44 protein-coding genes (2 of these 44 only partly in view) are annotated in these 57,671 nt (G+C 65.0%); 27 read left to right on the top strand and 17 right to left on the bottom strand.

All coding sequences use genetic code 11. The features are described from left to right. Positions 1–2,058: the 5' portion of a primosomal protein N' gene (locus KUV26_RS15935; protein ID WP_222509047.1), read on the bottom strand. Its footprint begins 138 nt before the window's first position; 2,058 of the gene's 2,196 nt are visible here — the first part of the coding sequence; its start codon is at positions 2,056–2,058; its stop codon lies beyond the left edge, outside the window. Between the two features lie 81 nt (positions 2,059–2,139). On the opposite strand from KUV26_RS15935, the gene fsa reads away from it, so the two are divergent. From fsa to KUV26_RS15910, 6 genes are all read left to right on the top strand, one after another. Continuing rightward, a complete protein-coding gene (fsa, locus tag KUV26_RS15930) occupies positions 2,140–2,793 on the top strand; it encodes a fructose-6-phosphate aldolase (RefSeq protein WP_222505303.1) in 654 nt (217 codons plus the stop codon). Between the two features lie 252 nt (positions 2,794–3,045). Beyond that, positions 3,046–3,744, top strand: a complete 699-nt coding sequence (locus KUV26_RS15925) for a DUF484 family protein (protein WP_222505302.1) — start codon at positions 3,046–3,048, stop codon at positions 3,742–3,744. Next, positions 3,741–4,661: a tyrosine recombinase XerC gene (locus tag KUV26_RS15920; protein WP_222509046.1), complete on the top strand. Its 921-nt coding sequence runs from the start codon at positions 3,741–3,743 to the stop codon at positions 4,659–4,661. Before KUV26_RS15925 ends, KUV26_RS15920 begins: the two co-directional genes overlap by 4 nt. Positions 4,662–4,791: 130 nt before the next feature. After that, positions 4,792–4,938: a GDCCVxC domain-containing (seleno)protein gene (locus tag KUV26_RS23810; protein WP_315900125.1), complete on the top strand. Its 147-nt coding sequence runs from the start codon at positions 4,792–4,794 to the stop codon at positions 4,936–4,938. Between the two features lie 114 nt (positions 4,939–5,052). Next, a complete protein-coding gene (locus KUV26_RS15915) occupies positions 5,053–5,259 on the top strand; it encodes a hypothetical protein (protein WP_222505300.1) in 207 nt (68 codons plus the stop codon). Positions 5,260–5,298: 39 nt separating this feature from the next. Continuing rightward, complete coding sequence (locus KUV26_RS15910; protein WP_222505299.1) at positions 5,299–6,009, top strand: CDP-alcohol phosphatidyltransferase family protein; 711 nt, start codon at positions 5,299–5,301, stop codon at positions 6,007–6,009. 102 nt (positions 6,010–6,111) lie between these two features. Here the strand turns inward: KUV26_RS15910 and KUV26_RS15905 are convergent, their stop codons facing one another. After that, on the bottom strand, positions 6,112–6,564 hold the full coding sequence (locus KUV26_RS15905; protein ID WP_222505298.1) for a methylated-DNA--[protein]-cysteine S-methyltransferase: 453 nt from the start codon (positions 6,562–6,564) through the stop codon (positions 6,112–6,114). A gap of 193 nt (positions 6,565–6,757) precedes the next feature. On the opposite strand from KUV26_RS15905, the gene KUV26_RS15900 reads away from it, so the two are divergent. Continuing rightward, a complete protein-coding gene (locus KUV26_RS15900) occupies positions 6,758–7,144 on the top strand; it encodes a hypothetical protein (protein WP_222509045.1) in 387 nt (128 codons plus the stop codon). Positions 7,145–7,642: 498 nt separating this feature from the next. Here the strand turns inward: KUV26_RS15900 and KUV26_RS15895 are convergent, their stop codons facing one another. The 4 genes from KUV26_RS15895 to ileS form a co-directional block, all read right to left on the bottom strand. After that, positions 7,643–8,665: a transporter substrate-binding domain-containing protein gene (locus KUV26_RS15895; protein ID WP_222505295.1), complete on the bottom strand. Its 1,023-nt coding sequence runs from the start codon at positions 8,663–8,665 to the stop codon at positions 7,643–7,645. Between the two features lie 13 nt (positions 8,666–8,678). Continuing rightward, the gene (locus tag KUV26_RS15890) at positions 8,679–9,758 is read right to left on the bottom strand and encodes a transporter substrate-binding domain-containing protein (RefSeq protein ID WP_222509044.1); all 1,080 of its coding nucleotides are present in this window, start codon (positions 9,756–9,758) and stop codon (positions 8,679–8,681) included. Positions 9,759–9,905: 147 nt separating this feature from the next. Beyond that, positions 9,906–10,694, bottom strand: a complete 789-nt coding sequence (locus tag KUV26_RS15885) for a hypothetical protein (RefSeq protein ID WP_222509043.1) — start codon at positions 10,692–10,694, stop codon at positions 9,906–9,908. A 237-nt stretch (positions 10,695–10,931) separates the two neighbouring features. After that, complete coding sequence (ileS, locus tag KUV26_RS15880; protein ID WP_222509042.1) at positions 10,932–13,934, bottom strand: isoleucine--tRNA ligase; 3,003 nt, start codon at positions 13,932–13,934, stop codon at positions 10,932–10,934. Positions 13,935–14,222: 288 nt separating this feature from the next. Between ileS and KUV26_RS15875 the strand changes: the two genes are divergently transcribed. Then, positions 14,223–14,645: a group III truncated hemoglobin gene (locus KUV26_RS15875; RefSeq protein WP_222509041.1), complete on the top strand. Its 423-nt coding sequence runs from the start codon at positions 14,223–14,225 to the stop codon at positions 14,643–14,645. 32 nt (positions 14,646–14,677) lie between these two features. Here KUV26_RS15875 and KUV26_RS15870 read toward each other — a convergent pair whose 3' ends face one another. From KUV26_RS15870 to KUV26_RS15860, 3 genes are read right to left on the bottom strand one after another with little or no spacing between them, the layout of a single operon-like run. Then, a complete protein-coding gene (locus KUV26_RS15870; RefSeq protein ID WP_222509040.1) occupies positions 14,678–15,667 on the bottom strand; it encodes a YcjF family protein in 990 nt (329 codons plus the stop codon). After that, a complete protein-coding gene (locus KUV26_RS15865; protein WP_222509039.1) occupies positions 15,664–16,119 on the bottom strand; it encodes a GNAT family N-acetyltransferase in 456 nt (151 codons plus the stop codon). Before KUV26_RS15865 ends, KUV26_RS15870 begins: the two co-directional genes overlap by 4 nt. Beyond that, the gene (locus KUV26_RS15860) at positions 16,116–17,531 is read right to left on the bottom strand and encodes a YcjX family protein (RefSeq protein ID WP_222509038.1); all 1,416 of its coding nucleotides are present in this window, start codon (positions 17,529–17,531) and stop codon (positions 16,116–16,118) included. Before KUV26_RS15860 ends, KUV26_RS15865 begins: the two co-directional genes overlap by 4 nt. A gap of 112 nt (positions 17,532–17,643) precedes the next feature. Between KUV26_RS15860 and truA the strand changes: the two genes are divergently transcribed. From truA to KUV26_RS15845, 3 genes are all read left to right on the top strand, one after another. After that, complete coding sequence (gene truA, locus KUV26_RS15855) at positions 17,644–18,411, top strand: tRNA pseudouridine(38-40) synthase TruA (protein WP_222509037.1); 768 nt, start codon at positions 17,644–17,646, stop codon at positions 18,409–18,411. Between the two features lie 189 nt (positions 18,412–18,600). Beyond that, entirely contained in the window at positions 18,601–19,335 is a 735-nt protein-coding gene (locus KUV26_RS15850; protein WP_222505286.1) for an NYN domain-containing protein, read from the top strand. A 91-nt stretch (positions 19,336–19,426) separates the two neighbouring features. Continuing rightward, positions 19,427–20,362, top strand: a complete 936-nt coding sequence (locus tag KUV26_RS15845; protein ID WP_222509036.1) for a 2-hydroxyacid dehydrogenase — start codon at positions 19,427–19,429, stop codon at positions 20,360–20,362. Between the two features lie 110 nt (positions 20,363–20,472). Here the strand turns inward: KUV26_RS15845 and KUV26_RS15840 are convergent, their stop codons facing one another. The 3 genes from KUV26_RS15840 to KUV26_RS15830 form a co-directional block, all read right to left on the bottom strand. Then, positions 20,473–21,189 carry a flavodoxin family protein gene (locus tag KUV26_RS15840; protein WP_222505284.1) on the bottom strand — a complete coding sequence of 239 codons (717 nt, stop codon included), beginning with the start codon at positions 21,187–21,189 and terminating at the stop codon, positions 20,473–20,475. Positions 21,190–21,326: 137 nt separating this feature from the next. Further along, a complete protein-coding gene (gcvH, locus tag KUV26_RS15835) occupies positions 21,327–21,686 on the bottom strand; it encodes a glycine cleavage system protein GcvH (RefSeq protein WP_222505283.1) in 360 nt (119 codons plus the stop codon). A 195-nt stretch (positions 21,687–21,881) separates the two neighbouring features. Beyond that, a complete protein-coding gene (locus KUV26_RS15830) occupies positions 21,882–23,330 on the bottom strand; it encodes a glutamine synthetase family protein (RefSeq protein WP_222509035.1) in 1,449 nt (482 codons plus the stop codon). 213 nt (positions 23,331–23,543) lie between these two features. Between KUV26_RS15830 and KUV26_RS15825 the strand changes: the two genes are divergently transcribed. The 3 genes from KUV26_RS15825 to KUV26_RS15815 all read left to right on the top strand — a co-directional run bounded on the left by KUV26_RS15825 (position 23,544) and on the right by KUV26_RS15815 (position 25,807). Next, positions 23,544–24,320: an IclR family transcriptional regulator C-terminal domain-containing protein gene (locus KUV26_RS15825; protein ID WP_222509034.1), complete on the top strand. Its 777-nt coding sequence runs from the start codon at positions 23,544–23,546 to the stop codon at positions 24,318–24,320. Between the two features lie 70 nt (positions 24,321–24,390). Further along, positions 24,391–24,702 (top strand): hypothetical protein, encoded by a 312-nt coding sequence (locus KUV26_RS15820; RefSeq protein WP_261398928.1) that lies wholly within the window; start codon positions 24,391–24,393, stop codon positions 24,700–24,702. 121 nt (positions 24,703–24,823) lie between these two features. Further along, positions 24,824–25,807, top strand: coding sequence for a type I glyceraldehyde-3-phosphate dehydrogenase (locus KUV26_RS15815; RefSeq protein WP_222505279.1), 984 nt, complete (start codon positions 24,824–24,826; stop codon positions 25,805–25,807). Between the two features lie 50 nt (positions 25,808–25,857). Here the strand turns inward: KUV26_RS15815 and KUV26_RS15810 are convergent, their stop codons facing one another. Further along, the gene (locus KUV26_RS15810; protein ID WP_222505278.1) at positions 25,858–26,466 is read right to left on the bottom strand and encodes a hypothetical protein; all 609 of its coding nucleotides are present in this window, start codon (positions 26,464–26,466) and stop codon (positions 25,858–25,860) included. 65 nt (positions 26,467–26,531) lie between these two features. Further along, positions 26,532–26,798 carry a hypothetical protein gene (locus KUV26_RS15805; protein ID WP_222509033.1) on the bottom strand — a complete coding sequence of 89 codons (267 nt, stop codon included), beginning with the start codon at positions 26,796–26,798 and terminating at the stop codon, positions 26,532–26,534. Between the two features lie 471 nt (positions 26,799–27,269). On the opposite strand from KUV26_RS15805, the gene KUV26_RS15800 reads away from it, so the two are divergent. The 4 genes from KUV26_RS15800 to KUV26_RS15785 all read left to right on the top strand — a co-directional run bounded on the left by KUV26_RS15800 (position 27,270) and on the right by KUV26_RS15785 (position 34,788). Beyond that, the gene (locus KUV26_RS15800) at positions 27,270–29,072 is read left to right on the top strand and encodes a BamA/TamA family outer membrane protein (RefSeq protein WP_222509032.1); all 1,803 of its coding nucleotides are present in this window, start codon (positions 27,270–27,272) and stop codon (positions 29,070–29,072) included. Further along, the gene (locus KUV26_RS15795) at positions 29,069–32,695 is read left to right on the top strand and encodes a translocation/assembly module TamB domain-containing protein (protein WP_222509031.1); all 3,627 of its coding nucleotides are present in this window, start codon (positions 29,069–29,071) and stop codon (positions 32,693–32,695) included. Before KUV26_RS15800 ends, KUV26_RS15795 begins: the two co-directional genes overlap by 4 nt. 234 nt (positions 32,696–32,929) lie before the next feature. Beyond that, positions 32,930–33,841, top strand: coding sequence for a glycosyltransferase family 2 protein (locus KUV26_RS15790; protein WP_315900124.1), 912 nt, complete (start codon positions 32,930–32,932; stop codon positions 33,839–33,841). After that, positions 33,838–34,788 (top strand): glycosyltransferase, encoded by a 951-nt coding sequence (locus KUV26_RS15785; protein WP_222509030.1) that lies wholly within the window; start codon positions 33,838–33,840, stop codon positions 34,786–34,788. Before KUV26_RS15790 ends, KUV26_RS15785 begins: the two co-directional genes overlap by 4 nt. 7 nt (positions 34,789–34,795) lie before the next feature. Here the strand turns inward: KUV26_RS15785 and KUV26_RS15780 are convergent, their stop codons facing one another. Then, complete coding sequence (locus tag KUV26_RS15780) at positions 34,796–35,548, bottom strand: WecB/TagA/CpsF family glycosyltransferase (protein ID WP_222509029.1); 753 nt, start codon at positions 35,546–35,548, stop codon at positions 34,796–34,798. A 192-nt stretch (positions 35,549–35,740) separates the two neighbouring features. Here KUV26_RS15780 and KUV26_RS15775 point away from each other — a divergent pair, with 192 nt between their 5' ends. The 8 genes from KUV26_RS15775 (at position 35,741) to KUV26_RS15740 (ending at position 54,446) form a co-directional block, all read left to right on the top strand. After that, positions 35,741–37,204, top strand: coding sequence for a hypothetical protein (locus tag KUV26_RS15775; RefSeq protein WP_222509028.1), 1,464 nt, complete (start codon positions 35,741–35,743; stop codon positions 37,202–37,204). A gap of 259 nt (positions 37,205–37,463) precedes the next feature. Further along, positions 37,464–43,913: a type I polyketide synthase gene (locus tag KUV26_RS15770; RefSeq protein WP_222509027.1), complete on the top strand. Its 6,450-nt coding sequence runs from the start codon at positions 37,464–37,466 to the stop codon at positions 43,911–43,913. Positions 43,914–43,918: 5 nt separating this feature from the next. Continuing rightward, on the top strand, positions 43,919–44,935 hold the full coding sequence (locus tag KUV26_RS15765; protein WP_222509026.1) for a glycosyltransferase family 2 protein: 1,017 nt from the start codon (positions 43,919–43,921) through the stop codon (positions 44,933–44,935). Next, positions 44,932–49,491 (top strand): MupA/Atu3671 family FMN-dependent luciferase-like monooxygenase, encoded by a 4,560-nt coding sequence (locus tag KUV26_RS15760; protein ID WP_222509025.1) that lies wholly within the window; start codon positions 44,932–44,934, stop codon positions 49,489–49,491. Before KUV26_RS15765 ends, KUV26_RS15760 begins: the two co-directional genes overlap by 4 nt. Further along, on the top strand, positions 49,488–50,177 hold the full coding sequence (locus tag KUV26_RS15755; RefSeq protein ID WP_222509024.1) for a 4'-phosphopantetheinyl transferase: 690 nt from the start codon (positions 49,488–49,490) through the stop codon (positions 50,175–50,177). The genes KUV26_RS15760 and KUV26_RS15755 overlap by 4 nt, the downstream gene beginning before the upstream one ends. Further along, a complete protein-coding gene (locus KUV26_RS15750; RefSeq protein ID WP_222509023.1) occupies positions 50,174–51,112 on the top strand; it encodes a hypothetical protein in 939 nt (312 codons plus the stop codon). Before KUV26_RS15755 ends, KUV26_RS15750 begins: the two co-directional genes overlap by 4 nt. Then, positions 51,109–53,613, top strand: a complete 2,505-nt coding sequence (locus KUV26_RS15745) for a hypothetical protein (RefSeq protein WP_222509022.1) — start codon at positions 51,109–51,111, stop codon at positions 53,611–53,613. The genes KUV26_RS15750 and KUV26_RS15745 overlap by 4 nt, the downstream gene beginning before the upstream one ends. After that, entirely contained in the window at positions 53,610–54,446 is an 837-nt protein-coding gene (locus KUV26_RS15740) for a glycosyltransferase family 2 protein (RefSeq protein WP_222509021.1), read from the top strand. The genes KUV26_RS15745 and KUV26_RS15740 overlap by 4 nt, the downstream gene beginning before the upstream one ends. Before the next feature lie 126 nt (positions 54,447–54,572). On the opposite strand, the gene KUV26_RS15735 is transcribed toward KUV26_RS15740, so the two are convergent. Beyond that, a complete protein-coding gene (locus KUV26_RS15735) occupies positions 54,573–55,781 on the bottom strand; it encodes a glycosyltransferase (RefSeq protein WP_222509020.1) in 1,209 nt (402 codons plus the stop codon). Positions 55,782–56,016: 235 nt separating this feature from the next. On the opposite strand from KUV26_RS15735, the gene KUV26_RS15730 reads away from it, so the two are divergent. Continuing rightward, positions 56,017–57,387, top strand: a complete 1,371-nt coding sequence (locus KUV26_RS15730) for an oligosaccharide flippase family protein (RefSeq protein ID WP_222509019.1) — start codon at positions 56,017–56,019, stop codon at positions 57,385–57,387. Between the two features lie 130 nt (positions 57,388–57,517). Here the strand turns inward: KUV26_RS15730 and KUV26_RS15725 are convergent, their stop codons facing one another. Beyond that, positions 57,518–57,671 carry the 3' portion of a DUF874 domain-containing protein gene (locus KUV26_RS15725; RefSeq protein WP_222509018.1) on the bottom strand. Its footprint extends 1,097 nt past the window's final position, so only the last 154 of its 1,251 coding nucleotides appear in the window; its start codon lies beyond the right edge, outside the window — the gene reads right to left on this strand; its stop codon occupies positions 57,518–57,520.

Raw genomic sequence — 57,671 nt, 5'->3', positions numbered from 1 at the left:
GCCGCGGACGCGGGCGATGGGCGCCGGAGCCGGACCGAACAGCTGCGCACCGATCTGGCGCAGCGGCCCGTCGTTGCGCGCCATCGCGTTGCCAAGGTCGAACACCGCCGCCAGATCCGGCCCCGACAGGATGATCCCGGCCATCCGGCCATAAGGCGGCACCCCGGCGGCCTGGCGCTCGGCGGCTTCGGCCTTCCAGAAGCTTTCCTCATCCCCCGACAGGATAGCGCGGATCACCGGGTGCTCGGGCTGGAAGGTCTGCATCAGCGCCTCACCCGGCCGTTCGGCGCGGCCCGCGCGGCCCGCCACCTGGCGCATCAGCTGAAAGGTGCGTTCCGCGGCGCGCAGGTCGGATCCCTGCAGGCCGAGGTCCGCGTCGATTACGCCCACCAGCGTCAGCAGCGGGAAGTTGTGGCCCTTGGCGACCAGCTGGGTGCCGAGGATGATGTCGGCCTCGCCCTTGGCGATTTCCTCGATCCGGCTCTTCAGCGCGCGGGCAGAGCCGAACAGATCGGAGCTCAGCACCGCAATCCGCGCCTCCGGAAACAGCGAGGTGGCCTCTTCTGCCAGCCGCTCGATGCCGGGGCCGACCGGGGCCATTTTGCCCTCCACCTCGCAGGAGGGGCAGGCCTCCGGCACCGGTTTGGTCTCGCCGCACTGGTGGCACATCAGCCGCTTCATGAAACGGTGTTCAACCATGCGGGCGTCGCAGTGGTCGCAGGCGACCTGCGCACCGCAGGCGCGGCAGATGGTGACTGGCGCAAAGCCGCGGCGGTTCAGGAACAAAAGCGATTGCTCGCCGCGCTCCAGCCGCAGCTTCATGGCCTGTTTCAGCGTGGGTGAGATCCAGGTGGAGGGCAGCAGGTCCTCTGACCGCATATCCACCGCCCGCATGTCCGGCAGCACCGAGGCGCCGAAGCGCGAGGTGAGATCCAGCCGGTTGTATTTGCCGGCCTCGGCGTTGGCCCAGGTTTCCAGCGAGGGCGTTGCAGAGGCCAGAACCACCTGCGCCGAACACATGGCCGCGCGCAGCACCGCCATGTCGCGGGCGTTGTAGAGCACTCCGTCCTCCTGCTTGTAGGAGGTGTCGTGCTCCTCATCAACGATGATCAGGCCCAGGTCGCGGAACGGCAGGAACAGCGCCGAGCGGGCGCCGATCACCAGCTGCGCCGCCCCCTGCCCGACCATCTTCCAGACCCGGCGGCGTTCAGTCATGGTGGCGCCGGAGTGCCACTCGGCCGGTTTGGCGCCGAACCGCGCCTCCACCCGGGTCAGGAATTCGGCGGTCAGGGCAATTTCAGGCAGCAGCACCAGCGCCTGCCGCCCGGCGCGCAGGGCGGCAGCCACGGCCTCCAGGTAGACTTCGGTCTTGCCGGAGCCGGTGACGCCTTTCAGCAGCGTTGTCCCATAGCGCTTGCTGTGGACGCCTTCCGCCAGCACCGCGGCAGCCTTGGCCTGATCCTCTGTCAGCTGCTTGGAGGGCAGCTCCGGGTCCAAATGCGGATAGGGGGTGTCGCGCGGGGCCTCCTCCTCGCGCAGGGCGCCCTGTTTCACCAGCCCCTTCACGACCGACGGCGTCACATCGGCCATATCGGCCAGTTCTTTGGGTGTGAAAGCCAGGCCGCCGTATTCTTCCAGCACGTCCAGCACGCGGGTGCGGGCCTCGGTCATCCGGTCCGGCACGCCCTCGCCCCGGCGCAGGATCTTGCGCATTGAGGGCGGATCGCTGAGGCCCGGCGCGCGGGTCGCCAGCCGCAACATCGCGGGCATCGGGGTCAGGGTGTAATCGGCAGCCTTCCCGAGGAACTGGCGCATCTCGGTGCGCATCGGGGCCACGTCCAGAACCCGGATCACCGCGCGCAGCTTAGCCGAATCGAAATCCCCGGCGCCAGGCCCCCAGACCACGCCCAGCACCTTCCGCGGCCCCAAGGGCACCTCGACATAGGCGCCGAGGAAGCAGCCGCCCTCCGGCGCGCGGTAATCGAGAAGCCGGTCAAGGGGTTGCGTGGTCAGCACCCCGACCCGCTCGCCTGCCTGAAAGAACTCCTGCCCGCTCATGCCTCTGCCCGTGTTGCCGCCCGTAGTCCCATGAGGTAAAGGCTGAAGCGACCGAGGCCAACCCATCCAAAGGACTGCCCCATGAAATTCTTCGTAGATACCGCCGAGATCGACGCCATTGCCGAATTGAACGACCTGGGCATGGTGGACGGTGTCACCACCAACCCCTCGCTGATCAAGAAATCCGGCCGCGACATCATCGAAGTCACCAAGGAAATCTGCGATCTGGTTGACGGCCCGGTATCGGCAGAAGTGACCGCAACCGATGCGGAGACCATGATCGCCGAAGGCCGCAAGCTGGTGGAGATCGCCGAGAACATCGCCGTCAAGGTGCCGCTGACCTGGGACGGCCTGAAAGCCTGCAAGACGCTGACCGACGAGGGCCACATGGTGAACGTGACCTTGTGCTTCTCTGCCAATCAGGCGCTGCTGGCAGCCAAGGCGGGCGCCACCTTCATCTCTCCCTTCATCGGGCGTCTGGACGACATCAACCTGGACGGCATGGAGCTGATCGAAGACATCCGCACCATTTACGACAACTTTGGTTTCGAGACCCAGATCCTGGCGGCCTCGATCCGCTCGGTGAACCATGTGCTGGATTCGGCCCGCATCGGCGCCGACGTGATCACCGCGCCGCCGGCTGTGATCAAGGCGATGGTGAACCACCCGCTGACCGACAAGGGCCTGGACGCCTTCCTGGCCGACATCAAGGCCGCGGAAATCAAGATTCTCTGATCTTTCCGCCGGAGCGGAGACAACAAAAGGGCGCCCCTAGCCGGGCGCCTTTCTTTTTGGGGCCATTGCCTCCCCCGCCGCAAACGCCGGGTCCAATGGGAGCGGGGCACTGCGATACACCGGCGACGGGCGGGAGCCTTCCCCGGTGCGGCAATTTCCGCTGCCCTTTCATTTTTCCGCAGCATTGCGCAAATCCCGTGTTATACACGTTTCCAAACCCGTCAGAGGTCCGGAGCCGCAAGAGTTTCACGCATGAGCAGTTCAGCCAATTTGGAAGACCAACTGCGCGAGGCGATCCTCGCCAAACCCGACGCCGTGCTGGAAGACCAGCACCTGATGAACGCCCTGGTGGCCGCCAATGAGCGCGCGATGGGCTCCAATGTCGTTGACCTGCGCGGCATTGCGATGGAGCGGATGGCTGCACGCCTGGACCGGCTGGAGGACACCCACCGTTCGGTGATCGCGGCGGCGTACGACAACCTGGCCGGCACCAATCTGATCCACCGCGCGGTGCTGCGGCTGCTGGAGCCGCAGGACTTCTCCGCCTTTCTCGCCTGCCTGGAACAGGACATGCCGGAGATCCTGCGCGTGCATGCCCTGGCGCTGGTGCTGGAAACCGCACAGCCCGGCGGCGCCGAAGTGGAGCGCAAGTCCGGCGCCTTGAAACTGGCGGGCCCCGGCTTCACCGAGAGCTATGCCGGCCAGCCCGGCAGCGAACGGCCGGTGACCCTGCGCCAGACCCAGGGCGGCAGCCCGCGGGTTTACGGGGCCAAGGCCGAGTGGATCCGCTCCGAGGCCTGCCTGATGCTGGACCTGGGAACAGGCCGCCTGCCCGGCATGCTGGTGATGGGATCGGAAGACCCGCATCAGTTCTCGCCGATGCAGGGCACCGACCTCCTGGCCTTCTTCGGCGGCGTCTTCGAACGCTCGATGCGCTACTGGCTGTCATGACCCTGTTCTCCCCCGCCTGCCGCGATGCGCTGCAGCTGTGGCTGGAGCGCTTGGGCGGGCTGGAGGATGCCTCTGCCAACACTCTGACGGCCTACCGCGGTGATGTGACCGCCTTCCTGGCCTTCATGACGCAGCACAGCGGCGGGCCGCAGGGACTGGGCGCGCTGTCGCGGATCACCACCGCCGACATGCGCGCCTGGATGGCAGCGGAGCGCAATTCAGGCACCGGCGCGCGGTCGCTGGCGCGCAAGCTGTCGGCGGTTAAAAATTTCTACCGCTGGCTGGCGGAGCGGGAGGGCTTTGAGCCGGCCGCAGTGCTGCTGGCACGCTCTCCCAAGTTCCAGAAGAAGCTGCCGCGCCCGCTGGCGCCGGAGGCCGCCAGGGCGGTGCTGGAAACCGTTGAATTGCAATCGCAGCAGGACTGGGTGGCAGCCCGCGATGTGGCGGTGGTGACGCTGCTCTACGGCTGCGGATTGCGGATCTCCGAAGCCTTGGGTCTCAAGGGGGCGGAGGCGCCGCTGCCGCCGGTGCTGCGCATCCTGGGCAAGGGAAGGAAAGAGCGCGTGGTGCCGGTTCTGCCTGCCGCCCGCGATGCGGTGGCACGGTATCTGCACCTGTGCCCGCACCCGCAGGAGGCTGACGCGCCCCTGTTCCGCGGGGTGCGCGGCGGAGCATTAAACCCGCGCCAGATCCAGGGGGTGATGGCAAGGACCCGTGCCCAGCTCGGCTTGCCCGCGACCGCCACCCCGCACGCGCTGCGCCATAGCTTTGCCACCCATCTTCTGGAAGCAGGCGGCGATTTGCGCGCCATCCAGGAACTGCTGGGGCATGCCTCGCTGTCGACAACACAGGCTTATACGGCCGTAGACACCACCCACCTGATGGAGGTCTACAACAAGGCCCACCCCAAGGCGTGACTTGCCCCGGCCCGCGTGCCGGATTTTGCTGTCAGCAGGGAGGCTTGCCGATGCCTGGCGAACCAACCGCGCCTGTGGCGCTGACCAGCGTTCTGCCCTACCCGCCCGCGGGCGTGAAGCGCCGGAGGAAATGCCGCAAGACGCCAGCCAGTGGTTTTACAAGTGCCCTGCCAGCCGCGCCCTGCCGCAGCCGAGGCCCGGCGATTGCTGCATTTACTGTTCTTGCAGAACCGGTCCTTGTCCGCCGGTGCAGCTGGGAAACTGCCGTGGCGGCTGACGGGGCAGCACATCCGGTTTAGCTAAAATCCACCCTAAATTGCCTGCCTTCGGAAAGCCCTTGTTAAGGCGCCGCGGGCCAGATGGCAGAAACCGATCCAGAAAGGATTCTGCCATGACCCGTACCGGCTTTGCCGTTTTGTTTGCCGATGGCGCCCCGGCCGCCCCCGCACCGCCGCCCGGCGTGCTGCCCTGGGACCGCGACATGCCCGCCGTGCCCCCCTCTTCCCAACCCGATATCACCGATCCGGCGCCGCACGGCCGCCGTATGGCGCGCATCCAGCTGTCGCCGGGTACGGAATTCCGCCCAATTCTGCACTGAACGGTTGCGGGACCGGGGTAATTTCGCCATCAGGGACACATGACACCTCAGATCCGCGCCCTTTCCGTCCACCTGCTCACCGCAACCGGCGCCGTGTTCGCCATGCTGGCCATGCTGGCCGCCGCCGAAGGCAAATGGAGCCTGATGTTCGTCTGGCTGGTGGTCGCCTTTGCCGTAGACGGCATCGACGGGCCGCTGGCCCGGCACTATCACGTCAAACGCTATTCGCCGGAATTTGACGGGGTGCTGCTGGATCTGATCATCGACTACCTGACCTATGTCTTCATTCCCGCCTTTGCGCTATTCCAGTCGGGGCTGATGGCCGGCTGGACCGGCTGGTTCGCGATCATCGTGATCACCTTTGGCAGCGCGATGTATTTCGCCGACACCCGGATGAAGACCAAGGACAATTCCTTCTCCGGCTTCCCGGGCTGCTGGAACATGCTGGTGCTGGTGATCTTCGCGCTGGAGCCCAGCCATTGGACCAGCCTGGTGCTGGTGACCGTGCTGGCAATTGCCATGTTCCTGCCGTTGAAGTTCATCCATCCGGTCCGCACCGTGCGCTGGCGCAAGGTGTCGCTGCCGGTGGCGCTGGCCTGGACCTTTTTTGCAGGCTGGGCCGCCTGGGTCGATTTCCACCCCGCCAGCTGGGCCCATTGGGGGCTGGTGGTGACCTCTGTCTATCTTCTGTTTGTCGGCATTGCCCAGCAGATCATCCCGGAAAAGCGCAGCAGAGCCTCCGCAGCCTGACGGCCGCCGGCGGAGGGCGCGCGCCCTTCCGGGCGCATTCTCCCACCGGCGTTTTCTCCGGCTGAAATTGCACGCAGTCAGCGCAATTGGCGGCCTGCCCAGTCATATCAGCAGACTGGCTGCGCCTTCGTGTTTCAGCAGCGCAACTTTGGTCTCTACCCCGCCTTTGCCGGAGAATCCCCCCAGCCCGCTGGCGCCCAGCACCCGGTGGCACGGGATGATCACCGGGATCGGGTTACCGCCGCAGGCATTGCCTACCGGCTGCGGCGGGGCGCCCAGGTCCTTGGCAAGACCGCCATAGGTGCGGGTTTCCCCGAATGGAATCGCCAGCATCGCGTCACAAACGGCGCGCTGGAATTCCGACCCCTCCACCTGCAGCGGCAGGTCAAACTCTGTCAGCTCGGCAGCGAAATAGGCCCGCAGCTGTTCTAGCGCCCGGTCCAGCAGCGCTGATTTCCCTTCGCTGCGGGCCGTCCAGTCAAGCCGCACAATGGCGCCGTCACGCTCAGCCACGCTGAGCGGCCCGACCGGGGTATCAAGGCTTGCAAATATCATTGGTCCCTCCGGCGCACTCACGGCGCATCATCCGGCCGAACGGCAGCGGAGGCAAGACCTGCCGGCCGGAATTGCCGGTCCGGCGCCGCCACCCCAGGTTAACACCCTGTTAACCACTGCCAGGGATTTCCCGCCAGATTGCCTCAAATTGTTATAAAAAGAGTTTCAACAGCGTTTCACCAGGGCCAGTAAGATGATCAGTTCCGTTTCCAGCAGTGCCAGCCTCTACTCCAGTCTGAACCTTACGGCGGCGGCATCCCGCAAGGCGGCGGCCGTTGGCGAAGCCGGCGGCCAGCCGGTTGACGCGCCGCTGACCGATGGCACCAGCCAGGGCCTGTCCCGCAGCCTGGCCCGCGCAGAAGCCCTGAACGGCGCCGTGAGCCAGCCGCAGACCAGCCAGCACATTGGCCCTGCCCGCGCCGCGGCCCGGGCTGAGGCACTGGAACAGCGTCCGGTAAAGGGCCTTGACATGGATGCCTACTACCAGGACCTGATGAACGGCTGCCAGGCGGGGCCCAAGCCGGTCAGTGTGCTGGCTGCGGAAGCCGGCTACATCAAGGCGCAGAAAATCATCGGCTGACCGCTGCCAACATCCTGAACCTGGCAAACACAGGCGCGGCGGCCTTTCCCGGCGCGCCCGTGTTTACGTTTCGTTAAGCCTGTTGTGTTAAGGGTCTTTTAAGAACGGTTCAGTGCCTCTGCGAAGGACCCTCTGTTATGTTTATACCAGTTTCAGGACCTGTAGATCCTATCAAGCCGAACCGCGGTTTTCTGACCGCGCGGCCCGTCGTCCGCTCCGACGATCCGGACAAGAGCGAGTCCGCCGACAATTCACCGCGCGGACAGGAGGAGCATCCGCAGGATGCACCGCACCCGGACGGCAGCTCCCCGGCCTGGGACCATCCCCCCCCCCCCCCGACGCGGGCAGCGAGGAGCCGTTTCACGAAAACGCAGTGCTGGCGGAACATCTGATGATGCAGCGCGCCTGGCCGCAAGGCCGGAACCGCGCAGGCGGGGCCCAGGCGGCCTTTCACGGCTATGAGGAGGCCAGGACGCTGACGGCCTGACCTGCCCGGTCCTATTGCAGCTGAGCCCAGAACAGTTCCAGGTGGCGCGACATGATCTCCTCGAACCTGCCGCTGTCGCGCAGGTTTTGCAGCCCTGCATTGATCCGGTAGAGATGGGTGGTGCCGCGCCAATGGCGCTTGGATATCACCACATGCAGACCTTCCTCTGACAGCGGTTTTTCCAGCGGCACCACAGTGTCGCGCAGATTTTCCGTCACGATGGTGTTGGCGCCCAGAAACAAGTTCACCGCCGCGGCGTCCACCTGCCCCTCCGCCACCATGCGGAAACAGTCGGCCGGCGCCGCCGGTTGCACCAAGGTGATCTTTTCTTCATCAAGCCAGCGCCGGTCCGCACGGTTCAGGTCATGGGTGAAGTATCCCGCCGGGCGGCACAGAGTCTTGCCTTCGACGTCGGCATCCTCGGTGTAGTCAATGCCGCCGCCTGCCCGCACGAACAGCATGATCGGCATGGTCATCACCGGCTCGGAAAAATGGAAGTTCGCACAGCGCTCGTTGTCCGGCTCTGCCGCGCAGTCGGGCTTGAGCCAAGGGAAGCCCATGTCGAATTCCTTTTTGTCCAGCATCGGAAACAGATGTTTGGACCAGTCGTCTTCCCAGCTGACCGAATAGCTGACCGGCGCCGGCGCCAGCTCCAGTGCGGCGTTGATCAATTCCGTCACCATGCCCTGCCCCGGCAGGCCGCGGTCGGTGAACGGGCCGTAACCGCTTCCGGTCAGCAGTGTCAGCTCCGCCTTCTCCTGCCTCAGCGGTGTTGCATCCGGCGCGGTGGCGCCGGTGAGGCAGGGAATGAACAGCTTGCGGCCCGGCAGCACGGTGGCGCCTGCAAGCAGTTTCTGGTTGCGGTAGTAGACCATGGTCCAGCGGTTACGGTCGCCGTAATGGGTCTCCGCGATGGAGAACAGCGTGTCGCCGGGCTGCGCCACATAGTCCACGTCGCAGATAGCCCAGGCCGCGGACGGCGCCAGTGTTAACAGGGCAGCCAGCCGGAGGAGGCGCGAGAAAAGCCGTTTCATGCCGCTGCCTCCCTCAGAACCCGGCCCAGATCCGGGCCATGTGATCCTCTACGATGGTCTGGTAGCTGCCGTTCTCCTGGATCGAACGCAGGCCCTTGTTGATCATTGCCAGCATCTCATCGGCGCGCGGGTGGGTCTTATGCACCACCACATAAATGCCCAGCACGGACAGGGGCTGCGGCAGCACTGTGAACTGCTCGGCAATGCCAGCCTCTTTCATCACGCTGCGGCCGGTGAATTCGTTGATCGCCACCGCATCCGCCTCGCCCGAGGCGACCATGTCGAAACAATCCTTCACCTTGTGCGGCTGCTTCAGGGTGATTTTCTTTTCCGCGATCCAGTCGCGGCCGCGCTCGTCCAGATCAAAGGTCAGATAGCCCGCCGGGCGGCACAGGGTCTTGCCCTCGATGTCGCTGTCCTGCGCAAAGGTGAATGGCCGGTCCTTATGCGCAAAGAGCAGCATCAGGGTTTCAAACATCGGCTCGGAGAAGTGGAAGTTCTGGCAACGGTAGCTGTCCGGCATCGTTTCGCAATCGGGCTTGTACCAAGGGAAGCCGAGGTCCAGCAGCGCGTTCGACAGGAGCGGATCGAAATGCGAGGACCAGTCGTTCACCCAGTGGATGGCATAACCTTCGGACGGGGCCGCTTTAGCCATCGCCGCATTTACCACCTCGGTGATCAGCCCCCCGTTGTGCGCGGCCTTGGAGGTGAAGGGCGCATAGTCGTCGCCGGTCAGCAGGTTGATTTTCTGGCGCACCGCGGCATTGCCTGGCGCCACCCTGACCGGCACCGCCGCTGCCGGGGCCGCGGCGGTGATTTCCCTGCCGCCCGGCAGGCCCAGCGGCAACCCTTCCAGACAAGCCAGCGACAGTTTCATGCCGACCCGGATGGCCTCCGGCTTGGGGCCGATCTGGTCGATGTTGCGGTTATGGATCGCGCTCCACTTTCCCGCGTCCTTGTAAAGCTTGTCGGCAATCACCGACAGGCTGTCGCCGGATTGCACGGTATAGATGCCGCCGCAGGTGTCAGCGGCGGCGGGCGCGGCGAAAAGGCCGGACAGCCCGATGGCGGCGGTAGCGAAAAAGGTCTTCATGATCCCCCCGGAAATGTGCGGCGCCTGGCCCGCTGAATGAGCGTGCTGCGCCTTTTTTGTTCTGTTGTGTTTTCAGTTTGAAAGCAGGCAAACAAGGCCCCTGCCCGCAGGGCAGTGCCGCCGAGGCACTGCCCTGCGGGAAAAGCCCTAGCGGCCGATGAACAGCGCCAGCAAAGTGGCAGTATCCACCCGGCCGTCGGCGCCGATGAGACTGGCTGGCACTGTGATGTCCCGGCGCTCGTAGGCACCGTTCACCAGCTGGTCGATATAGGCCTCGGACTGGCCCTGGGCGGCAGCGGTCAGCTCCATGTTGTACAGTGCCGAGCCTTCCGCAGCTGCTGCAGACTGATCCGGCGCCATTGGCGCGGGCTGGCTGCCCTGCTTGCTGCGCAGTGCCGCCAGTGTACCTTGGGTAATCCGTGCCACCAGGGCATCCTCACCGCTGGCAGCTGCACCTTCAAGCCCCGCCGCAGCGGCGGCTCCTGCCGACACCTCTGCCGCGGCAACTGTCGTTGCCTGCGCATCCGTTTCAGGTATGCTTCCGCCGAACTGGAAATAGAGCAGCATGGCAGACGCCACCGCGAGCCCGGAGGCCGCCAGCGCCAGTTTGGCGATCGCCCCGTTCTTCACCGGCGCCGCCGGCGAAAGCGGCTGTGGCCCGGTGGCAGCCGCACAGTCGGCGGAGGTGATCCGGCCTGCCACTGCAGCCAGGCCGCCCCCGGCGGCCCGAGTGCTGTTTGCAGCCTTGGCAACCGGCTCAGCCTTGCTGGGGCTGGCGGCTGTGCCCTTCAGTGATGCAGCGGAGACTTCGCAGCCAGCAGCCACCAGTCCAATCTTGATGTTTTTCGGCGCTGACACCCCGTCGATCCGGATTGCCGCGCCCCGCCGCATGCCCGGCTCACCCGCCGGTTGCGCGTCCGCTTTCAGCTTCAGCATAGAAAACTGCCCCCTGCCAGATGCCATTCTTTGAAATGACGGCTTAAAATCTGCATGAAATTAACGAATTCTTAACCAATTGTGGAAAACCGGTCAACATCCGGAGGAATTCAATTCCGCAATGCACAAACCGCCACACGGCAAAAGCGCGGAATCTTCCGCAAAAAATAGCGCAAAAAATGACAACGCCCGGCATTTCGGCCGGGCGCTGCGTGCAATTCAGAGGTGAAGAAACGGTTATCCCAGCGCGCTGTTGCAGCGGCCGCAGACACCCTCATGACTGTGACTGCCGACATCCGGCAGGATTTTCCAGCAGCGCTGGCATTTGCCGCCGTCGGCCTTTTCGAACACCACCGACACACCGTCCACTTCCGGCATCCGGAACGCCTCAGCCGGGGCCGGATCGTTGGTCAAAACGATGTCGGAAGTGATGCAGATGTCGGCGAAGTTCACCGACTTCAGCGCCGTCAGTGCCGCGGCGTCGCGCACATGCACGACCGGGGCGGCTTCCAGCGAGGCGCCGATCACCTTGTCGGTGCGCTGCACCTCCAGCGCCGCGGTCACCACCCGGCGGGCCTGGCGGATCTTGGACCATTTGGCGGCCAGCGGCTCGTTCAGCCAGTCTGCCGGCGTGTGGGGGATATCCTGCAGATGCACGGAGCTGCCTTCGCCCGGGTATTTCTCCAGCCAGACTTCTTCCATGGTGAACACCAGGACCGGCGCCAGCCAGGTAGTCAGGCGGTGGAACAGGATGTCCAGCACGGTGCGCGCGGCGCGGGCGTTCAGGGTGTCGCCGTCGCAGTAGAGCGCGTCCTTGCGGATGTCGAAGTAGAAGGCCGACAGGTCCACGGTGGCAAAGTTGAACACTGCCGAGAACACGCCCTGGAAGTCAAAGGTCTGGTAGCCGCTGCGCACCTTCTGGTCGAGCTCGGCCAGCCGGTGCAGCACCCACTGCTCCAGCTCCGGCATGTCCGCAGGTTCAACCCGCTGGTCCTCACGGAAGTCGCCCAAGGAGCCCAGCAGGAAGCGCATGGTGTTGCGCAGGCGGCGGTAGCTGTCGGCGGTGCCCTTCAGGATCTCCGGCCCGATCCGCTGGTCGGCGGTGTAATCGGTCTGGGCCACCCACAGGCGCAGGATATCGGCGCCGTACTGCTTGACGACCTCTTCGGGCACGATGGTGTTGCCCAGCGACTTGGACATCTTCATGCCCTTGGCGTCCAGGGTGAAACCGTGGGTCACCACATTGCGGTAAGGCGCGCGGCCCTTGGTGCCGCAGGCCTGCAGCAGCGAGGAATGGAACCAGCCGCGGTGCTGGTCGGTGCCCTCCATGTAAACGTCGGCGATGCCGTCCTCGGTGCCGTCCTCGCGGTCGCGCAGCACGAAGGCATGGGTCGAGCCGGAGTCGAACCACACGTCCAGCACGTCGAACACCTGGTCATAGGCCTCGGCATCGACGATGCCGTCCAGCACGCGGGCTTTGAAGCCGTCCTGATACCAGACGTCGGCGCCGTGTTCTTCGAACTCGGCGACGATGCGCTTGTTGACCTCTTCGTTGCGCAGCAGGAAGTCTGCATCGGTCGGCAGCCGGTCCTTCTTGGTGAAGCAGGTCAGCGGAACGCCCCAGGCGCGCTGGCGGCTCAGCACCCAGTCCGGGCGGCTTTCGATCATCGAATGCAGGCGATTGCGGCCGGTCTGCGGCCACCATTTCACCAACTCGTCGATGGAGCGGAGCGCGCGTTCGCGGATGCTGTCGCCCATTTCGCCCATGCCATCGTCCAGCTTGCGGTCGACGCTGGCGAACCACTGCGGCGTGTTGCGATAGATGATCGGCGCCTTGGAGCGCCAGGAATGCGGGTAGCTGTGCTTGATCTTGCCGCGTGCCAGCAAGCCGCCGGCCTCGGCCAGCTTGTCGATGATCTTCTTGTTGGCATCGCCCTCGCCGCCCTTACGGTTGAGGATATAGGTGCCGCCGAAGAACGGCAGATCGGCCCGGAAGCCGCCGTCGTCCATCACGTTGTAGGTGATCATCTGCTCCAGCATGCCGAGGTCGCGGTAGAGCTCGAATTCCTCCATACCGTGGCTGGGGGCGCAGTGGACAAAGCCAGTGCCTTCGGTGTCGGTCACGAAGGGGGCTGCGCGGAAGTCCCGGATTCCGTCCCATTCGCCATTGCTGCCCTCGGTGCCGGCCAGCGGGTGCTGCAGCGACAGGCTGGACAGCTCCTCAGCCGAGACACCGCGCAGGCGCTTGTACTGGTCTTCGCCCAGGCGGGCGCGCTTGAACACGTCTGCGGCCAGGTTGTCGGCCAGCAGGAAGCGGTCGCCTGTATTGGCCCAGCATTCCTCCGGCGTACCAGTGACTTCATAAAGGCCATAGGCAATGTCGGCGCCGTACACCACTGCCTTGTTGGACGGGACGGTCCAGGGCGTGGTGGTCCAGATCACCACATGGGCGCCTTCGAGGTCCTGCGCCACAATCGCCGAGTCGGCACCGGCAAAATCGGCATCCTCGCCGTCCGCAGCCACAAAACCGCCTGCCTCGGCCACCTTGAACTTCACCCAGATGGTGAAGCTTTCCTTGTCGTGATACTCGACCTCGGCCTCGGCCAGGGCGGTCTTTTCGACCGGCGACCACATCACCGGCTTGGAGCCCTGATAGAGGGTGCCGTTCATCAGGAACTTCATGAACTCATCGGCGATCACTGCCTCGGCATGGTAGTTCATGGTGAGGTAGGGATCGGCCCAGTTGCCGGTGATGCCCAGCCGCTTGAACTCTTCACGCTGGATATCGACCCAGCTGTCAGCAAAGGCGCGGCATTCCTGGCGGAACTCGACAACAGGTACCGCGTCCTTGTTCTTGCCCTTCTTGCGGTACTGCTCCTCGATCTTCCATTCGATCGGCAGGCCATGGCAGTCCCATCCCGGCACGTAGCGCGCATCAAATCCCATCATCTGGTGGGAGCGCACGATCATGTCCTTGATGGTTTTGTTCAGCGCATGGCCGATGTGCAGGTGGCCGTTGGCATAGGGCGGGCCGTCATGCAGGGTGAAGGGCTTGCGTTCCGCAGCGGTGCCTTTCGCAGCTGCCGCCTTCTCGCGGAGTTTGTCATAGACGCCGATCTGTGCCCAGCGCTCCAGCCAGGCAGGCTCGCGCCTGGGCAGGCCTGCCCGCATCGGGAAATCGGTTTTCGGCAGATTGAGAGTGTCTTTGTAGTCAGGCGTCTGGGGCGTGTCGGCGCACATCGGGGGCGTCCTTTGGATGATCAAGGTCGGAAATTGGGATATTCGGTTCGGCGCGATGGCTCAAGCGCCTTTGCCCGGCGGCTCAGTGGTTTCAGAGCGCCGGGGATATAATTCGAATAATGATGGCCGCGAATAGGGACATGAACCGCCTTATAGGCCGGACCTGCGGGAGGGTAAAGCGGCAGATGCGCTGCACTCCGGCCGGGGGCTATGGCGGTTGCTGCCTCCCCCTTCCGCTTGCGCCGCCTTCGGCCTATCTAAGCGTTAGACGGCAGGCTGGAGCAGATAATGACCGAGACCGAAGTGCAAAACCCGCTGGCGCGGTTTGAGATCACCGCAGAGGAGATCTTCCGCGTAGTCGCAGTGTTCTATGCGCGCATCAGAAATCATGACGTGCTCGGACCGATCTTTGCCGCTCATGTCACCGACTGGCCGGAACATGAGGAGAAGATTGCGGGCTTCTGGCGCAACGCAATCCTGCGGCAGCGCAGCTACAGCGGCAATCCGATGCGGGTGCATGTGAGCCGCCCGGACGTGAAGGCAGAGCATTTCCCCCTGTGGCTGGGCCTCTTTCACGAGGTGCTGCGGGCCGAGCTTCCGGAGCGTACCGCGCTGCAATGGGGCGCTCTGGCGGACCGCATCGGTGAAGGGTTCAGGACGGGCGTTGTTGCAATGCGCCAGCCCAAGGACCAGCCGCCGAAACTGTTCTGAGCAGAAGCAAGCCCGGCGGAACGGATCAGCGCCTACTCCCCCTTGGAAAACAAACCGGTCAATGCCCGCTGAACCGCTTTCCGGACGCTGGGCCGATGCTGCGGCGAGAATGGCATCGGGCGGCAGACCTCCATCGCCGCAATGCCCACCCGCGCCGACAAGGCCCCGTTTACCAGCCCCTCGCCGAAACGGCGGGAGAGTTTCGAAAGCACCGATCCGCCCAGCACGGGCTCCAAGAGGTCATCGCCTGCCGCCACCGCGCCGGTGGCCGCCAAATGCGCCAGCACTGCGCGGGTCAGCCGCCAGGAGCTGAAGAACCCGGGGCGGCCGCCGTATATACCCGCCACGCGGCGGATCATCCGCATGGAAGAGACCAGCGCCGTCAGGATATCGGCCAGCGCCATCGGCACCAGGGCCGTCACCGTCGCCACCTGCCGGGCCGCTGCCTCCACTTCGCGCAGGGCCAGCGCATCGAGCGGCACCAGAAGCTCCTCCTCGGCCAGCAGCAGCAGGGCATCACCGTCCATCACCTCAGAACGGCGCTCCGCCAGCCGGGCCTGATGCCAGCTAAGGTCTTCGCGCCCCTTGTAGAATGCCTCAAGCCGGGCGGTGAAGGCACGGGCCGCCGCCAGGTCCGCGGCCGCCTCAGCCTGATGGCGCAGCGCATCGACGCGGTGCAGCCGCGACAAAGCCGCCAGTTCGCGCATCGCCAGCGCCAGCGCCAGCAGCAGTAGCAGTGCCAGCCCGGCGGTCACAGCCCAGCCCAGCACCGGCAGGCGGGCAATCAGTCCGGCGGCAAAATCCCAGGCCGCGACCGATGCCATGGCGCCGACCACCGCCACCAGCAGTCCCCAGAACCAGCGGGCGAGACGCGAAGGCCTGCGGGCGGCGACGCGGACAGCTTGCTCCATGGCCGATGGCGGGGTCGCCAGCGCAGCCGGATCGGGGACCGGCGGCGCCTCTGCAACGGAAGGCGCTTCCGCCTCCTCCTCCAAGTCAAACAGGACCGGCTTCTTGCTCATGCCGCAACCTCCTGCTCTGTCCGCCACTCGTAGGCGATGTCGGGCAGCCCCTCCTCGTTGTTCATGCCATCACCGCGCCCTGTTTCGGAAAAGCCTTCACGCCGGTAGAACCGCTGCGCGCCTTCATTCGCCGCGAAGGTCCGCAAGGTAAGCCTGAAAGTTTCCGCCTTTGCCGCGTCCAGCAGTGCTTTGCCCGCGCCCTGGCCGCATGCGCCGGGGGCGAGGTAGAGCGAGCAGACCTCCTCTCCTTTGCGGGCGAGAAAGCCAAGCACAGACCCGTCCCGCTCTGCCACCGTGACCCAGCCGCGGTCGATCATCAAACCGCAGAAGCAGATCGCCTCGGCGGAGGAATAGAGTTTCGGCATCCATACTGTATCCTGCTGGAACCGGTAGAGAATATCACCTGCCGTTCCGGCATCCAAAGGCCTGGCGGGGCGCAGGAAGAAGGTCACAGGGCATCTCCGATCAGGAATTCCGCGGCCCGGTCCAGGCGGATATGCGGCGGACCGCTGCCATGTTTCAGGGTGAGCGGAGCAGGCGCGAAGGCCATCGCCTGATAATCGCCCTCCAGCCAGCGTTCCGCCCCCTGCCGCGCAGGGGTGAGCAGCTGTGCGGGATCCTGCGGCAGAGCGCCGGGATAGAAAGCCGCCTGCTTGCCGGTTTCCAGCAGGGTGCCGCGAACACAGGGCAGTTCACTGCCATTGTGCGGGCGCATCTCCTCGGTCGTGGTGCGCAGAGAAGCCATGGCCAGCGCCGCGGTATCCGCGCCGGCAAAGCGGGCGCGGTCCTGCGCCTCGCGGGTCAGAGCCTCGATGATGGCGGTCATCTGCGGGTGCTGGGCATGGTGCAGATGGTCCGCCTTGGTGGCGGCGAACAGGATCTTCTCGACCCGCTTGCCGCCCAGAAGCCGGGTCAGGAAATGGTTGCGCCCCGGTTTGAATGCGCTGAGGATATCCGTCATCGCGTGGCGCAGATCCTCCACCGCCTGCGGGCCGGAATGGATCGCCGACAGCGCATCCACAAGCACAACCTGCCGGTCGATGCGGGCAAAGTGGTCGCGGAAGAAGGGTTTCACGACTTTGGACTTATAGGCTTCGTAGCGCCGCTCCATTTCCCGCCACAGGCTGCCGCGCGGCGGGCTGGCCTCCAGCGGCAGCGGCGCGAAGGTCAGCACCGGTGAGCCTTGCAGGTCGCCGGGCAGCAGGAAGCGCCCCGGGGTGCAGTCATAAAAACCGGCGGCGCGGGCAGCCGACAGATACCCGGTGAAGGCCGCGGCGAGCGCCTGTGCCTGCGGCTCGTCATGGCTGCCCGCGGATGCCGCCTTGGATTTCTCTGTCAGGAATTCCTGTGCCTGCGGGCGGCCTGCGATGCGGGACAGCACGTCGGCCGACCACTCAGCATAGCTTTTGTCCAGCAGGGCCAGGTCCAGCAGCCACTCGCCCGGGTAATCGACGATATCCAGATGCAGCGTGCGCGGCCCTTGGAGGCCCGCCAGCAGTCCGGAAGGCCGCACCTTCAGGCTGAGACGCAGCTCGGAGACCGCCCTGGTGCTCTCCGGCCAGTGGGGCGACGGCCCGATCAGCGCCGCCAGGTGGTTTTCATAGTCGAACCGCGGCACGGTGTCGTCGGGCTGGGGCTGCAGAAAGGCGGCTTCGATCCGCCCCTCTCGCGCCGCGCTCAGCTGTAGCATCCGGCCCCGGTCCATCAGGTTCGCGACCAGCGAGGTGATGAACACCGTCTTGCCGGAGCGCGCCAGACCGGTGACGCCGAGACGGATAGGCCGGTCGAACAGCGCCGTGGAAAGGCCGCTGGCGACGCTCTCCACCCCGCTCATCACCCCGTCTGCAAGGGAGGTTATCACCAAGGCCCTGATCCTGCTCTGTTCTTGCTGAGGACAAGATAGGCGGCATGCCCCCGGGATACCAGACCGTACGCAGGGCTTGCCCCGGACCGGCCCTGTTGCTACTTGCCCGGCCATGCCGCGTTTTGCTTTGAAAATCGAATACCACGGGAAGCCTTTTGCCGGCTGGCAGAGGCAGAAGGACCTGCCGTCCGTGCAGGGTGCGGTCGAGGCTGCGCTCGCGCGGCTGGAGCCCGGGGAGCACACCATCGCCGCCGCCGGGCGCACCGATACCGGTGTGCATGCGCTGGGACAGGTGGCGCATTGCGACCTTGCCAAGGAGTGGGATCCGTTCCGCCTGTCGGAGGCGCTGAACTATCACTTGAAGCCCGACCCGGTGGCCATCGTGGGCTGTGCGCGGGTCGCGGACGACTGGCACGCGCGGTTTTCGGCGGTGGAGCGGCAGTATCTGTTCCGCATCCTGATCCGCCGCGCGCCGGCTACCCATGATGCAGGCCAGGTCTGGCAGCTGAGCCATGACCTCGACGCAGAGGCCATGCAGGAGGCCGCCAACTATCTGGTTGGGAACCATGATTTCACCACTTTCCGCTCTTCTATCTGCCAGGCGGCCAGCCCGGTGAAGACGCTGGACGAGCTGACGGTGGAGCGGGCGCGGGGCTTCTCCGGCCCGGAAGTCCATTTCCACGTCCGCGCCCGCAGCTTCCTGCACAACCAGGTCCGCAGCTTTGTCGGCACGCTGGAGCGGGTCGGCGCTGGCGCCTGGGAGCCGGCGGATGTGAAGGAAGCGCTGGAAGCCTGCGACCGCGCCGCCTGCGGGCCGGTCTGCCCCGGGCACGGCCTTTATCTGGCGCGGGTGGGATATCCCGGCGATCCGTTCGCCTGAGTCCCCGGAAGGAAGGCCGGCGCCGGAACGCCTTTGCGCCCCCTTCTGCAAACCAGGCAGATGCCACGCCTCCGTCATTCTATCGCCACACCATCCCAGCACACTCACGCACGAACCGAAAAACCGGCAGCATCCAAGCGGCGGCGCCCCGCCGCCGTCCCGCCATCGAACAAGAGGCAAAGCCCCGCAATGGCAAATCCGACAAAACCGCCCCTTCTGGCCGTCCTGATCGACGCCGACAACATCTCCGCCAAATACGCCGAGGCGATGTTCGAGGAAATCGCCTCCTTCGGGGAGGCCAGCATCCGGCGCATTTACGGCGACTTTGCCGGCGGCGGGCCGCAGGGCTGGAACAAGGAGAAGCTGGCGGCGCTGGCGATCGTGCCGCACCAGCAGTTCGCCAATACCACCGGCAAGAACGCGTCGGACATCGCGCTGGTGATCGACGCCATGGATATTCTGCATTCCGGGCGATTCGACGGTTTTGTGCTGATCTCCTCGGACAGCGACTTCACCCGGCTGGCCAGCCGCATCCGCGAACAGGGGGTGGATGTGTTCGGCATGGGCATGCGCAAGACGCCAGCTGCCTTTGTGCAGGCCTGCAAGCGGTTCATCTATGTGGAGAACCTGCTGGAAGAGCCGGGCAAGGCAAAGCAGAAGCCCAAGAAGGAAGAGGGCAATGGCAATGCCCCTGCGGAACTGGCGGACCCCACCAAACTGGTGGTCCGCGCCATGGATGCGATCGGCCAGGAGGACGAATGGTTCACCCTGGGCCAGATCGGCCAGTACATCACCGCCGCCTTCCCGGATTTCGACACCCGCAGCTATGGCCAGCGCAAGCTGAGCGATTTGATTGCAACGCTGAAGCTGTTTGAAACCAAACGCGGCGAAGGCAACCAGATTCTGGTGCGGCGGCTGGACTAACGCCTGCCGACGGGCCGGAAACCCGCTTTCGTTTGGGCGCCAACCGTGGCTTAGTCCGGCCAAGAGGACATGCCGCAGGGAGGACGCGCATATGGCATTGCTGATCAGTATCGGCCACGACGGATGGTATACCGAGGAACAGCTGGCAGAAGAATTGCGGACCGCCGCGCCCGGCGCCGACATCCGGCCGATATCCAGCCCCGGAAACCTGGAAGACATCACGGTGCTGGCGGTCTCGGCATTGAAAAGCGATCTGCCTGCACGATTGCCGAATTTGAAGCTGGTGCAGAAACTGGGCGCCGGGGTGGATACCATCGTGGCGCATCCCGGCCTGGCGCCGCACGTGCGCGTGGCCCGGCTAAGGCCGCTGGAACCGGCGCATGAGATTGCGGAATACTGCCTGGCCTATGTGCTGCGCGGCCAGCGCAACATGCTGGCACACGCGGCCTCGCAATCCCGCAGCGCCTGGGAGCCGCTGGCACCGGGGCGCCCGGCGGAAACCACTGTCGGCGTGCTGGGGCTGGGCCACATTGGCGGCATGACGGCGCGGCTGATGCGGGACATGCGGTTCCGGGTGCTGGGCTGGAGCCGCTCGCCCAAGGAGATCGAGGGCGTCAACTGCCGTCATGGCGACGCGGCGCTGCATCAGATGCTGGGTGAGTGCGATTACGTCTGTTCGATCCTGCCCTCCACCCCCGCCACCCGCAGGCTGATGAATGCGGAGACGCTGGCGGCGATGAAACCCGGCGCCACGCTGATCAATGCGGGCCGCGGCGATTTGGTGGATGAGCCCGCACTAGTGGCAGCGCTCGGCAAGGGCAGGCCCGGCCATGCAGTGCTGGATGTGGTCAGCCAGGAGCCGCTGCCCGCGGACAGCCCACTGTGGACGCACCCGCAGGTGACCATCACCCCGCATGTGTCGGGATGGCACCTGGGCGACGCGCTCAAAGACGTGGTGGAAAATTACCGCCGGCTTGAGGCTGGGGAAAACCTGCTGCACGAAGTGGACCGAGAACGCGGCTATTGAAAGGGCAGCGCCGCCTGCTTCCTCTTGCAAAAACACCCCGCCGGAGGCACCGCATTTATTCCGGCGGGAAACAAGGCTGATAACTGGCCCGCTCGGAGGCAGCACTGCGCCTAGGAGCGGTAATCCGGGTTTTCGTAGTCGAACCGGCAGCCTGCCGACCAGGCGTTACGGTCGTTCCCCTCGTTCGGATAGCCGTCCGCATCGCGCAGCATTGCGGCCAGGTGCATCAGATTCCAGGTCATGATGGTGGTGTTGCGCTGGGTGAATTCGTTTTCAAAGCCAGCGGGTTTGCCGTCCACCTCATCGCCGTATGACGGCCCCGGCCCTGCTTCGCCGATCCAACCGCAATCGGCCTGCGGCGGGATAGTGAAGCCCAGATGGCTGAGCGCGTAGCAGATCGTCATGGCAGTGTGCTTGATGCCGTCCTCGTTGCCGGTGATGACCGTGCCGCCGGTCTTGCCATAGAAAATAGACTGACCTTTATCGTTCAGCTCGCCGCTCATCCCGTACAGGCGCTCGATCAGGATGCGACAGACCGAGCTTTCCTCGCCCAGCCAGAGTGGAGTGCCGATCACCAGGATCTGTGCCGCCTTCACCTTCTCCCAGATCCCGGGCCAGTCGTCGCGGTTCCAGCCCTGTTCGGTCATGTCCGGATAAACGCCGGGCGGCACTTCGTGGTCGAGCAGGTGCAGATGCTCCACCTCGACGCCGTTCTTGTCCATGATGGCGGAAGAGGCCTCCATCAGCAGGCGGGTGTGGCTTTTGCTCCCGTTCTTTTTCAGGGATGTGTTGATGAAAAGGGCCTTAAGCCCTGAAAATCCGGTCATTGCGCACCTCCAGATGAGCGTGGGGGTTCTGGTGATGACCGGATAGTAGCCCGCAACCGGCGGGGACATAGGCTGCTGGCGGGATCGTGATCACCGCAGCGCACTGCCTGCCGCGAGGTTGCGGCAGGCTTGAAGCATCAGCCGATAAAATCCTTGTAACCCGCCTCGTCCATGTAATCATCCATCGGCGACAGATCCGACGGTTTGATCTTGAAGAACCAGGCTTCGCCTTCCGCGTCGTCGTTGACCATGCCCGGATTGTCGGCCAGCGCCTCGTTCACTTCGACAATCTCACCATCCAGCGGCGCCAGGATATCGGACGCCGCTTTGACCGACTCGATCACCACAATCTCATCATCCTTGGAGACCTCGGTGCCCGGCTCCGGCAGTTCAACATAGACCACCTCACCCAGCTGCTCGGCGGCGTGGGCAGTGATGCCGACGGTGATCAGGTCACCCTCAGGCAGCAGCCACTCGTGTTCTTCTGTGTATTTCATGGGAGGCATTCCTTCGAAGAGGCTTGGAACTTCAATGTGTCAGACCGCCGGAAATGGCGCTGCGGATGGCAGGGAACCGGCGCGGCAGCCCTGCATACGCGGGTATACGCTATCAACGGCGCGGTGGTGCAATCAAGACGGCAATCCCGGAGCGGATACAATTTTTCATGCATCCTCCGCTGGTCCAGAGGCGCCTCAGAACAGGTTGAAATATTCCGCCTGCTCCCAATCGCTGACGGTGTCGAGATAGCGCTCCCATTCGAAGGTTTTGAGCTGCAGCAAGTATTCCAAGGTGTCCTGCCCCAGCGCCTCGCGGCAGAGGGTTGAACTTGCAAAGCCTTCCAGCGCCTGCCCCAGTGAGCGCGGCAGGCGCTCAGCCTCTTCGCTGTAGGGCGACAGAGTGGGTTTCGGGGCCTCCAGCCCCTCTTTGATCCCTGCGGCACCAGCGATAATCTGGGCCGCCAGCGCATAATAGGGGTTGGCGGAGCTGTCGGGGGCGCGGTTTTCGATCCGGCTGGCAAGGTCATGGGGCTGCATCAGCGCCCGCAGCATGGCACCGCGGTTGTCCTCGCCCCAGCCGATCCGGTTCGGGGCCAGCTGGAATGGCAGGTAGCGCTTGTAGCTGTTCACCGTAGGGGCGATCAGCAGCGAGGTTTCCGAGGCGTATTTCAACAGACCCGCCATCCAGGCGCTGGCGGGCGGGGTCAGCATCCCGGCGGTTTCCGGCATGAACAGGTTGCGGCCCGTCGCCAGGTCCTGCAGCGACTGGTGCACGTGCCAGCCGTTGGCCATGGCGTTATCGAGCCGCGGCTTGGCCATGAAGCTGGCATGCAGACCGTTCCTGGCGCAGACCTCCTTGACCATGGTGCGGAACATCACCATCGCGTCGGCCTGGGCCATGGCGCTGTCGGGGGCAAAGGTGAATTCGACCTGGCTGGGGCCCATTTCGATCTCGACCGTGCGCACTGGCAGGCCGAGCTTCTGGGCGTTTCGGCGCAGGAGGTCGAGCACGCCCTCCACCTCGCCGTACCGTGTTGCGGTAAGGTACTGGTACCCTTGTGTCAGGTTGCGGGTCTGGACCGGCATGCCGGGGCGTCCTGACTGATCGTGGGCGGCGGATTTGTCCGTAAGCTCGAAAATGTGGAACTCCACCTCCAGCCCGAAAGTGACGGCCATCCCCTGCCCTGCCAGCGCGTCGATTGCCCGTTGCAGAACGCCGCTGGAGGCAAAGGGGACGCGCTGGCCATCCGGGTAGACCGGTTCGCAGAAGATCCAGGCGGAATGGCCGGACCAGGGCAGCGCGCGCCATGTATCGGGGCGCGGCACCAGCAGCACATCGCCTGCCCCCTTCGTTGGCCCGGCCAGGCCGGTACCGCCCTCCCAGACCGGAAAGGCGGAACGGTGCGAGGTGTCTTTCAGAAGCAGCGTTGCAGGCACGTTGAGTCCGCGAAGGAATACGCCGGCAAAGGCCTCCGCCACCATTGTTTTGCCACGCAGGATTCCGTGCTGATCGGGAAACAGCACCCGTACTGTCTCGATTCCGTCAAACTGGGCACGGGAGGTGATCTCCGCAGCCTGGCGGCAGTCCTCATCGCTAAGCAGCCCCAAACGGGCCAGTTTGCCGGTTGTGAAATCTTGTGCCATGGGCGGCCTCGTTATGCGGAGCTAGTTGAAATTGCACCGTAAATGGCCTGCCGTCCAGACTGCTGCATTTTTTGCCGCAACCCGTTGCGCGAATTGGATATTGCGGTGGCATTGCGCCTTGACAGCGTTCGCAAAGCGAACATTGATGCGAGCATTCGCACTAAACCGCTGCAGCCGGCGGTGTTTTCAGGATCAGGACGGGACGGTTTCAGGATGACGGCAGCAGAACAGGACAGGAATATTTCGTCGAGCTTTGCCAAGGGGCTCGCGGTTCTGGCGGTGTTTGATGCGCAAACCCCCAGCATGACCCTAGCCGAGATCGCCCGGCGCAGCGGCCAGGACCGGGCCACCGCCCGGCGCGGGGCACTGACGCTCGTGCAAGCGGGATACCTGCGTCAGGACGGGCGGATGCTGTCGCTGACCCCGCGGGTGCTGGCGCTGGCGGGCGGTTTTTTGCAGGCCAACCAGTTCGGCCGCCGGGTGCAACCGCCGCTGAACCGACATGCCCGGCAGATGGAGATCGAGGTGACGCTGGCGATGCTGGACCAGGGCCGGGTGCTGCTGTTGGCGCAATCGACGGTGGACCACGGCCACATAACCTATGGCTTCACCGCCGGCTCCCACATTCCGCTGGCCCATACCAGCCTGGGAAGGATGCTTCTGGCCGGGCTGCCGGCAGATGAGGCCGCTGCGGTGCTGGCAGAAGCGGACATTCCGCGCCACACGGGCCAGTCCCTGACGGACCCCGAAGCCATTCTGGAACGCGTCGCCCAGGCGCGCGAACAGGGCTACTGCCTGACCGACAGCGAGTTTGAGGGCGGGATCACCGGCTATGCAGTGCCGGTGTCGAGGCCCGGCCGGACGCCAATTGTGGCGGGCTGCTCTGCACCGCGGGGCTCGCAGCCGGAGGCGGATGCCGAGCGGCTGCTGCGCGGGCTGCAGCTTTGCGCGGCGGAGCTGCGCCAGGCAGAGGCGGTGGACCACCTGTAAGCCGCGGCTTGCTTTGTGCCGGGGCTGCGCTAGGCTGAGCGCAGGCATTTTTCGCAGGAGCATTTCGATGATGAAACAGACTGCACTGGCAGCGGCCCTCTGTGGCGCGCTGGCGCCTGCCGCATCCGCAAAAGGCGCGGAAGGCATCAAGGTCAGCGTGCTGGGCCGCGACTGGCTGGTCGCCCCGGTCGAGGACACGGCGGGCCGCTACAGCGCCACGCGGATGAACTTGGAGCACCTGCCATTCCGCCCGCCCGCCGTGCTGACCGCCCGCCAGGCGGTGAGAGCCCTGCGCGCGGCCACCGGCTGCAGCGTCAACCTGGACTCGATGGTGCGCAATATCACCGGCACCTATTACGCGCAGGTGATCTGCCGCAAATAAGGACGCATCTGCCGCTTGCGGGGTTTAGACGCGTTTTTCTGAAACATCCTCTTGGGAAATGTGATCATTTTCCCAGGCCGTGCGGATTGAGCGGCACCGGCACGCCTGCCATAGATTGCGCATGAAACTTGCTATCAACGGATTCGGCCGTATCGGCCGCGCCATCCTGCGCCAGATTCTGACCACATCGCGCGGAGACGGCATCGAGGTGGTGCGGATCAACGATATCGCGCCCTTGGACATGTGCGCTTATCTGTTTCAGTATGACAGCACATTCGGCCCCTTTGCCCATCCGGTGGAACATGGCGGCGGGGCGCTGCAGGTGATGGGGCGCACAATCCCGGTGAGCCATGAGCCCGACCTGACCGCGGTGGATCTGTCGGGCGTCGATCTGGTGCTGGAATGCACCGGCATTGCGCGGACGTCCGATGTGGCAGAGCGCGGACTGAAGGCGGGCGCTGCCAAAGTGTTGATCTCCGGCCCCTCCCCCGCGGCTGAACTGACCGTCGTGCTGGGTGCAAACGAGGAGACCCTTGGCGATGCGCGCATCGTCTCCAATGCGTCCTGTACCACCAACGGGCTGACGCCGCTGGTCAAGCTGCTGGACGGGATCGCCGGGATCGACACCGCGCATATGACGACGATCCACTGCTACACCAACTCGCAGCCGATGGTCGACGCGCCGCGCGGCGACTTCGCGCGGTCCCGCGGCGGCGCGCTGTCGATGGTACCGACCACGACCTCCGCAATGCACCTGATAGATGAAGTGCTGCCGCATCTGAAAGGCCGGGTCAGCGGTGCGGCAGTGCGGGTGCCGACAGCAAGCGTTTCAGCCGTGGATCTTGTGGCGCAGCTAAAAACCCCGATGAGCGAAGCGGAATTCACCGCCGCCCTGCGGGAGGGCGTCGCGGCCTCGAGCGTTCTGGGCTGGACCGACAGCCCCCTGGTCTCCTCGGACTTGCGGGCGCGGCCGGAATCACTGGTGATCGCCGGACCGGAAACCCGCATGGCCGGCGACAGCCAGGTCCGTGTGTTCGGCTGGTATGACAACGAGTGGGGCTTTTCGGCCCGGATGCTGGATGTGGCGCGGCTGATGGCGAGGTAGCGGCTCCTAGCCGAATACTGCCCTTGCAAGCCCGCGGCCGGCGGGCTTTGCTATTCCTGCGGGCGGCGTTTCCCCGCTGCCAGGCGCAGCCAGCGGAAGATCAATGTCAGTGCCAGCATGCAGACCGCGAGGCCGATCAGATCACCTGCGGCATAGACCGCCATAACCGGCAGCTGATCGCCGGGAAAGATCAGACCGGAGAACACAACCGACTGCCCCGCGGAATTGATCAGGGAGGCCAGCGCGCCGACCGCCAGCAGGCTGGTCCAAGCAATCCGCCGCGATTGGCCGGCATACAGCTTCCAGCCGAACAGCCCGGCGATTTCAAAGGCCGCAAAGGCCGAAAACGCGCCGACAGCAATGGATTCCAGCAGCACAGGCTCCATCAGCTGGCGGACATTGGCGTCGGTGAACATCAGCTCTGACAGGAAGGCGCCTGCAGCCAGCGGCAGCACCGCGCGCCAGCCCATCAGCCAGGCAGCCAGCACCCGCACCCCGTGCGGCAGATAAACAAGGCTGGCAAAGACCGTGACTTCCGGCAGGAACATCCCCTGCACAGGCGTAACCACCCAGGCGGTCAGTCCATGGCAGACGACGTAAACCGCGGTGATCACCGCAAAACTCTGAAGGCCAGCAAAGTGCTGAAAAACTCGCATCATGCCGCCCCCTTTAGACAGGCGCAGCGGAACCTGCAATCATATGTACAGATTATGACGCAGCGCCGTCACTTTGCCGCAGGGTCGAAACATACAACGTAATGCTTGGCCTTGCTGTCCCCTGCCCGTCTGATCAGCCCCAGTTCCAGCAGCGATTTCAGCGTGCGGTGAAATGTGGCCTGGGCGAGGCCCTTGACCAGCCGGTGGTTGCGGATCTGTTCGGATTGAACCGGCTCCCCCGGTGCCCCCGTCAGCGCATTGGCCGCCAGCAGAACATCCCGCTCCGACCGGCTCAGGCTGTCGAGGCCAAGGTCCCGCTCCATCTGGTGGAGCATGTCGCGAAGTTCGAATATTGGTCTCAACCGGTCCAAAACCGCCCTCCCGGATCCTCAGTCATTAATACCCCGGCATGGCCCGGGTGAAATGATACCACGCAACTTTATCAAACTGACAATTACATAGACAGTAAAATCATGCGTGGTATCATCCCAGTCAGGCTGAGCTGCTTTGTGAGTGGTGGCTGCGCCTGACGTTGCTCTAGTTCTTTGTTAAACAGTGTCAGCTCTGGCGGGTTTGCCCGCTGGAGCTGGTTTAAAGTAGCACATACCTCCTTGGGCTTGCCAATGCTCTTTGGCCGCGGACGCCAGCAGGCATGGGTATGCGCGGCAATCCGCCGCCATGCCAGACCGGCAGAATGCCGCCGCTTTGCCGGTTCCATCCTGCATTTTTCCCGTGCTAGGCTCACCCCAGGCGCCTGGAACCTGTCGGGGTCAGGCGGACATATTACGCCCGCTGCCGGAGCAGACATGAATTTTCCTTTCCGCCCCCGCCCTTTGGCGTGCGCCTTTGTTTTCAGCCTTATGGCCCTGTTGCCGCCTCCCGGCCGTGCCGCCGAAGCAACGCTGCAGGCCCCCGGTGCGGATTCTGCGCTGGCAGACCGGTTGCGCGGCGCCTCGGCATCAGTCGCGGCCAGCGGTGAGACCAATGTGCAGGAGCTGCTGGCTGCGGCGCTGTCGGACTACCGGACGCTGGTTCAGGTTCTGTTCGACGCCGGGCATTTCTCACCCGTTGTGAACATCCGCCTGGATGGGCGCGAGGCAGCGCAGATCCAGCCGCTGAACCCGCCGCGCAGCGTCCAAAAGGTGGAGATCACCGTGAAGCCGGGGCCGCAATTCGCCTTCGGCAAGGCAAAGCTGGCACCGTTTCCGCAGAACAGCGATGTCAGCATCCCTGAGGGCTTTGCTTCCGGCAAGCCGGCTGGCACCGGGGTGATCCGCGACGCCGCGGCTGCCGGGGTGCGGGCCTGGCGCCGCAGCGGCCACGCCAAGGCAGAGGTCGCGGGCCAGAAGATCACTGCCAACCACCTGCAGGCGCGGCTGGATGCGGAGCTGCGCCTGGCACCTGGGCCAAAGCTGCGGTTCGGGCAGATGCAGATCACCGGCACGACGAATGTGCGCGAAGACGCCATCCGCCGCATTGCCGGCTTTCCGGCAGGCAAGGAGTTCCACCCGGATCTGATTTCCAAATCCGCCACCCGGCTTCGGCGCACCGGCACGTTTTCCAGCGTTGTCCTGCGCGAGGCGGAGCAGCCGAACCCGGACGGCAGCCTGGACTTCGTGGCGCAGGTGGAGGACCTGCCGCCGCGCCGGCTGACCTTCGGGGCCGAGATCACCTCCTCCAGCGGGCTGGAGCTTTCAGGCAGCTGGATGCACCGGAACCTCTTCGGCGCTGCAGAAAAATTGCGGATCGAAGCGCGCATCAGCGGCATCGGCAGCAGCAACGATATCGACGGGCGCATTGCCGTGCGGCTGGACCGCCCGGCAAAACTGGGGCCGGATGACAGTATCTTCTATCTGGCAGAGGCCGAGCGGCTGGATGAGGAGCATTACACCGCGACCCGCGTCTTTGGCGCCATCGGCGCGCGGCGAACATTTTCAGATACGTTCTTTGCCGAGGCGGCACTTGGGGTGTCGTCAATCCGTGCGGAAGATGTGTTCGGCAATCGCCGCTTCAAATACGTGGCCGGCAGGTTCCGCGCCGAATATGACGCCCGCGACAGCCGTGTGAACCCGGCCGCCGGCTATTTCCTGCAAGGCGATGCCACGCCTTTTGTGGGCTTTGGCGGCAGCAAGTCCGGCCTGCAGTTGAAGGGCGACGGCCGCATCTATCATGGGCTGGGTGCGGATGACCGCATCGTGCTGGCAGGTCGGCTGCAGCTTGGAACAGTGGCCGGGCCGTCGCTCAGCGAAGTCTCTCCGACCCTGTTGTTCTTCTCAGGCGGCGCGGGCACCGTGCGGGGGCATGAGTACCAGTCGCTGGGCGTGCCCGCCAATGGCGGCATTGCCGGCGGACGCAGTTTCGCGGCTCTCTCCGCTGAGGTTCGGGGCAAGATCACAGACAAGATTTCTCTGGTCGGTTTTTACGACCTCGGCTTCGTCGATACGGACAGTTTTGTTTCAGGCTCCTCTGCGCGACATGCCGGCGCCGGCATCGGCCTGCGCTACGATGTGGCCGGGATTGGCCCGATCCGACTCGACCTTGCTTACCCGGTGGACGGCGGAAGCGAGGACGGGCTGCAATTCTATATCGGGATAGGACAGGCGTTTTGAGACCGTTTCTAGGCTTCGCATTGGCCCTTGGAATAGCGTCCGCTCCGCTTGCGGCGCAGGAAACAACCACCGAGGATGCCGGCGGGCTGCTGGTTGATTTCCTCGAGGACACCCTATCCGGCGACAGCCGGTACATCAGTGTGAGCGGTCTGGAAGGGGCGTTCTCCTCGCAGGCCAAGATCAAGAAGATCACCGTTGCGGACGAGAAAGGCATCTGGCTGACGGTCGAAGGCGCAGTGCTGGACTGGAACCGGCTGGAACTTCTGCGCGGGCGCTTCTCCGTGAACGAACTGTCGGCCGAACGCATCGAAGTGGCGCGGGCACCTGAGCCGCTGCCGCCGGACCCCGAACTCCCGGAGGCGGAGACCACGCCCTTTGCCCTGCCGGAATTGCCGGTGGCGGTGGAACTGGGGCAGGTCAAAGCTGCCCGGATTGAGCTGGGTGAAGACCTGGCCGGAACCGCGGCCACACTCTCGGTCGAGGGCTCGCTGAAACTGGCGGAGGGAGCGCTTGACACCAAGCTTGCCGCCGCAAGGCTGGACAAGCCCGGCGACCATCTGCGGCTGGATGCGGCTTATGCCAATGAAACCCGGCTGATCACCCTTGATCTGGCACTGGATGAGGCCGCCGGAGGGCTGATCTCGCGCAGCCTGGACCTGCCGGGCAATCCGGACTTGCAGCTGACTGCCAAGGGCAGCGGACCGGTCACCGATTTCATTGCCGACATCACCTTCAGCACCAATGGCACCGAGCGGCTGGGCGGTCAGGTGGTGCTTGCGGCCCGCGCCCTGCCTGAGGGCGCCGCACCGGAGACGCCGCGCGACATCGCGTTTTCCGCGGATCTCGGCGGCAACATCGACGTGCTGCTGCCGCCGGTGAACAGGCCGTTTTTCGGTCCCGGGCTGCGCCTGAACGTTAAGGGGCTGCGCGGCGGCAACGGCGCGGTTGCACTGGAAACGCTGGTGCTGCGCACCAATGCGCTGCAAGTGACCGGTGCCGCTTCGCTGGATGCGGCCGGCAAGCTGGCCACTGCCAATCTGAAGACCGCGATCACACCGCCCGCTGGCCAGGCGGCTGTCACCCTGCCTATCGGCGGCGGCCAGACGACGCTGGCAAAGGCGGACCTGCAGCTGCGCAAGACCGCCGGGGGCGACTGGAGTCTGGACGGCGTGCTGAACCAGTTGAGCCATCCCGGCGCGCTGGTGGACACAGCTGAGCTTGCCGGCCGCGGCACCCTGGACCAGGCCAGCGGCTTTGCGCTGGAAGGCCGCTTGACCGCCGGGCTCAGCGGCTTCCAGCCCCGCGATCCGGCGCTGGCCAAAGCCACCGGCAACGAAATCCGGTTTGAAGGCACGCTCAGCACAGACGGGCCCGGCGCCATACGGGTCACCGGAATGGAGCTGCGCGGAAGCGACTATAAAGCCGAAGGCAGCCTCGCTTTTGATGGCTTGGAAGAAGGGTTGAAAGTCAGCGGCGACCTGACGGCTGAGGCCGCGGACCTGGGCCGGTTTTCGGATCTGGCGGGCCGCCCGCTTGGCGGCGCGGTGCAGGCCGCCGTCAAGGGTGCTTTCACCCCGCTGACAGGCGGGTTCGATACGGAGCTTTCCGTGCAGGCACAGGACCTGTCGGCGGGCATCGCCCAGGCGGATGAACTGCTGGCAGGCACCACCACGCTGGCGCTGAAGGCCGCGCGGGATGAGAACGGCATAGCCATCGACCGGTTCGAACTGGCCGGCAGTGCACTGGAAGCCGCGGCCCAGGGCACGCTCAGCAACCAGTCCGGCCAGATGGACATAACTGCCCGGCTCAACCGGCTCGAAGTGCTGTTGCCGCAGGCGCCCGGAACGCTGGAACTGGCCACGACCCTCAACCGCACCGGCGGGACCTTCAGCGGTGTGGCCGAGCTGAAAGGGCCGCACACCTCGAGCGCCAAGCTGGACGGTTCGGTCACGCTCGAAGGCGACGCCGATTTCACCTTCGCCGCCGCTTTGAACGAGCTGGAGCGTTTTGTGCCGCAGCTGGCGGGCAGACTGAGTGCCGAGGGCACCGCAGAACGGCGCAGCGGCGAATGGCAAGCCACTGTCCAGGCTGCAGGGCCTGCGGGCATTGCCGTGGATGCTGATGCCCGCTTCACCGAAAGCAACGGCAGCACCGACCTGCGCTTTGACGCGGTAATGGCCGAACTGCAGCGGCTGGTTCCCGATCTGCCCGGCCGCCTGGCTGCTGCAGGCACCGCCACCCGGCGCGATGGCACCTGGACGGTGGATAGCACGGCCAGCGGCCCCGCAGGCATCGACAGCCGCATTGAAGGCAGCTGGAACGAGGCCAAGGGCACCGCCGATGTGACTGCAAAGGGCACCCTGCGGCTGGAAGGGCTCAACCCATTCCTCTCCCCCAACCTGATGCAGGGGGCTGCGAACTTCGACATGGCCCTGCGCGGCGTTCCGGCACTGGACGGGGTCAGCGGCACCATCTCGGTTCCCGGCGCCTCGCTGGCGATTCCGGCGGCCGCCCAGCGGGTGGACGATATCAATGCCACAGTTTCCATCGCCCGCTCCAGCGCCCAGTTGCAGGTCTCAGCCCGCCCGCGCGACGGCGGAACGGTGCGGATCAGCGGCCCGGTGGGGCTGCTGCCTCCGTTCAACGGCAACCTGCAGATTGCCATCGGCGATGTGGTGGTGACCGACCACTTGTCCTATGAAACCCTGCTGAACGGCAGCCTGGCGATGTCCGGCGCCATGGCGGGCAACAACCGCCTGTCGGGCCAAATCAATGTGGGTGAAACCAACATCAATCTGAATACGGCCGGCGGCTCGGTTTCCGCGGCGCCGATCCCGCCGGTCCGCCACGTGGGCGCGCCAAGTGACGTGCGCAGGACGCTCGCCCGCGCCGGGCTGACCGGCAGCAGCAGCGCTGCGGGCGGCTCCGGCAGAACGGATCTGGACGTCGTGATCAGCGCTCCCTCCAGAATTTTCGCCCGCGGGCGCGGGCTGCGTTCTGAACTGGGCGGCCAGATCCATCTGCGCGGCACCACTGCGCGGCCCTCCCCCTCGGGGCAGATTAGCCTCATCCGCGGCACCTTCGACATCCTCGGCCGGCGGCTGGAACTGGATGAGGGGCGGATTACCCTGCTTGGCGATCTGAAACCCTACCTGGAATTCAAATCCACTGCCGCCACCGAACAAGGCACCGCGACGCTGGAAATCTCGGGGCGGGTCGATGCGCCGGAAATCAAGGTGACGTCCGACCCGCCGCGACCCAGCGAGGAAGCGCTGGCGCTCCTGCTGTTCGGCGACAACATCGGCGACATCTCCCCTCTGGCGCTGGCGCGGCTGGCGGGCTCGGCACTGACCCTCAGCGGCCGCGGCGGCGGTGCGCAAAGCAAGGTCCGCCAGGCAACCGGAGCGGATGACGTCGATATCGGTACCGACAACCTGGGTGCCGGACAGCTGGGGTTAGGCGGCTATGTCGCAGAAAACGTCTATACCGATTTCAACATCAACACCCAGGGCGACAGCGAGCTGAGCATCAATCTGGATGTCACCAAAAGCCTGACAGTGCAGGGCACGGTCGACAGCGAGGGCGAAACCGGCATCGGCCTGTTCTTCAAGCGCGACTACTGAGTCCAGGCGGCTTGTGCGGTTCAGGCGCGGGCAGGCGGCGCTTGCAGGCAGGGGCGGAAGCCTGCAAGCTGGCCGCGGATTACCGGACGGGCGCGAAACGGGGGCGCAGTGGGCAGATCAATCACCAAAAGACTGGCCGGCCGCGCCAGCCGTGCGGCACACCGCGCCCGATTCCGCGCATCGCTTAGCCGTCTGCACGGTCCCGCCCGCCGCTTTGCAGCACCCGATGAAGTGGTGCTGATAGCCTTGGTGCGCAACGGTGCCTTTTACCTCGATGTGTTTTTCGAGCACTACCGGCGGCTGGGTGTGTCAGCCTTCGTGTTTTTTGACAACGGTTCGGCCGACGGAACGGTTGACCGCATCCGGCAGGAACCAGACACCGCGGTGCTGCACTCTGCCCTGCCCTGGCTGGACTATGAGAACACCTTCCGCGCCTACGCCGCGGACCGCTACGGCCGGAACCGCTGGTGCCTGTTTGCGGACATGGATGAGCTGTTCGATTTCGAGGGCAGCGCCTCGACCGGGCTGGATGGTCTGACTGGCTACCTGAAGCACCAAGGCTACACCGCGCTGCAGGCCGAAATGCTGGAAATGTTTCCCCAAGGCCCGCTGTCGGCCGCACGCGGCCTCAGCTATGGCGAGGCCGTGCGCAGCTTCCGCTATTCAGACATCGGCACGGTGGAGGCAGTGGAGTATGCCTCGGAAGACACCGGATTTTCCTATTTCCTGCGGCAGAATACCCCTCCGCCTGGCGACGCGCAGATGCTGTTCGGCGGTGTTCGCGGCAAGGTCTTCGGCGAACGCTGCTGCCTGAGCAAGCATCCTCTGGTGTTCAACGGCTCCGGCGTGCAAGCTGCAGTGCATCCGCATGCCTCCGCCGGAGTACGGGTCGCGGACGTAGAAGGGCTGATTCGTCATTACAAGTTTGCTGGCGACAGCCTCGCCCGGGACTTGCAGATACAGGCCGAGACCGTCTCGGCGCACGGCGAGGACCGCCAGCGCAGCACCGCACTGCAGGCGCAGCCAAACCTGAGCTTGTGGTCCGGTGACGCAATCGAAAGCGCTGGGATCGCGGAGCTTCAGCGCCGCGGGTTTCTGCGCGCATCGGCCGCCTACAGCAAGTTTCTCGCAGGTGGCGGCAAATGACCGCCTCGGATACCGCCGCCGTAATCATCGGCCGCAATGAGGGCGCACGGCTGATCCGCTGCCTGGGTTCGCTGCAAGGCCGTGTTCGGCAGCTAGTCTATGTGGACAGCGGCTCGACCGACGGCTCGGCGGCGGCGGCGCGGGAGCTGGGTGCCGAGGTGGTGGAGCTGGATCTCAGCCGGCCGTTCACTGCCGCCCGGGCCCGCAACGCCGGGCTGGCCGTTCTGCCCGCCGGGATCGAATATGTGCAATTCGTCGATGGCGACTGCGAGGTGGACCCGGACTGGATCGCAACTGCCGCAAACTTCCTGCAGGCGCACCCGAAGGCAGCGGTGGCCTGCGGGCGGCGGCGCGAGCGGTTTCCGGATGCGTCAGTCTTTAACCGGCTGTGCGATGCGGAGTGGGACACGCCATTGGGAGAGGCCAAAGCCTGCGGTGGCGATGCGCTGATGAGGGTGGCGGCAGTCTATACCGCGGGCGGTTACCGGGACGGGCTCATCGCCGGGGAGGAGCCGGAACTTTGCCTGCGGCTGCGCCGCGCAGGCTGGCAGGTCTGGCGGCTGGATGCTGAGATGACCCTGCATGACGCGCAGATGCTGCACTTTGGCCAGTGGTGGAACCGCTGCCGCCGCGCGGGCCATGCCTTTGCCGAAGGCGTTGCGCTGCACGGGGCCGGACCGGAACGTCACTGGGTGACGGAGACCCGCCGCGCGCTCCTCTGGGGCGCTTTACTGCCTGCGGTTATACTGGCGGGCGGGCTGCTCTCCCCATATGTGCTGCTTGCAGCGTTAGTCTACCCGGCCCAGGTGTTGCGCCTGTCCCGCCGCATGGGATTTGAACGGGCACTGTTCACGGTTCTTGGAAAATTCGCCGAAGCCGCCGGTGCGCTGGAGTTTTACTGGCGCCGCTGGCGCGGCACTGCGCGCGGAATTCTCGAGTATAAGTAGCCCGTTTTCACCGTGCCCTGATGCGCCGGGCCCGCAGCACCTGCCCGGGCAGGATGGCCAGACACCTGCCGTAGCGCGGCAGAAGGCGGGCCGGGCTGAACAGCGCCCGCCACAGCCATTCCATCGCGATGGCACGGACCCAGGCAGGCGCACGCTTCTGATGGCCGCCCAGAAAATCCAGCCCGGCACCGACCGAGGCAAAGCCGGCCCCGGGCGCCAGTTTGCGCCCGCGCTGCGCGAACAGCTCCTGCTTGGGCGCGCCCAGCGCCAGGAAGCACAGGCAAGGGCCCGTTTCATCGAGCCGGTGCAGGATCCGGTCCGCCTCTTCCCCCTCAGGATCGAAGCGGCCAGAAGGGGCATGAATCCAGGCAACTTCCAGCCCGGGAACTGCTGCCGCCAGCGCGGCTTCGGCGTCCTGCAGGGCCTCCTCGGTGCTGCCTGCCAGCACCACCGGCACCCCGGCCTCGGCAGCCAGTCGGCACAGCGGCAGCACCATATCGGACCCCGGCATCAGCTCCACCGGGCGGCGGGCAAGGCGAGACAGCCAGACAATCGGACGGCCATCTGCCACCACCAGGTCCTGCGCCTGATAGGCTGAAAGGAACGCGGCTGACTTCGTCATTTTGACGAGATGATCCAGGTTCACCGTTGCCAATGCGAAACCATGCCCAGCCTTCAGGCGCGCGCGGACCTCTTCCTCCAGCAACGCGCGTGACGGCATGTTCACCGTAATGCGGCGGCCGCGGAATTCAAAAAACATCGGTGCCCCCGGTTCTGCTCTGCCTTCTGATACCGCCGCTGCTGCCTGCTGGCCAGCATCCATAGGCCAGCCTGCGCCAGTCCGTGGCAAAGCTGCACGCTGTTTACCTGTTCTTGCAAATCCGCGCGACAGGCCCGCCCGCAACGGGTAAACTTTGACGCAAATACCGGGGAACTGAGGGAGCACGGGGCTTTGCCCAACGCTTTGGCCTATCTGATGCTGCTGGCCTGGCCGCTGGCCAGCCTGATCCTGTTCCGGCGCCTGCCGCTGGAGCGGGCGATTCTGTGGTGCATCATCGCGGGCTACCTGCTGCTGCCGCCGCTGGCCGAATTCGACCTGCCGCTGGTGCCGGATATGGACAAGTTCGCCATCCCCTCAGTGATGGCCTTTGTGCTGTGCGCTTTTTTGCTGCGCAGGCCGGCGCCGCTCTTGCCGCGGCATCCGGCAGTGCGGGTGCTGGTGCTCTTGTTCGTGTTTGGAGTCATCCCCACTGTGCTGACCAACGGCGAGCCGATCCTGTTCCGAAAAATCGCCAACTCCGATCCGATCATTTTTCTGACCGATCAGCTGCCCGGCCTGCGCTGGCGCGATCTTGGCTCTGTCGTAATCAACCAGATGATCGTGCTGATCCCCTTCCTGCTGGCACGCCGATACCTTTCCACCCTTGAGGCCCAGCGGGAACTGCTGCTGGCGCTGATGATCGCCGCGCTGGCCTATTCGATCCCCTCCTTGATCGAGATACGCTTCAGCCCGCAGATCAACACTTGGGTCTACGGCTTCTTCCAGCATGATTTCAGCCAGATGATGCGCCAGGGCGGCTTCAGGCCGATCGTCTTCCTGCCGCATGCGCTGTGGCTGGCGTTCTTCATGATGTCGGCACTGCTGGCAGCCGCCGCGCTGGCCCGCACCGCAGCGGGTGGCGAGCGTGTCCGGCTGGTGATGGCGGCGGGATACCTGTTTGCGGTGCTGGTGCTGTGCAAAAGCCTGGCCTCCCTCGCATATGCGCTGGCTTTCACCCCCGTGGTGGCGCTGGCACCGCTGCGCTGGCAGCTCCGCGCAGCCCTGCTGCTGGGACTGATCGCGGTCGGCTACCCGATGCTGCGCAACGTAGGCCTTGTGCCGACCGAGGAACTGGTAGCCCAGGCCAGTGCCATCAGTGCCGAGCGGGCGCATTCGCTGAACTACCGCTTTGAAAACGAGGCGCAGCTGCTGGCCCGCGCTGCCGAAAAGACCTGGTTCGGGTGGGGCGGCTGGGGCCGCAATCTGGTGAGGCATGCGGAAACAGGACAGATCCTGTCGATCCCGGACGGTCGCTGGATCATAGTCTTCGGCACCTTCGGCTGGCTGGGATATATCGCCGAAATGGGGTTGCTGGCCGCCCCCCTTGCCCTCCTGGCCCAGGCCGCCCGCCGGGCGCCAGAAGGCAGCGTGTCGCCTTACGCTGCACCAATTGCACTGATCCTGGCAGCCACCATGGTGGACATGCTGCTGAACGCCACGCTGATCCCGATCACCTGGATGTGCGCCGGATCAGTGCTGGGCTATGCCGAACGGCTGCTTTACCCGGACTTGTTCCAGAGAAAACCGGCGCTATTTGGGGGAGCGCAGGCGCTGATGCCTGACACCGCCAGGGCAAAAGAGCGCAGCGTCCTGTGATGCCGCAATCTTTCCGCTTTTCCGGCCGAAATTGACACAATGCGTCCACAGGACAGCCGCATGGATTGACGAAAGTAAATTTGAGTTCAGCCGGCCCAGCAAATCAAATGGGGATTGCGCCGCCAGGCCGGGAAAACGCCGGGGAGAACCCCGGCACCAGACAACCAACCCGTCCGGCGGGCCCTGCCACTTTCGCAAAGCGGACTGGCTGCGGCGTGCCGGGCTGTTTGCGAAAGGCCAGTGAGGTCAGGTTTTGACGATGCAGGATGGGATAACCGCAGCGCGAGGCGGTGCCGGTAATTATTCAGGCGATATTGCCATTGTCGGGATGTCGGTCACTGTGCCGGGCGCCGGCTCTGCCGAGGCGTTCTGGCAGAACCTCCGCGCAGGGATAGAGTCGATTGAGGTCCTGGACCGTGAAACCCTGCTGGAAAATGGTGAACGCGCGTCGCTCCTAGCTGACCCGAACTATGTCCCGGCCGCAGCCCGTCTGCAGGGGTTTGACGAGTTTGATGCCGAATTCTTCGGCTTCAGCCCCAAGGAAGCTGCCATCCTTGACCCGCAGCACCGCAAATTCCTGGAGGTTGCCTGGAACGCGATGGAAAACGCGGGCCACCCTCCGGAAAGCATCAACGGCCCCATCGGCGTTTATGCAGGCTGCGGCATGGGCAGCTATTTCTATTTCAACATCTGCTCCAACCCTGCCCTGGTCGATGACGTCGGGATGTTCCTGCTGCGCCATACCGGCAACGACAAGGATTTCCTGTCGACCCGGGTCAGCCATGTGCTCGACCTGAAGGGACCGTCCGTCAACGTGCAGACTGCCTGTTCCACCTCGCTGGTGGCAGTGCACTATGCCTGCAAGGCCTTGCGCGAAGGCGAATGCGATATGGCGCTGGCGGGCGGTGTCACCATCGAGCTGCCGCAAGGGCGCGGCTACCTCTACAAGGAAAACGAGATCCTGTCGCCTGACGGCCGCTGCCACGCCTTCGACCACCGGGCGCAAGGCACCGTTTTCGGCTCCGGCGCCGGCGCTGTGGCGCTCAGGCGGCTGGAGGATGCGATTGCCGATGGCGACCACATCTGGGCGGTGATTAAGGGCTCGGCCATCAACAACGACGGCGCCGACAAGGCCGGCTACTTGGCGCCGTCGGTCGGCGGCCAGTCAGCGGCGGTGCAACAGGCACTGCACGCGGCAGGCACCCCGGCGGAAACCATCGACTACGTCGAATGCCACGGCACCGGCACCTACCTGGGCGACCCGATCGAAGTTTCGGCGCTGACCGACGCCTACCGGGCCACTACGCAGGATACCGGCTATTGCCTTATCGGCTCAGTCAAGACCAACATCGGCCATCTGGATACCGCAGCAGGCGTTGCTAGCCTCACCAAGGCCGCGCTGGCGCTGCACCACAAGGAAATCCCGCCCTCGCTGGGGTTTGAGGCGCCGAACCCGGCGATTGATTTCGAGACCTCGCCGTTCCGCGTGAACGCTGCCCTCACGCCCTGGCAGCCTCACAAGGGACCGCGGCGGGCCGGCGTCAACTCGTTGGGTGTCGGCGGCACCAATGCGCATCTGATCCTAGAGGAAGCGCCGGAGCGCGCGGCCTCGGAAGAAAGCGACTTCCCGTTCCAGATCCTTTGCGTTTCAGGCCAGTCCAAGTCGGCGCTGGACGCCAACACCCGAGCGCTGGCGGAGTACTTGAAAGCAAATCCCCAGGCCGATCTCGCCGACGTGGCCTATACCCTCAAGGAAGGCCGCCGCGGCTTTGCCAAGCGGCGGGTGCTGGTGGCGGAAACCGCTGCCGAAGCAGTTGACCTGATTGAGGAAAGCGATCCCCGCAAAGTCTTCACTCACGACCGTCTCGGCGACGCCCCAGAGGTGGTGTTCATGTTCCCCGGCGGCGGTGCGCAATATGCCGGCATGGCGCGCGACCTCTACGAGACCGAGCCGGTCTTTGCCGAGTGGATGGACCGCGGGCTGGAGCATCTGCAAAAGAGCCTCGACTACGACATCCGCGCTATCTGGCTGCCGGACGAGGGCGAAGAGGACACCGCCAATGCCAAGCTCCAGAAGCCCTCGGTGCAGCTGCCGCTGATCATGATCGTCGAATACGCGCTGGCGCAGCTTTGGATCAGCTGGGGCGTGCGGCCCGCCGCGCTGGTGGGCCATTCGATGGGCGAGAACACCGCCGCCTGCCTGGCCGGTGTGATGCGCTTTGAGGACTGCATCGACCTGGTGCTGCTGCGCGGGCGGCTGTTCGATACCGTCCCCGCGGGAGGCATGCTGTCTATCGCGCTGCCGCTTGATGAGGTTGAAGCCCTCATCGGTGGTAATCTGGATATCGCCAGCGTCAACGCTCCCGCGCTCACTGCAGTGTCCGGCCCGCAGGAGGCGCTGGAAAGGCTGTCGGCAGACCTGATCCTGCGCGGGATCGAGCACCAGCGCATCCAGATCGACATTGCGGCCCACTCACGGATGCTGGACGGCATCCTGCGGGAGTATGGCGATTTCATCCGTTCTTTGGAGCTGAAAGCGCCCAAGCTTCCGGTGATCTCCAACCGCACCGGCGCGGCCCTGACCGCAGAGCAGGCCGCCAGCGCCGATTACTGGACCGGCCAGCTGCGCAATACCGTGCGCTATGCCGATTGCATCGAAACCCTCGCCAGGACCCCGGGCCGGTTGTTCCTGGAAGTCGGCCCCGGCAAGGCGCTGAGCGCTCTGGCGCAGATGTCGCCTGCGGTGAAACAGGGTCAGGTTCTCAGCTCGCTGCGCCATCCGGATCAGGAGGTGATGGACGACAGCTATTTCTTTGGCGTTATCGGCCGGCTTTGGGCCTGCGGGGTGGAGGCCGACTGGGAACAGATCTGGGGCGAGGCGAGGCGCAACCGCCTTCCTTTGCCCGGTTACGCCTTCCAGCGAAGCCGCTACTTCATAGAACCCGGCAAACCGGTGCTGGAGGACGCGGCTGCCCCCCCCGCCCGCCGGGACGATATCAAAGATTGGGGCTACCGTCCCGTCTGGCGCCCGCGGCTGGCTGATTGCGCTATGGATGTGGAACATGAACTTGATCAGGAACCGCACAGCTGGCTGATCTTTGAGGACGAATGCGGCCATGCCGCCCGTGTCGCGGAATGTCTGCAGGCCGCAGGCCACAGCGTTGCCCGCGTCCGCGCCGGGGACACCTATGCGCAGCTTTCCCCGCACTCTTATATTCTGCCGCCGGAACAGGGCCGCGCCGCCTATGGCGCGCTGCTGGCAGACCTGACGGACGCCGGCCTGCTGCCGGACCGGATCGCGCATTTCTGGCTGGTGACGGATGGCGAACGCTTCCGCCCCGGCTCCTCCTTCTTTGACCGCAATCTGGAGACGGGCTTCCACTCCCTGACCGCGCTGGCACAAGAGCTAGGCAATGCCGATCTGACCAGCCCGGCGCATCTGACTGTCTTTACCACCGGCGCTGCGCAGGTCCGGAACGAGGCCCTGCCCTATCCGGAGAAGGCAATGATCGCAGGCCCGCTGGGCGTGATTCCGCGCGAGCTGCCCGGTTTCACCTGCGCCGCCGTGGACATTGAACTGCCTCAGGCGCCGCAGGGCCTTTTTGCCCGGCGCAATCCGGATCAAGCGAAGATCACTCCGCGCCTGCTCGAAGAACTGCTGGCAAATCCCGTCAACGCCTCCGCCGCCTGGCGCGGGGAAAAACGGTTTGAACTCAGCTGGCGCCCGCAAACGCTGCCCGAGCCGAAGACGCCGCCCTTCAAACAAGGCGGCCACTATCTGATCACCGGCGGTTACGGCGGTATTGGTCTAACCATCGCCAGCCACTTGATGCGTGAATACGGCGCCAGGGTATCTCTGATTTCCCGCGGCGGTCTGCCGCCGCGCGGCACCTGGGACCGCTTTCTCAGCAGCCATAGCCCCGCCAACCGCACCGCGAAGCGCATCCGTGCTGTCATGGCGCTGGAGGCAGGCGGCATGGGCCAGGTGATGCCGCTCGCTGCTGACGTCTGCAATAGCGGCGATCTGCGCACGGCGCGCGAACTGGCCGAAGCCGCCTTTGGCCCGGTTACCGGGGTGCTCCACGGGGCTGGTGCCATCAGCGACGGACCGCTGCTGGCCAAGGACGAGGATCAGATCGCCCAAGTGCTTGCCCCAAAGGTCAGCGGCCTGAGGGCACTGGACACGGTATTCCCGGACGGCAGCCTGGAACTGATGGTGCTGTTTTCGTCGACCTCCACAGCGACCCGGCCCGCCGGCCAGGTGGATTACATTGCCGCGAACGAATACCTCAACGCCTGGGCGAAGCACCGCACGGGCGGGAAGACGCGGGTCGTCGCCGTGGATTGGGGCGTCTGGGCGGACACCGGTATGGCCGCCGATGCCATGGCTGGCCGCAACGGAAGCACGGGCGCCAGTGAACCCGAACCGTGCCCGCAGCCGTTGCTGCAACAGCAGGCTTTTGATACCGCGGGCAACCGGATCTTCTCGCCCCGCTTCAGCACCGAACACTGGCTGCTGGACGAACACCGGACCGCGGATGGAACTGCCCTGGTGCCCGGCACCGGCTATGTCGAGATGGCCGCCGAGGCGCTGGCGGCGATTGGCGTCAAAGGCCCGTTTGAGATTCGCGACCTTTACTTCTTGCGCCCTATGATTGCAGAGCTGGACAGCCCGCGCGAGGCGCTTGTAAAGTTAGAAGCTAATGAAAATGGTTATGAACTGTTTGTTTACTCGGAGTTTACAAAAGGTTACCTTCTGAATTGTCAGGCTGTGCTGGCCTTAGCTGCGGAGGCAGAACGTCCCGCCCCCCTCAACCTCCAAATGATTTTCACCCGTTGCCCGGAGGAGCAGGCGCCTGAACGCGGGCGCCTGCGCTCCCCTCAGGAGGCGCATCTGAATTTCGGCCCGCGCTGGCATGTGCTGGACCGCGCCGCGCTGGGGGATGATGAAGGCATTGCAACCCTGTCGCTGCCAGCAGCCGCCGCTGCGGACGGCTGCCTCCTGCACCCTGGCCTGCTGGATCTTGCCACGGGCTGGGCAATAAAGCTGATCCCCGGGTATGACGCAACTGCGCTTTGGGTGCCGGTGTCTTATGGCACGGTCCGGGTATTCGCGCCGCTGACTCAGACCATCTTCAGCCATGTTCGCCTGTCCGGCAGCCCCGACAAAGCCACCGCGGCGTTCGAAGTGACCCTGACGGACCCCGACGGCACCGTGCTGGTGGAAATCGAGGGCTTCCGGATCCAGCGCCCGGCTGACGGCTTTATCGCCGCCGGGGAACCGCGCGAGGCGGATGCTACCGCCGCCCAGCTGGGGCTGGAGCCGGTCAACAGCCCGCAGCCTCTGTCACCCGAGGAACGCCGCCTGCAACTGAACATCGCGAGCGGAATCAAGGCCAAGGAGGGCGGCGAGGTTCTGACCCGTGCGCTGGCCACCGGTTTGCCGCAGGTGGTGGTCTCCTCGCTCGACCTGCCCGCGCTGATCTCCCAGGCGAACCGGAGCACAGCTGCCGAAACAGAGACCCAGACGTTCGACCGCCCGCAACTCGACACCGATTACATCGCCCCGCGCAACCCGGTGGAGGAGCAGCTGGCAAAGCTGTTTGCCTCCCTTTTGGGGGTTAGCCAGGTCGGCATCGCGGACAGCTTCTTTGACCTCGGCGGCCACTCGCTGATTGCAGTCCGGCTGTTTGCCCAGGTGAAACGCGCCTTTGACGTGGAATTCCCGCTGTCTGTGCTGTTCGAAGCCCCCAGCGTCGCCGCGCTGGCGGCGCGGATCATCGAACGCACCGGCGGCGGCATCGCCGCAGAATCTGTGGACGCACCGCAGGCCGCAGAAGAGAAACCGCAATTCACCCATCTGGTGCAGCTGCACCCCGGCGACGGCACTGGGCGGCGGCCATTTTTCCTGGTTGCGGGCATGTTCGGCAACGTGCTGAACCTGCGGCATCTGGCGCTGCTGGTCGGCAAGGACCGCCCGGTCTACGGCATGCAGGCCAAGGGGCTTGTGGGCAGCGATGCCCCGCACGACCGGATTGAAGACGCCGCCCGCAGCTGCCTGAGCGAGATCCGCCAGATCCAGCCTGAGGGCCCCTATCTGCTCGGCGGCTTCTCCGGCGGCGGCATCACCGCATATGAGATGGCACAGCAGCTGAAGGCGCAGGGCCAGGACACCGCAGCGCTGATCCTGCTGGACACGCCGCTGCCGGTGCGCCCGGCACTGAGCCGTCAGGACAAGGCGCTGATCAAATTGGCAGAACTGCGCAGTAAGGGATTGGGCTACCTCGGCGAATGGATCCGGAACCGCATCGCTTGGGAGTTCGAGAAACGCCGCATTAAACCGCCGGAAACCGGCGCCTTGCCGAAATTCAACAACCGCAAGATCGAACTGGCCTTCCGCACCGCCGTCGAATCCTACGGCCTGAGACCCTGGCATGGTCCGCTTACCCTGTTCCGCCCGCCGCTGGACCGCAAATGGCAAGTCAGCGGCGGCAATTGGGTCAGCAGCGAACGCGAGTATGTATGCCCCGACAACGACTGGACCCGCTGGGCGCCCGCCGTTGAGGTCGCCGAGGTGCCAGGCGATCACGACAGCATGGTGCTGGTCCCGAACGTCAGCGTGCTGGCGGCAGGCGTCAAGGCGCGGCTGGACGCCGCCGACCGCGCGGCGGTCTCCGCCCCTATGCGAACCATCCAAGCGGCGGAGTGACCGATATGGCCCAGCAGCGCGTCCTCATCATCCTGTTGAATTACCGCACCCCGGAGATGACCCTGCAATCCGCCGAAGCCGCGCTGCGCGAGCTGGACGACCTGCCGGGAGAGCTGCTGATCATCGACAATGGTTCCGGTGACAGCTCTTACACGCAGATACGCAGGGCGGCCGAGGCCCGCGGCTGGCTCGATGGCAACAAGGTCCGGGTAATCGCATCACCCGTGAACGGCGGCTTTGGTGCGGGCATGAACATCGGTTTCAAAACCGGCCTCGCGGACGGCAGCACACCGGCGTTCTACTTTCTCTTGAACTCCGACGCCTTTGTTCAGGGCAGCACCATCCGTACGCTGAGGGATTTTCTGCTGGAGCGTCCGGGTGCCGGGCTGGCCGGGTCGTTTGTGCGCGGCACCGATGGCGCGCCGCATCGTACCGCCTTCCGCTTCCCTTCCATCGCGGGGGAGTTCGAGGCCAGCGTCCGCACCGGCCTTTTCACCCGCCTGCTGAAACCCTGGGTGGTCGCCATGGAAATGCCGCAGGCAGAGGTGCAGGTCGACTGGACCGCCGGTGCCAGCCTGATGATCCGCCGCGAGGCGGTCGAGGCCGTGGGCGGGTTTGACGAAACCTTCTTTCTCTATTTTGAGGAAACCGACCTGTGCCGCCGCGCCGCCCGGGCGGGCTGGCGCACCCATTACGTGCCCGCCAGCGAAGTGGAACATATCGGCTCCGCCTCCACCGGCATGAAGGGATGGCAACGCACTCCCGCGTACTGGTTCGACTCGCGCCTGCATTATTTCATCATGACCCACGGCCGCGCCTACGCCGCTGCTGCCACTCTGGCCCGCATGTGTGGCAGCCTTCTTTATGGCCTGCGCCGCCTGATCCAGAATAAGCCGCAGGCAGATCCGCCGTATTTCCTGCGTGACCTTTGTCGTCACAGTCTGCGCGCGCTCCTTGCGCCGGGCCGCGCATCACCAAATGAAACGCGCCTCCCTTCTCCGCTTGCAAAGGAGCAGAAATGACCGCATTCACCTGTGCCCTGATCGGCAATGAATCCCTTCTGATCGGCTGTGCGGATGCGCTGCTGGCCCGCGGCCACCTGATCCGGGCGGTGGTTTCGCAGGACGCGGACATCCGTGCCTGGACCGTAGACAAGGGACTGGAGCTGCTGGATAAACCCGCCGCCCTTTCCGGCGGGTTCGACTGGCTGCTGTCGATTGCCAACCTCACAGTGATCCCCGATGAGGTCCTGGCCCTGGCCGCCAAAGGCGCTGTGAACTTCCACGACGGTCCGCTGCCGCGCTACGCGGGCCTCAACGCGCCTAACTGGGCGCTGATCAACGGCGAGGCGCAGCACGGCATCACCTGGCACCTGATCGAAGGCGGCATCGACGAAGGCGATATCATCGCCCAGCGGATCTTCGATATGGCAGAGGATGAGACCGCCTTCAGTCTCAACTCCAAATGCTACGCCGCAGCGATGGACAGCTTTGGCGAGGTCGTCACCCAGCTGCAAACCGGCGACCTGAACCGCCGGAAGCAGGACCTGAGCCAGCGCCGCCTGTTCAAGCAGTCCGACTGCCCGGCGGCAGGTGGAATGCTTGACTTTGCCCGCCCTGCGGCGGATTTGGCCCGGCTGGTGCGGGCACTGGATACCGGTGGATACTGGAACCCACTCTGTACTGCCAAAATGCGGATCGGGGAAACAGTGGTTCTGGCCGGGTCTGCTGCGGTAACGGACGGCAGCGGCGCTCCCGGCACCGTGCTGGAGACTGCCACGGGCAGCGTGAAAATTGCCACCGGGGACGGCACCCTCACACTCTCCCGCCTAACAACACCTGGCGGCCAGCCGCTGGACGTTTCCACACTGGTCAAAGCCGGAGACCTGATTCCCTCCCTGAGCGCATCAGAAGCCGAAGCCATCACCGCGCGCTTTGCAGCGGTTAGAGGCGGCGAAAGCCATTGGCGCCAGCGGCTTGCAGCAATGCAGCCGGTGCAGGTGCCGCTGGCCTCGGATGCGGGTGGAAGCGGCTCCATTCGCCGGGAAATTCAGATGCCCGCCGGTCTCAGCGAAGAACATGTAGCTGCGGCCGCGCTTGCCTTTGCCCTGCTCAGCGACGGCGGCGAAACCGTGGATGTAGCGCTTTCCATGGAAGGAATGGAAGGCCTGCCCGGCCTGATCTCATCTTGGGTCCCCTTGCAGGTCCGACGGCAGGACAGCGTTGGGGCCCTTGTGGAACGCACCGCACAAGAGATTGGCAAGGCGCGGAAATTCGGCGGCTTTGCCGAAGACCTTGCAGCCCGCGATCCGGAGATTTCGGCTCAGGCGAAGCCTGGCATTGGCCTGATGCTCGGCCGTGAAGCATCAATCGAAGGCTGCGCCGCCACTGTAGCATTTACCGCTGACGCCTTAGCACTGCACTGCGACGCGGCTGCCCTGACACCCGACGCTGCAAGCCTGCTGACCGCTCGGTTCGAACTGGTGCTGTCCGCCATCGCCAAGGACTCAAACCGTGCGGTTGCAGAACTGCCGGTCCTGCCCGAAGCTGAGCGCAAGCTGCTGCTGGAAGACTGGAATCAGACTGCCGCGGACTACCCCGCAAACCTGACTATCCACGCCGCGTTTGAGGCGCAGGCGGCCAGGACACCGGACGCCACTGCGCTGGTGTTCGAAGACCAGAGCTTCACCTACGCCGAAGTCAACGGCCGCGCCAATGCGGTGGCCGGGCGCCTGCGTGAACTGGGTGTAAAACCGGGGAGCCATGCGGGCATCCACATCCGCCGCGGGCCGGAGCTGGTGTTCGCAGCGCTTGGGGTGATGAAAGCCGGGGCCGCCTATGTGCCATTGGACCCCGCCTACCCTGCCGACCGTATTGCGCATTATATCGCAGACAGCCAGGTCCAGGTGATCGTGACGCAGGGGGCGCTGGCGGGCAGCCTGCCTGCTTCGGACGCGCAAGTGCTGGACATCGAAACAGTCCCCGCGGGGACGAGGGAGAATTTCGCGGGGGGCGCGACCGGCAGCGATCTGGCCTATCTGATCTACACCTCCGGCTCCACTGGCCTGCCCAAGGGGGTAATGGTCACCCATGCCAACGTCTCGAACTTCTTTGCCGGAATGGATCAGCGCATCCCGCATCAAGCGGGAGATGCCTGGCTGGCAGTGACCAGCCTCAGCTTCGACATTTCGGTGCTGGAACTGTTCTGGACCCTCACACGCGGCTTCAAGCTGGTGCTGACGAGCGACGAGAGCCGGCTGGAGCTGTCCAAGGGGCCGGTTGCCCTCAGCGGCCGGAAGATGGACTTCAACTTGTTCTACTGGGGTAATGACGACGGGCCGGGGCCGCAGAAATACCATCTGCTGCTGGAGGGCGCCAAGTTTGCGGACCAGCACGGGTTCAACGCCGTCTGGACGCCGGAACGGCATTTCCATGCCTTTGGCGGGCCTTACCCGAACCCGTCGGTCACCGGCGCCGCCGTCGCTGCGGTGACGCAGAACCTCGGCGTGCGCGGCGGATCATGCGTCGCGCCGCTGCATCATCCGGCCCGGATTGCAGAGGAATGGGCCGTGATCGACAATTTGACTGCGGGCCGTGCAGGCATCGGCTTTGCTTCGGGCTGGCAACCGGATGATTTTATTCTGCGGCCCGAGAACACGCCCCCAGCGAACAAGCCTGCCCTCTTCGAAAGCATTGAAACAGTTCGCAAGCTCTGGCGCGGCGAGGAGGTTGCCTTTCCCAGAAAGGAGGGCGGCGAACACAGTGTCATCACCCAGCCGCGGCCGGTCTCCAAGGAACTGCCGGTCTGGGTCACTACCGCAGGCAACCCGGAGACCTGGCGCGAGGCCGGGGCGATTGGGGCAAACGTGCTGACCCACCTGCTGGGCCAGAGCATTGACGAGATTGCGAGCAAGATCCGCATCTATCACGCGGCCCTGCGCGAGGCCGGGCATGACCCTGCGGACTTCAAGGTCACCCTAATGCTGCACAGCTATCTTGCACACACCCGCGAGGAAGCCCGGCGGGTGGCACGCGAGCCGATGAAGGACTACCTGCGCTCCGCTGCCGGGCTGATCAAGCAATACGCTTGGGCCTTCCCCGCGTTCAAGAAACCCGAAGGGGTGAAGAACCCGTTCGAGATGGACCTGGGGATGCTCTCGGAGGAGGAACTCGAAGCGATCCTCGATTTTGCCTTCGAGCGTTATTTCGAGGACTCGGGGCTGTTCGGCACCATCCAGGATGCCTGCCAGCGGGTGGAGCAGCTGAAACGGATCGGGGTGGATGAAATCGCCTGCCTGATCGACTACGGCATCGCGCCGGACGTGGTGCTGGAAGGGTTGAGACCCTTGGCAGACGTGCTGCGGCTTTCGAACGCGCCGCAAGAGATGGCGGAGGATGATTTCTCGCTGGCAGCTCAAATCGTGCGCCACGGAGTCAGCCACATGCAGTGCACCCCGTCAATGGCGCGGATGATTGCCGCCGATGCGGACGCGAGCACTTGTCTGGGCCATCTTCAGCATCTGCTGGTGGGCGGCGAGGCGCTGCCCGGCAATCTGGTGCAGGCTTTGCTGGAAGCGACGCAGGCAGAAATCCACAACATGTACGGCCCGACCGAGACGACGATCTGGTCGACGGTGGAGAAAGTCTCCGCCGCCGCGGGGACATCGGGGATCGGGACGCCGATTGCCAATACGCAGGTTTACGTGCTGGACGAAAGACAAATACCTGTTCCAGCCGGGACACCGGGCGAGCTGTACATCGGCGGCGCGGGTGTCACCGAGGGGTATTGGCAGCGGGAGGAACTGACCTCTGAACGGTTCGTCAACGCTCCGTTCGCTGCGGGTCGTCTTTACCGCACCGGTGATCTGGTACGCTGGACGGCGGGTGGCACGCTGATGTTCCTGGGCCGCACCGACCATCAGGTGAAGATCCGCGGCCAGCGGATTGAACTGGGCGAAATCGAGGCCGCACTTGCGGCGCAGCCGGGTGTTACCGGCGCGGTTGTGGTGCCGCGCGGCGCGGCCGGCAGCGAGCAGCTGTTTGGATACATCACCGCCTCTGGGCCGGTGCAGGAGGACGCGCTGAAACAGGCGCTGGCAGCCCGTCTCGCAGAGGTGATGGTGCCGTCGCGTATCATCACGCTGGAAGCTTTCCCGCTGACGCCGAACAAGAAAATCGACCGCAAGGCGCTGCCCGATCCGCAGCCCGCGCAGGCTAATGCTGCACCGGCTGTACCGCCTGACGCAGGCGCGCAGTCCAGAATCGCGACGGTCTGGAGCCGTATTCTGGGCGTAAGCGGCATAGGCGCACAGGACAATTTCTTTGCCCTTGGCGGGCATTCACTGCTGGCAGTGCAGGCACACCGGGAACTACGTGAGGAACTCGGCACAACCGCCCTGTCGATCACCGATATCTTCCGCTTCCCGACTCTTTCCGGACTGGCGGCCCATATAGAGGGGCTTGCAGGCACCCCGGCGAATGCGGAACAACAGCCCGAGGCAACCGCAGCCCCTGACCGGAACGATATGATGTCGAAACGGCGGGCAATGCGGGCAAACCGCAGGGCTCGGACCGGATGACAGACAGACACAGCAGATTGACCGAGCGGCTGGCCCTGGTCCGGCCGCTTTTTGCCGCCAATGTCGCGCTTGCAGGTGCGGACCCGCTGGGCACGCCCGCAGAACCGCTGGCGGAGGAAGCGGCAGGGCTGTCGCCCAATGCGGTGAAAAAGCGGCGCAACGAGTTTGCCGCGGGCCGCGACGCCGTGCATCAGGCGATGCGGCAGCTTGGTGTTTCGCCTGCCCCGGTGCAGGTCGGCAGCGATCGGGCGCCGGTCTGGCCTGCGGGGCTCGTCGGCTCGATCACTCACACCAAAAGCTGTGCCATGGCAGTGCTCGCCCGGGAGGGGGAGGTGCAGGCCTTGGGGGTCGACGTGGAGGAAGACACCCCGCTGAAGGCCGAACTGCTGCCCGCGATCTGCTCTGAACGCGAGCAGGCCTGGCTGCGCCGACAGGACAATCCGGGGCAAATGGCCAAGGTGATCTTTTCTGCCAAGGAGGCCGCCTACAAAGCCCAGTACACGCTGAGCCGTGCGTTCTACGGCTTTGACGGGATGGAGCTGGAACTAGATCTGGCAGCGAGTGCCTATCAGGCGTTTTTCACCGCGGACCGGCCGCCGTTTTTGCGTGGCGAAGCGGTTGGCGGGCGCTTTGCCGTTGGCGCGGGGCTGATCATGACCACGGCGGAAATCCGGGGGCGCGGATGATGGGACGGCGCGGTTTTCTGGCCCTAAGCGCTGCCGCCGGAACGCTGGGTCTGATAGTGTTTGCGACCCGCGGCCGGTCTGTTCCTGTGCCGCCGCCGCTGAGCCCACCGGGCGGGCCGCTGAAGGTTTTCCACCTGGGCCATTCGCTGGTCGGGCCGGACATGCCGCACATGCTGGCGCAATTGGCGCCGGAAGGGCATGGCTACAACAGCCAGCTGGGGTCCGGCACACCGCTGAGGGCGCATTGGGAGCCGGGGGAGGATATCCTCGATTTTGAAACGACCAACCGCGCACCGGCCTTCCGGGATGCAAAAGAGGCCATCGGTTCGGGGGAATACGGTGCGGTGGTGCTGACTGAAATGGTCGAGCTGCGCGACGCGGTCAGGTATTTCGACGCGTCCAAGTATCTGGGGAAATGGGCGAATCTGGCCCGGGAGGCTGCACCGCCGCCGCGCCTGTACCTTTATGAAACCTGGCACCGCCTGGATGACCCCGGCGGCTGGCTGGCGCGGATAGATGGCGATCTGGAGGCGCTATGGATCGGCAAACTGCTTGGACCGGACAGCCGCCGCAATCCCCGGCACCCGGTTTACCTGATCCCCGGGGGGCAGGTGATGGCAGCGGTTGCCCGGGCGGCTGAAGCCGGAGATATTCCTGGACTGGCTTCACGTGAATCGCTGTTTGCGCGCGCGCCTGCCGGCGAGTTGGACACGATCCATTTCAATGATCTGGGTGCCTATATTGTTGCCCTGACCCATTACGCGGTTCTGTACCAGCGCGCTCCCGTGGGCTTGCCGCATCAGTTGCACCGTGCGGATGGCACCCCAGCGCAATCGTTCAGTGCGGAAACAGCCGCAAATGTGCAGAAAATCGTCTGGGACGCCGTGCGCAGCTGTCCCCGAACCGGCATCAGCGGAGGGGAGACGCAGGCATGAAGGTGGAGGCGCTGATCACTTCTGTCGTGATGATCGGCCATTCGCTGTTCGGCCAGGACAACCCGCAGATGCTGGATCAGCTTCTGGACACACAGGCAGAGGCCACAGTCGAAGCGCAGATCATAAATGGCGCCCCGCTCAGCTATAACTGGCAGCACAGCGGCAGTGCGGAAGGCGTTGATTCACGTGAAAGGCTGACGCGGCACGCCGATGCGGTGATCGTGACCGAGGCGATCCCGCTGGCCAATCACCTGAAGTGGAGCGATACCGAAGGCGCCGTCACCCGGTTTTATGAGCTCGCACGGGCTTCAAACCCTGACGTGGACTTCTACCTGCAGGAAACCTGGCACAGTCTGGACAGCGGCACCGGCACCGCGGTGCCCTTTGACGACGGCGCGGATGTGCCTTGGCGGCAGCGGCTGGAACAGGATCTGCCGCGCTGGCAGGCAGTCGTGGCAGAAGTCAGTGCTGCTACAGGCGGCAATGTCAAGCTGCTGCCTGCAGGCCAGGCGATGGCGCGGCTGGATGATGCTATTCAAGCCGGCACAATGCCGGGGCTGAGCAGCATCCGCGATGTCTTTGCCGATGATATCCACCCCAATTCCACCGGCTTCTACTTCCTGGCTCTGCTGCAGTTTGCGGTTCTGACCGGAGAAGTCCCGAAGGGCCTGCCGCACCGGCTGACGGACCGCTGGGGCAAGCGCTATTCCGCGCCCTCGCCGGAACTGGCCGCGCGCCTGCAGGACATTGCCTGGGCTGCAGCACAAGGGGAAAGTGCGCGCACGGCTGCGCTGCCCAAGGATCCCGTGCCACCACCGCAGGAACCGCCTCTGCCCGTACTGAATGCAGCGATGCTGGACGACGCTCCGGCCTTACCGGGCAAGGCCATGCGCCAGCCTGTCGCCATAAATCTGGCAGGCATTGCCGATTGGAGCACCCAGGCGCCGTTTCTGGATCACTTCAAGACCGCGCGGCCCTGGATCGGCCATCTGCCGAAGCGCTGGGGCGGCGCGGATCACAACGATTTGCTGGGAGCCGGTTACCTGGACCCGGCAGGCTGGCCTACTGCGATCCCGCCCGAGCTGAGCTCGATCGGCACAGTGATCCTCACCGACCTCCCAGAGGAGGCGGTGTCGCTGGCGGGCCGCTACGTGCTGCGGTTCGAGGGGGAAGGCATTGTCGAGGTTCTGGGCCGGGCGGAAAATGTCCGCTATGGCCAGGGCGAGGTGCGGTTTGACTTCACCCCCGGCCCCGGCCCGGTGGAGATCCGCATTCAGAGGATGGGCCGCGGCGGCAACTACGTTCGCAATATAACCGTCGTCAAGGAAGAGCATCTGGCGGCCTTTAACGGCGGCGGTTTGTTCAACCCGCTTTGGCTGGAGCGCCTGGACGGTTTCGCCGCCTTGCGGTTCATGGACTGGATGGCCACCAACGACTCGGAACAAACCGGGTGGGAGGACCGGCCGCTGCCCTCCGATTACACTTGGGCGCAAAAGGGCGTGCCTGCGGAGGTGATGCTGGCGCTCGCCAACAGGCTCGGTGCCGATCCCTGGTTCAGCATGCCGCATATGGCGGATGACAGTTATGTCCGGCAATTCGCGCAACTGGTAAACAGCCGGCTGGATGAGGATCTGCGCGCTTATATCGAGTATTCCAACGAGGTCTGGAATTGGCAGTTCCGGCAGGCCGCCTGGGCCGAGGCGCAGGCACAGGCCCGCTGGGGCAGCGAGAATCTATGGATGCAGTTCTACGGCGGCCGCGCGGCGGAAGTCGCGCAAATCTGGACCGACGTGTTCGGCGATGGCAGCGAGCGGCTGGTGCGGGTCATTTCTTCGCAGACCGGCTGGCTGGGGTTGGAGGAGCAGGTGCTTGAGGCTCCGCTTTGGAAGGCCGAGAAGCCGGAGCGCCGGGCGCCTGCTGCCTACTTCGACGCCTACGCTGTAACCGGCTATTTCGGCGGTGTGCTGGGGCTGAGAGATCGCGCCGGTCAGCTGCGCGCCTGGATCGCCGCCAGCCGAGAGCAGGCGCAGGCGGTGGCGGCAGAGCGCGGCCTGTCTGGCCCCGATGCATCAGAATTTCTGGCGCGGCACCAGTACGATGCGGCCAGCGCCCAGGCCGGGGCGGAACTGCGGGACGGGCTGATCTCTGGCGATGCCGCTGACACGCTGACCGACCTTCTGGGAAGGGTGCTGCCCTATCACGCAAAGGTCGCGCAGAAGCACGGGCTGGAGCTGATTATGTATGAAGGCGGCAGCCATGTTGTCGGCATCGGCCCGATGGTGGAGGATGAAGCGCTGACCGGCTTCTTCATCCATTTCAACTATACCCCCGAAATGGGGGCGTTGTATCAGGAGCTGCTGGCAGGCTGGCAGGCGCTAGGCGGAAGGCTGTTCACCGCTTATGCGGATGTCGGAGCGCCCGGGAAATGGGGCAGCTGGGGCGCCTTGCGCACCTTGACCGATCAGAACCCGCGCTGGGACGCCCTGGAGATGGTGAAATGAACCCGCGCGTGTCGGTGCTGATCCCCGCTCATGACGAGGCGGAGTACATCGAATCCTGCCTGCAGGCCGTGTTTGCTTCCGATCCGCTGCCTGCTGGCCTGGCAGGGGAAGTGCTGGTACTGGCCAATGGCTGTTCCGATGCAACGGCGGCGCTGGCGCGGGCCGTCCCATGCCCGGATGGCTGGCAGCTGCAGGTTATGGAACTGCCGGAGGGCGGCAAGCTGGGAGCGCTCAATGCCGGTGATGCAGCAGCGCGCGGGAACATCCTGATCTATCTGGATGCGGATGTGCTGGTTTCGCCCGCGCTGATCCCGCAAATCGCGGAAACTCTTGCGGAAGATACCCCTCTCTATGCCAGCGGCCGCCCTCAGGTAGCCCCGGCCCGGAGTGCACTGACCCGCGCCTATGCGCGGTTGTGGACGCGGCTGCCGTTCTTTACCAGCGGGGTGCCGGGGTTTGGCGTCTTTGCCATGACACGCGCCGGGCGGCAGCGTTGGAGGCATTGGCCGGACATCATCGCCGACGACATTTTTGCCCGCCTCAATTTCGCCCCGGAGGAGCGGGTTCAGGTACCGGCTGGCTACACCTGGCCGATGGTGGAGGGCTTCCGGAACCTAGTCCGGGTCAGGCGGCGGCAGAATGCCGGGGTGGCCGAAATTACTGCCCGCTATCCTGAGCTTGAGCGGAACGAGGACAAGGGGCAGCCGGGCACGGGAACCGTGCTGCGCCTGCTGCTGAACGATCCGGCGGGGTTCCTGACCTACGCCGGGGTGGCACTGGCGGTGAAAACCCCGATGTTTGCCTCGCGTACCCGCTGGACCCGCGGCCGTTAACCCTGATGGCCACTGAGAGGCGCTCCCGCATCCGCAATATGCGCAGGCGGCGCCAGGTCACGCTTGCCAGCCTTGGTAGAAGGGCAGTTTCCGACGCGCCGGCTTGAAGGCGCGAGGCCCCGGCCGCTATCCCCCGATGGCACTGCGGAAATGGGCAGCCAATTTCCCGGCCTCATTGGCACTGTCGTGACGCTCCAGCACCCGGTCGCGCCCGGCCCGCCCCATGGCGGCAAGCTGCTCCGGTGATGTTTGCGCCAGCGCCAGCACGGCCTCTGCCAGCGCGGCTTCATCCCCCGCAGGCACGAGCCAGCCGGTTTGACCCTGCACCACCAGTTCCGGCGTTCCGGCAATGTACGTCGCGATCACCGGACGGGCGGCTGCCATCGCCTCCATCACCACCATCGGCAGACCCTCGGCAAAGGAGGGCATCACCAGCGCGTGCGCGCGGGCCAGTTCCTGCCGCACCCCATCCTCTGCCAGCCACCCGGTGAGCGTGATATTCCGTTGCAGCCCGTGCTCTGCAATTGCCGTTTCCAGATCCGGGCGCATTTCTCCGTCGCCGATCAATGAAAGGTGCAGGTCCGGGATGCGCCCTACCAGTTGCGCCATCGCGCGAAGCAGCACCATCTGGCCTTTCTGCTCGACAAACCGACCAATTGCCGCCAGCCGCAGCGGCCCCGGCGGCAGCGGTGCGGGTTCAGCGAAACGGTCCGGTTCGATGCTGCAATGCACCACCTTCAGACTGTCCCATTTTCCGAAAGCAGCCCAGCGGCTCAGCTGGCTTTTTCCGAAACTGCTGACCGCCACCGTGAAGGCCGCGCGGCTGATCTTCTCGCCCAGCGACAAGGCATGCGGCGCATCGAACTCTTCCGGCCCATGCACGGTGAAGCTGTAGCCGGGGCCGCCAAGCTGCTGCGCCAGCATCGCCACCGCGGCGGAATTGGTGCCGAAATGGGCGTGCATGTGCTGCACGCCTTCCGCCGAGCAGCGCTGTTTCACATGGGCCGCCTCTGCCAGATAGATCAGGTGACGCAGGTTGCCTTTGTCCGAGTCCCCCGCCAGCTTAAGTGCCAGCCGCAGCGCGCTCCCGAACCGGACCGGCGCCGCCGCGGCCTCCCGCGCGAGAGCGGCCAGCAGGCGCACGGGACCGGCCTGCAGCACGTATTCGGTGCGCGCGGCCTCCGCCTGGTCGCCTGGGTCAGGCAAGGCAGCACAGGACGGCCGCATCGCAAAGCGGTGGATGATGAAATCCTGCCGTTCCAGCGCCTGCAGCTCACGGCGGATGAAACTGTGCGACGGCTGCGGGTAAGTATTGAGGACGTAAGCTATTTTCAACGCGGACAATTCCAGCAGAAACGATTTCAGCGGCAGGTTAGCCGCCCTGCCGCGCCTTGCCCAGCACCTCTGGCCGCTTGTTGCCCGGCCGTGGGCAATGCAGCACAGGCAACAGAACTGTTCCAAGATTCCGGTCCGCTGCACGGCCCGGGCGCGGCTCCGGCACGGGCTCAATTGACGCCCTTGTCCTCCCCCCCTAGCCTGCGGATCCGGACAACGGGAGTGCGACAAGGACATGCAACGGGTGGTGACGTTTTTCACTGGCCAGGGAATGGCGGCGCGGGTGCTGCGCTCGGCTTCCTGGCTGATGCTCGGCTATGGCGGCAGCCAGGCCCTGCGACTGGCGTCCAACCTGATCCTGACCCGTATCCTGTTTCCTGAAGCTTTCGGCCTGATGGCGCTGGTCACAGTCGTGACGGTGGGGCTGTCGCTGTTTTCAGATGTCGGCATCGGGCCATCGATTGCCCAGAACAGGCGCGGCGACGACCCGGATTTCCTGAACACCGCCTGGACCATCCAGGTCATCCGCGGCTTTGGCCTGTGGTTCCTGACCGCATTACTGGCCTGGCCTGCGGCTGTATTCTACGGCGCGCCTGAGCTGCTGGCCTACTTGCCGATTGCCGGCGCCGGTCTGGCAATCGCCGGTTTCAACCCGACCCGGATCGAGACCGCGCACCGGCATCTGCTGGCGGGGCGCGTCACAGTGCTGGACCTGGGCGGCCAATTGGCCGGACTGGCAGTGATGGTCGCGCTGGCGCTTGCCACCCAGTCGGTGATCGCACTCGTGCTGGGCGGGGTGATCCAGGCCGCCGCCAAGCTGGCACTTTGCCATTACGGGCTGCCAGGGCCTGCCAACCGCTTGCGCTGGGAAAAGGCCGCCGCCGACGAGCTGATCCGCTTCGGCAAGTGGATCTTTCTGTCCACTGCCTTCTGGTTCCTGACCTCGCAAGGCGACCGGGCAATTCTGGGAAAATTCGTCTCCCTTGATGTGCTGGGCATATATAACATCGGCTATTTCCTGGCGAGCTTTCCGATGCTGCTGGGCCATGCGGTGAACCAGCGGCTGATGATCCCGGTCTACCGGGACAAGCCCGCACGGGACGCGCCCGGAAACCTGCGGCGGCAGCGGCAGCTTCGGAGCGCGCTGACAGCGGGGATTCTGGGATTGCTGCTGGGAATGGCCTGGACCGGGCCGTGGCTGGTGCAATTCCTATATGACGACCGCTATGTGCAGGCCGGACCGATGGTCGTTTTGATCGCACTTGCGCTGTCACCTGCGGTGATCACCATGACCTATGACCAGGCCGCTCTGGCAGCGGGCGATAGCCGGGGCTTCTTTTTGTTCTCTGCCGCCCGGGCCTGCGCGCAAACTGCATTGTTTCTGTGCGGAGTGGCCTGGTTCGGACTGGCTGGCGGGATAGCGGCGCTGGGGCTGGCGATGCTTGCAGCCTATCCGGTCCTGGTGCGGCTGGCACGCCGGCATCACGTGTGGGACCCGCTGCATGATGCGGGCTTTGCGCTGCTGACCCTGTCCATTGGTGGAGCTGCGCTGCACTGGCATTGGGTAGAGGTATCCGCAATGGCAGCTGCACTAGGGGCACCCTGACCTGCAAAATACGCAGGACACACAGGATCTGTATAGCCGCGGCAGCTCCGTCCCGCCAGCGCGAAAGCGAAGTGCACAGCCTGCCTGCCAAACGGCAGCCCGGCTGATGCGAGCCTTTAAAAAGAGGAACTCAAGCCCGGCGCCGGAGCAATCCGAATAGTCCGCGGCGCGGCGGGCGCGTGTCCATTTCCGGGATCGAGACCACAGGCACAAGGCCGGTTTCCCGCTCCATCTGGGCAGCAGTACGCAGCACCGGGTGGCGCAGCTCCATCAGGAAGGCGGCC

Origin of the sequence: Leisingera daeponensis, from assembly GCF_019801465.1 — a bacterium.
Taxonomy (GTDB): Bacteria; Pseudomonadota; Alphaproteobacteria; order Rhodobacterales; family Rhodobacteraceae; genus Leisingera; species Leisingera daeponensis_A.
Note: the sequence above shows the minus strand (reverse complement) of the source record. Positions and strands in the feature narration are given on the sequence as shown.

Bases quoted from the DNA above. Each gene is read 5' to 3' on its own strand.
- KUV26_RS15890 (WP_222509044.1), bottom strand. From the start codon at position 9,758: ATGAAGACCTTTTTCGCTACCGCCGCCATCGGGCTGTCCGGCCTTTTC.
- fsa (WP_222505303.1), top strand. From the start codon at position 2,140: ATGAAATTCTTCGTAGATACCGCCGAGATCGACGCCATTGCCGAATTG.
- KUV26_RS15830 (WP_222509035.1), bottom strand. From the start codon at position 23,330: ATGGCACAAGATTTCACAACCGGCAAACTGGCCCGTTTGGGGCTGCTT.
- KUV26_RS15750 (WP_222509023.1), top strand. From the start codon at position 50,174: ATGATGGGACGGCGCGGTTTTCTGGCCCTAAGCGCTGCCGCCGGAACG.
- KUV26_RS15885 (WP_222509043.1), bottom strand. From the start codon at position 10,694: ATGCTGAAGCTGAAAGCGGACGCGCAACCGGCGGGTGAGCCGGGCATG.
- KUV26_RS15915 (WP_222505300.1), top strand. From the start codon at position 5,053: ATGACCCGTACCGGCTTTGCCGTTTTGTTTGCCGATGGCGCCCCGGCC.
- KUV26_RS15785 (WP_222509030.1), top strand. From the start codon at position 33,838: ATGACCGCCTCGGATACCGCCGCCGTAATCATCGGCCGCAATGAGGGC.
- KUV26_RS15905 (WP_222505298.1), bottom strand. From the start codon at position 6,564: ATGATATTTGCAAGCCTTGATACCCCGGTCGGGCCGCTCAGCGTGGCT.
- ileS (WP_222509042.1), bottom strand. From the start codon at position 13,934: ATGTGCGCCGACACGCCCCAGACGCCTGACTACAAAGACACTCTCAAT.
- KUV26_RS15740 (WP_222509021.1), top strand. From the start codon at position 53,610: ATGAACCCGCGCGTGTCGGTGCTGATCCCCGCTCATGACGAGGCGGAG.
- KUV26_RS15900 (WP_222509045.1), top strand. From the start codon at position 6,758: ATGATCAGTTCCGTTTCCAGCAGTGCCAGCCTCTACTCCAGTCTGAAC.
- KUV26_RS15925 (WP_222505302.1), top strand. From the start codon at position 3,046: ATGAGCAGTTCAGCCAATTTGGAAGACCAACTGCGCGAGGCGATCCTC.
- KUV26_RS15820 (WP_261398928.1), top strand. From the start codon at position 24,391: ATGAAACAGACTGCACTGGCAGCGGCCCTCTGTGGCGCGCTGGCGCCT.
- KUV26_RS15745 (WP_222509022.1), top strand. From the start codon at position 51,109: ATGAAGGTGGAGGCGCTGATCACTTCTGTCGTGATGATCGGCCATTCG.
- KUV26_RS15895 (WP_222505295.1), bottom strand. From the start codon at position 8,665: ATGAAACGGCTTTTCTCGCGCCTCCTCCGGCTGGCTGCCCTGTTAACA.
- KUV26_RS15870 (WP_222509040.1), bottom strand. From the start codon at position 15,667: ATGAGCAAGAAGCCGGTCCTGTTTGACTTGGAGGAGGAGGCGGAAGCG.
- KUV26_RS15875 (WP_222509041.1), top strand. From the start codon at position 14,223: ATGACCGAGACCGAAGTGCAAAACCCGCTGGCGCGGTTTGAGATCACC.
- KUV26_RS15910 (WP_222505299.1), top strand. From the start codon at position 5,299: ATGACACCTCAGATCCGCGCCCTTTCCGTCCACCTGCTCACCGCAACC.
- KUV26_RS15755 (WP_222509024.1), top strand. From the start codon at position 49,488: ATGACAGACAGACACAGCAGATTGACCGAGCGGCTGGCCCTGGTCCGG.
- KUV26_RS15780 (WP_222509029.1), bottom strand. From the start codon at position 35,548: ATGTTTTTTGAATTCCGCGGCCGCCGCATTACGGTGAACATGCCGTCA.
- gcvH (WP_222505283.1), bottom strand. From the start codon at position 21,686: ATGAAATACACAGAAGAACACGAGTGGCTGCTGCCTGAGGGTGACCTG.
- KUV26_RS15765 (WP_222509026.1), top strand. From the start codon at position 43,919: ATGGCCCAGCAGCGCGTCCTCATCATCCTGTTGAATTACCGCACCCCG.
- KUV26_RS15760 (WP_222509025.1), top strand. From the start codon at position 44,932: ATGACCGCATTCACCTGTGCCCTGATCGGCAATGAATCCCTTCTGATC.
- KUV26_RS15920 (WP_222509046.1), top strand. From the start codon at position 3,741: ATGACCCTGTTCTCCCCCGCCTGCCGCGATGCGCTGCAGCTGTGGCTG.
- KUV26_RS15805 (WP_222509033.1), bottom strand. From the start codon at position 26,798: ATGCTCCACCAGATGGAGCGGGACCTTGGCCTCGACAGCCTGAGCCGG.
- KUV26_RS15800 (WP_222509032.1), top strand. From the start codon at position 27,270: ATGAATTTTCCTTTCCGCCCCCGCCCTTTGGCGTGCGCCTTTGTTTTC.
- truA (WP_222509037.1), top strand. From the start codon at position 17,644: ATGCCGCGTTTTGCTTTGAAAATCGAATACCACGGGAAGCCTTTTGCC.
- KUV26_RS23810 (WP_315900125.1), top strand. From the start codon at position 4,792: ATGCCGCAAGACGCCAGCCAGTGGTTTTACAAGTGCCCTGCCAGCCGC.
- KUV26_RS15850 (WP_222505286.1), top strand. From the start codon at position 18,601: ATGGCAAATCCGACAAAACCGCCCCTTCTGGCCGTCCTGATCGACGCC.
- KUV26_RS15730 (WP_222509019.1), top strand. From the start codon at position 56,017: ATGCAACGGGTGGTGACGTTTTTCACTGGCCAGGGAATGGCGGCGCGG.
- KUV26_RS15845 (WP_222509036.1), top strand. From the start codon at position 19,427: ATGGCATTGCTGATCAGTATCGGCCACGACGGATGGTATACCGAGGAA.
- KUV26_RS15825 (WP_222509034.1), top strand. From the start codon at position 23,544: ATGACGGCAGCAGAACAGGACAGGAATATTTCGTCGAGCTTTGCCAAG.
- KUV26_RS15840 (WP_222505284.1), bottom strand. From the start codon at position 21,189: ATGACCGGATTTTCAGGGCTTAAGGCCCTTTTCATCAACACATCCCTG.
- KUV26_RS15815 (WP_222505279.1), top strand. From the start codon at position 24,824: ATGAAACTTGCTATCAACGGATTCGGCCGTATCGGCCGCGCCATCCTG.
- KUV26_RS15770 (WP_222509027.1), top strand. From the start codon at position 37,464: ATGCAGGATGGGATAACCGCAGCGCGAGGCGGTGCCGGTAATTATTCA.
- KUV26_RS15810 (WP_222505278.1), bottom strand. From the start codon at position 26,466: ATGATGCGAGTTTTTCAGCACTTTGCTGGCCTTCAGAGTTTTGCGGTG.